This window comes from Fervidibacillus halotolerans (assembly GCF_026547205.1).
Taxonomy (GTDB): Bacteria; Bacillota; Bacilli; order Bacillales; family Caldibacillaceae; genus Fervidibacillus; species Fervidibacillus halotolerans.
The window spans coordinates 346028-403698 of sequence record NZ_CP106877.1; the positions used below are offsets into that span (position 1 = coordinate 346028).

The window sequence follows — 57671 nt, forward strand, 5'->3', positions numbered from 1 at the left end:
TAAAGGGTAGATGAAAGAGTAATATCTTTGAAATTTTCCATTCTTTTCCGTATAATATTTTTTTTAGAAGGTATCTTTTTCATTTAAGCATGGGAGTTATCTCCTTTTCACAACAACAATAACGAAATCAGTTGATGACAAGGAGGATGATTTCTATGAGAAAAAAGATGACAGTTGAACGAAGAAAGGAGTTTACCCGATCTTCATTACGTCGCTTGCGTAAAAATGGTCGGTTGCCAGGAGTTGCCTATGGAAAACAAATTGGTAATATCCCGATCCACGTTCCTTTAAAAGATATCCGGCGCTCAGTAGAATTGGGATATGCAGAGCTCATTGATATGGAAATTGAGGGAGAAGGAACGTATCCAGTTGTTATAAAGGAAGTACAACGGGATTCTTTTACAGGAGAGTGGCTTCATGTCGATCTATTTCAAGTAAATATGGACGAACCTATTACGATGAGGGTACCGCTTGAATTTGAAGGAACGCCACAAGGGTCAAAATCAGGCGGCGTTTTGCAAATTCAGGAGGAGTACTTAGAAGTAGAAGCACTCCCAGATCAGATTCCAGCTGTTATCAAAGTAGATGTGAGTGAATTAAATGTTGGAGATAAACTAACAGTTGCAGATTTGAAACTTCCAGAAGGAGTTAAGGTAATCGCACAACCGAATGAATTGCTTGTGACAGTCGTCCTACCGAGAAGCGTCATCGTGGATATTGGTGTAGAAGAAACGGAGGAAACCGACGAAGAAGCAAGTTAAATTCTTTTTGTATATTCCCCTGCGATGTACTATGCACCGCAGGGTTTTTTGTCATGATGAATGGGTGAATGGGAAAAGATCCTTTATCCTAACGCACTTTTCCCTAGATTGTAAATGGTTTTTTCTCCAATCATTCTCCACTTTGATGCTAAAACATGATGGCTTCAACTCACAATTTCATATGTAGGTAAAATTTTTTTTCCTCATCAACAAATCTACTTTTTCCAATTTGATTCATTTATACAATTTGTTTGTAAAATTTGATTTTAAAAGTCGTTCCCTTCCCAACTTCACTTTCAACTTCGATATCCCCATTTTGATTATCGATAATGCTTCTTGCTAAGGCTAATCCAATGCCGACGCTTTCATCCGATGTGTTTTTCCCTTTATAAAATCGCTTGAAAATATGTGGAAGATCTTCTTTCGGGATTCCGATTCCGTTATCAGCAATTGTAATTTGTGTAAAAAGGGCATTTTCCAAAAAGGAAATGGAGATTTTTCCTCCCTTCGGTGTATGTTCTATACAATTTTTTACAATATTTGTAATGGCCTCGATCGTCCACTTGGAATCCCCATAAAAATAAGCATCTTCCTCACCGTTGATCGACAACGATTGTTCCTTTATTTCCATTTGAATTTCTATCGGTTCAATTGCTTTATTGATAACCGTTTGAACGGGTATTTTTTCTTTTTTAAAGGGGACTGTCCCCGCGTCGATTTTGGCTAATTTTAAAAGGGATGAAACGAGCCATTCGAGCCGATTAATTTGAGTTTGCATTTGGTGTAAAAATTCTTCCTTTTTTTTATCAGGAAGATTTGGTCGCTTCAAAAGGTCAGTCATCATCATCATCGACGTGAGCGGTGTTTTCAATTGATGGGAAATATCCGATATTGCGTCCGTAAGTTTTGTTTTTTCCTGTTGTAAGTCGATGCTTTTTTCGGAAAGCATTTGAGTGACTTTGTAAATCTCATTTTTTAAAATACTTAATTCGCCCTCTTGATTATCGCGAATATCAAAAGTAATATCTCCTGCAGCAATTCTTCGCAAATAATTGGCTAATCGTTCAATTTCTCGGTAACGCCATCTCGTAAACGATAGAAAAAAAAGAATGAGAATGGAAGCGATCAAAAGGACAATGACAGCAAATATAGGGGAAAATAAAGCGACAACGATTGCGGAGATCAGGCTAAATGTTCCGATAATCAGTAAAAATTGTTGTATCTCCTTATTTTTCAGCATCGTTATTCTCCTGCCTTATACCCGAATCCACGGACGGTTTTAATAATTTTCGGATGTTGTGGGTCATCTTCCAATTTTTCCCGTAGTCTTTTAATATACACCGTAAGCGTATTGTCATTGACGTATTCCCCCGCAATATCCCATATTTTTTCCAACAATTGTTGCCTCGTGAGAACTTGCCCGATATGATTTGCAAAGACAAGTAGTAAGCGATATTCCAAAGGGGATAAAAATACTTCTTGTTCGTTTTTATACACTTTCCCTTCCAAAGTATGTATATAAATATTTCCAATTTGCACTCTGCTTTTCGGCTGTGAGGCTTGTTTGTTGTACCTTCGTAAAACGGATCGGATTCGCGATTGGAGTTCCCGAATACGAAATGGTTTCGTGATATAGTCATCTGCCCCCATATCCAATCCCATAACAACATTGATTTCATCATCCATTGCCGTTAAAAAAATGATCGGAATATCCCTTTTTTCTTTAATGATTTTGCATAAATCATAGCCATTTCCATCGGGTAAAGAAAGATCAAGTAAACATAATGAAATTTCATCGATGTGTTCATCGATAATCTTTTTTGCCGATTGAACGTCACGGGCGGTAATTGTTGAAAACCCATCTTGCTCTAGGGAATATTCCAATCCGGTGATGATCGCCTGATCGTCTTCCACGAGTAAAATATTCATCGATCGATTCTCCTCCATTGTTTGAAATGGACTAACTTGATATGAATTTATGAAAAAGGGATTTTACCAATTAAAAGGGTGCGTCCTCCACCTTTTTCAAAACTATTCTATCATACTCAGACGAAAGACAGACATGGAAAACTACAGTTGGAAAGGTAGGCGGGAAAAAAAGAAAAATGTATATCTTCTGTACGTATTCAATGCGTTAAAGAAGGGGATGATATATTTTTTTGAAAAATCATTGCAATCACTCGTTCCTTTGTATATAATAAAGGCAAAGGTATTTTGTTTAACAAGATACCTTGACACTATGTAACTTGTATAACATGGTACTATGAGTATTTTTCTTTTCCGATTCTACCTTGTTTAACAAGTTACCGATTGGAAGGTGGCTCCCATGTCGTTTAGAAGTCAAATATTAAAAGGGATTTTAGATGGGGTTGTACTTGCCGTCATTGAAAAGGAACCGGTCTACGGTTATGAATTATCAAAAAAACTTCAAAAGGCAGGTTTGTCTGATGTGAGTGAAGGAACGATTTATCCGATTTTATTACGACTTCAAAAAAAAGGATTCATTCGTGGAGAAATGCGTCCATCGAAATCGGGACCAAACCGGAAATATTATTTTTTAACTGAAGAGGGGACTGAAGAATTACGTACCATTGTCGAGGAATGGGGAAAAATTGTAGGTCCTGTACAAAAATTGTTTGAACGGAGGGGTAAAATTGATGAATTCAAAACACTTGATTGAACTCAACAATAGAAAAAGGAAATTGTTAACTGAGGAAAATGAACGATATTATTCGGATATGCTCCTTTACATCCGTTTACAATTTCGGCTATCTGAACAAGCTTCGGAAGAGATTTTAATGGAATTATTGGATCATTTGCTAGAAGGACAAAAGGAAGGAAAAACGGCTCGGGACATTTTTGGAGATGATCCGAAGGCGTATGCCGACGAGATTATCCGCCAATTACCGAATGAGAAAATTCGAAGTACCGTTCCTTTTATTACCGGGCTCATATTAAATTTAATCGGCTGGTTTTTCATGATTCGAGGAGCGATTATCGGTATTGCAAAACCGTTTACAGATGTCAATGAAAGCTTTTATATCATTCCGACGACGATCATCGTTTCAGTTATCGCTATTGAAATCGGTTTTATGGTTTGGTATATTTTCCATTTCATAAAAAGCTCCCTGTTTACAGAGAAAGAAGAGAAGAAATGGAAAGATAATTTGAAAGTGGGCGGTATGTCTGTTGTAACGATGGGATTGGTAGTTGTGATCGCTTATTTCTTGCCAAAGTTCGGTCCGATCCTTACGATTACTTGGTATGTATCCTTACTTGCAGGGGGAGCAATTTGGCTGATCGGTCGGTTTGTGGAAAAAAGGGCGTAAACATTCATTTGAAACGTTATTTGATAATGAAAAAATGTAGTCAACCGAGCTTTTTCAACCATTTTCAAAAAGAAAAAGCAGAGTTTACGGATTTGAATGTATAAAAAGTAGTGCAAGATGGAGACCTAAAGAAAGCGAAAAAACAACTTTCTTTAGGTCGATGATTTTAAGTGAGCTTATGATAATTCGTAAAAGGTTTTCGTTTGATAATAGATGGTATCATAGATTGAATCGACCGGTATTCGTTTAATTTCTGCAATTTTTTTCATCGCATGATGAATCATTTTCGGTTCGGTCATTTCCTTTTCAAAGGGACCTTCAAAGGGCCACGGTCCGTCCGTTTCCACCATCATTTGTTCGAGGGGATAAATTTTAACTAATTGCTGAATTTCTTGTTCATACAAAACATCCGGTGTGATGGAAATAAAATATCCATTTTCAATCATCCGTTCAACGGTTTTTTTATCCCCTTTAAACCAATGGAAATGGGCTTTTTGATAGGAATGTTTTTCGAGTAAGGAACAGGTGACTGGTGCATCCTCATATACGGCATGTAAAATGATCGGTTTTTGTAATTTTTTCGCAAAGGTAATAAATTGTTCCAATAGTTCCACGTATCCATCGATTTTCAATGATTGATTTTCTTTTCTTTGATAATAGGGAAGTCCTACTTCTCCGATGGCGATCATTTTTTCTTGATTGTTATCGATAAACTCCCATAGTTGACTTAATTCTTCGTCAGTCGGTAATTTTTGTTCTGGATGATAACCGAATGCCGGAAAAACGTTTGGAAACTTTTGAGCTAATTTAAGGTTTTTCCGTGCAGATTCGAGATGTTCGGAAACCGTAATCAGTCCCTCAATCTGATCTTGTTTCATATGTTGAATAATTTGGATTTGCTCTTGTTCGTTGTACAAATCAAAATGAATATGGGCATCGATTATTTTTCGCATATGAAAAACTCCTTAATGTAATACTTGTCCAATTGAAACTGAAGAACCGATTGAAAAACGACAACATGTTTTCCTTTCTTTTGTTTGTAAAAAATATGAATGTTTATAAAGAAAAATAGTAATCCGTTTATTCATTTACGAGAAGGGAAAAAACCTTTCTTTTCCATTGTAAAAAAGGTTCCGTCAACAGAAGTTCCGTATTTCTCGGTCGGGAAAATGGTAGCGTAAACTCTGCTTTTATGTTAGCTGGTTTTTCGGAAAAGATGATCAATCGGTCAGATAAAAATAACGCTTCTTCGATATTATGGGTGACGAAAAGGATCGATTTTTTATTTTCCGACCAGATGGATAGTAACCACTTATGCATGCTCAATCGGGTAAATTCATCGAGGGCGGAAAAGGGTTCGTCCAACAAAATTAATGATTGGGGATTCATAAAACTACGTATAAAGGAAACCCGTTGTTTCATTCCTCCCGAAAGTTCGTGGGGATAGGCATGTTCATATCCCTTTAAGCCAGCCCGCTCGATTAGTTGGACGGCTCTTTCTTTATCAACTTTTCCAGATAATTCCTGGTCAAGGAGTACATTTTGTAAAACCGTTCGCCATGGAAACAGGGAACTTGACTGGGGGATATAACTGATATGTCCTTTTTTACCGATAATATTTTCCCCGCGTAAAATAATCGATCCGGAAGAAGGCTTTGTAATTCCACCGATCATGCGAAAAAGGGTACTTTTTCCACTTCCTGAAGGCCCGAGGATGGAAACGAATTCCCCGTCTTCAACGTGAAAGGATATATCTTTTAATATTTCTTGATTTCCAAAGGACTTTGAGAGATGATTAACTTCAAGTAATTTCATGGATCGTTCCTTCTTCCTTTCCCTTCCATTTAATGAATTTCTTTTCCAAAAATAAAATAAATAGAAAGAAACAAAGACTTAAAACAATAATGATCATAATCGCTACAAATACTCGATCCGTTCGGAAAGAGGAGGAAGCGAGTGTCATATATACACCGATTCCTTTACTTGCTCCGAGCCATTCGGAAATCACCGCTCCCATTACACTATAGGTGGCGGAAATTTTTAAACCGGAAAAGAGGAAAGGTAAGGCGTAGGGCCATTCCAATTTCCGGAAAATTTGCCCTTTACTTGCCCCAACCATTTGCATGTAAAGGACCAAATCCCGATCCGTTTGCCGAAAACCATCCAGTAAAGAAATGGTAATCGGGAAAAAACAGACGAGGGTAATCACGATGATTTTTGGTAACAGCCCGAAACCGAACCAAATCACGAGTAAAGGTGCAAGGACGATCATCGGGATATTTTGGGAAATAATTAATATTGGATAAAATGCTTGGCGTAACTTTGGATATAAATGTAACAAAATGGCGGCGATGATGCCTGTTCCGCTACCAATGGTCAAACCGATTATGATCAATTGGATCGTTGAAAAAAGATCGTCCCGATAGTTTGACCAGCCGACGACCAACTCACGAAAAATGTCCGATGGGGCGGGCAAAATCCAACCGGGGATTTGGAAAACGAAGGAACTCATTTCCCATAGGATTAGGAAAAGGATGATGACCAAAATTGGTCGCCATCCTTTGTAAAAGACTTCTTTCATCGGTATTTCTCCGTCAATTTATCCATACTTGCCCCATCCGGTTTATAAAAAATTTTCACTTGGGAAAGGACGCTCGGACATCCTCGCTCGATCATTCGATCATTCATTTCTTTTACGATGTTAAGCAATGTGGATAGATCACCTTCCATCGTTGTTTCAAGGGGGTGAACTTCATATTTAACCCCAGAAGCATCGATGACGGAAATCGCTTCATCAATGAATGGAATTGTGTCTTCTCCGTTTTTTGTTTTCGGAATGATTTGTATACTTACAAGGGCATTTGCCATAATTCGTTCCTCCTTTTTATTCAGGTAGAAATTCGTTTGTAAATGCGTTTTCCGCATCGAGCATTTCATCTAACAATCCGTTTTCAAACATCCAAGAGGCATAGTTTTCCCAAACTTCTAATTTTTGTTCTCCCCAACGTGGTGCATCATCTTGATATTTTGACGCAAGCCACTTTTGACTTGCTTTTACTAAATCCGGGTCAAGATCCGGTACTGCCTCAATTAAAATATCCGCCGCTTCGTCTGGTTTTTCGATCGCAAATTCATAGCCTTTCGTAACGGCTTTTAAAAATTTTTTCACCGTTTCTGGATCGTTTTCAATCATTTCTTCATTTGTAGCTAACACTGGGGTGTAATAATCGAGTTTTTCACTATAGTCGGTTAAATATACGATATTGATTTCTTCATTTCGTAATTCAGCTTCCACACCGGTCCATCCGTAATAAATCCAAGCAAAATCAATCCCTTGATGCATGGCAGTGAAAAAATCCGTATCGCCGATATTGACAATTTCCACCTTTTCCACATCCGCATTTTCTTGCTTCATAAGGGAATCAAGTACGGCTTTTTCGAGCGGAGCACCCCATCCGCCATACGTTTTTCCTTCAAAGTCCTTTGGTGAGGTAATGTTTTTTTCTTTTAGTGATGCAAAACCGCTCGTATTATGTTGAATGATGGCGGCGATGGATACGATCGGTACACCTTGAATACGGGCTTCGGTAATCGCTTCTTGATAACTTACGCCAAAATCCGCCTTTCCACTTGCGACTAATTGGTCTGCACCCGCTTCCCCAGGCATGATGATTTCCACATTTAATCCTTCTTCTTCAAAATAACCTTGGTCCTTGGCAACGTATAATCCTGTATGGTTCGTATTCGGGGTCCAATCGAGCACGACCGTGAGATCTTTCAATTCGTTTTCTTGATTCGTACCATTGCCTTTGTCATTTCCGCAACCACCGAGCAACAAAAGAAAAATAATGAGTGAAAACAACCACTTTTTCATTTCAATCCCTCTTTTCAAAAATATTTATAGGGGATTACTATAGGGATACACGTATAAAAACACCCTAGGCATAAAACAGCCTAGGGCACAATACGACTTATGTTTCAAGTGTATGTTCCCTACGCTGGTATTAACCAGATCAGGTTCAAAGAGTCAGTATCTTACGGATACTATCTCAACCAGCAACACTGGTTCCCCTACATGTACATTATTATATCATATTGGAACGATGAATTCATATGTTTACAAATGTGGTTTATTTTTCCGATGCTCATCCAGTTTGGTTTCTTTGTAAATGGTTTCGATTGGATGATTTATTTTTTAAACTTAGACGGAATAAATTACACCGACACTGGTTTTTACGATTTAATTCATTTATAGAGTATTGAGTTGGTGTTATTTATGCGTAGAAAGAATAGATTACATGAAAGGGAGTCAAGATTTTTCAGTCCAGAAATAGAAGTAATTAAGAAATAACTAGGAGGGATTCGAGAAATTGAAAGGAGAATAGAGAATTCCTCTGCCGATTCCTTTGAGGAAGAGATTGCAGGTGATTACGTCGTAGCAATGTGATCAGTCCTTTTAGAAGACGGGAAGCCACCATTTGTTTTCCTAGGCACACGTGTCTTTGACGTACGAAAGCGATTAAAGATTCCATCGAAAAATGTCTGGATAATAAAAAGGGAGGACTCCTCTTCTTGAAAGGTTGTTCAGAATAGTAAAAATGTGGATAACTATCGGACTGATTAAATCCACAGTTTGACCGAAATAAAAACAAGAAAACCCACGATTATACAATCGTGGGTTAAGCTAATTAATCGTTATTTCATCGGTTTAACCATTAATACTTGTTCTGTGAAAGGTTTGAATCCTTCGTTTTCCATTGCTTCGACGACGGCACGATTTTTTTTTGGATAGTTAAAGGTCATTCTCGTCACTTCAAGGGAACTCGGTCCCCAAATTTGATTCAACGCATATTGGGCAATATCAGAGGCATCTTCACGTCCTTCGATAATGACGGTGTGGAAAAGAATAATCGTATTGAGCTTTCCATCAGGTGTGTATACCCGTTTGAATAGGAAATAGGCAATATCATCTCCATTCTCAGTCACGACAAGAAGTTCACCATCTTTTCTAAGGCCTTGCCATTGCGTCTGCCAAGGCACATCTGAAGTACCGATATCAAGATGCTGCACATCTATCGCAATCCCTCTACGAGAACCATAACGTCCGACTTTAAATTGTGAGAATGCCCCATTAGCTAAAGCCCCTTCGTGTTTTAAAAAAGTCAACTCTTCAATTAACTCGTACCCGTATTGTTTGTACAGCCTAATAGCTGGTTCATTCGATTTTGCTGCTTCTAGGATTGCCAAATCAACATTTTGTTCTTTATAAATCTCAATACTTGCCTGAATCATTGCCTTACCGACACCGTGGCGTCTAAACTTGGTATAGACACCGGTGCCCCCATTCCACGCGACTTTTTTTCCGTTAATGGTCCGCAGTCCATTTAAAACCAAACCTGCGGGTTCTCCATCGACCATGGCAACAATTGATAGACTTGGCAGAAGATCTTCATTTCCAAAACGAAAAATGAATTGGTCAAGCCCCATCGTTTGATCATAGACATAACCTTCAAAACTCTTATTCCAGATCTCAAGTGCCTCACCAAACGTAAATGTACTTAAAGGTCTAATCTCAATCATTGGATTTCCTCATTTCTCATTATTTTTTATATGTTATTTTTCTAAGTATTTAAGAATCATTTTACCCGCCGTCTGGTAAAGCCGTTTCATTGGGAATTCGTCTTTTTCAACAAGCATATGGAGGAATAAGCCATCCGTAATCGCCCAAAAGATTTCCGACACATCGGCACTCTTGATATCTTTGGAAAACTCACTCTTTTTTTGGCCCTCTTCAATAATCTCGATTAAGAAATCATGGAAGACCTTCGCATGCGTTTTCATATGGTCAATCAGATTATCGTTGCGAGAAGCAATAATCCAAAATTCAATTTGGACGCGATGATTTTGGATGCTCTTTTTTGTAAAATCAAGGTTACTATATATATCGAACACGTGTTTTAACTTTTCCTTAGCCGTCTCTTTGGATTGAATCGCTTCCCTTAATTTCTGAAAACTCAAATATACCGACTGCTTGAGTAACGTGAGGTAGATTTCTTCTTTGCTACTAAAATAATTGTAGAAGGCTCCTTTACTCATACCTGAGTGTGTCACAATATCATCAATTGTCGCTGTTTGATAACCTTTTTCTGCGAAGCATGCCATAGCGCTTTTTAGTAAATCTTGACGTTTTTTCTCTTTGTACTCCTCAGAGACTTTAGGTGCCAATTAAACTCACCCCTTTCCTTTTAATTTCCGGCCATTTCCAAATTAAATTTCGACATTTAACGATAATTTTAAAATCCAGTGTTACATATTGGTTTATGGTTTGTTCTGAAACCATTGCTTAGTTCAACAAGGGCATCTAAGTTTGACAAGCTGATGCATCCAAATTCATACAGCTTTTCTAATGTTACCGTCCCCATAATCATCGATGAAAAATCTGCCATCGTCATTTTTAATGTGACATCTGCCGTCTGATTTGAATTGACTATTTTGGGTTGACCTTGTTCAAATTGAACAGTAAAACTTGTTTGAGCATTCGCGTCAAAGGTATCTTCAATCTCGAACTTAACCGTTGAGGACAGCTCACCAAAACGAAGGTCGCCAACTTTATTAAATAGAATTTTAGGATTAACCGCTCGATACATTAATCCAACAGCTGAAATACTCGTTTCATGATAAACATGGGGGATCATGTTGTCTGTATCTGAACGTGGATCATTAAACACCTGATAGAATGACTCATCTTGAGTATTAAAAACAATGCGACGAATTTGATCATGTTGCGAATGGAAAAAAGTAAACATCTCATTTAGTGCTTGTGGAGTCCGATAGATGAATTCATCAATGTGAATATCATTCAGGTTCGTGTTGTTCTCATGTGCTTTTTTAAACGTAAAGGTGGCATACCCTTCAAGCTTCCCATCCACTTCAACGCCTATGAGAACGAGATCAGATCGCATAAAATACCTCTTATATTCAAAGGGTGTTTTTTCAATCATACCGTGACGGGTCTTCGTAAATGTTTCATAGCAATCTTTAATGGCTTTACCGTCATCTTTTGTCAAATACCGAACGTGTTTTTTACTTCCGCGATTAGGAAAGGCCTTAGGTGTTAGCTTAAATTGTTCCATTCGAGTCCCAAATCCAAAGCCCATTTGTTTATAGAAATCTGGGCGAAATGGATACAGCAAAGCAAATAACTTTTCTTCGTCACGGCACCACTCTAAGAAGAATTGAATGAGGTTTTTCGCTATTTTTTCCTTTTTGTATAACAAATCAACAGCGACCATCCCAACGCCACCAACTTTTATCTTTTTCCCTCGGAAATTCATGATGAAGTCATACAATCGCATACCACCTTTCAACAAGCCATTTTCATAGGCACCATAAAAGTTGGTATCTTCCCGCTCCAATTGAATTGTTCTGAGTGCTTTTGTAAACTTTTCTACAGCACCGTTTTCTAATAATGGAATGGCTGGATAAGCTCTACTGACAATATGAGCAAAAGCTTCTAAGTCTTCTTCTGGAATTTTTTTAATTTCTAACAAAATAATCTTCCTTTCCCAAAAAAACCGACTGACCAGTTTATTTATTTATATAAATTATTTGATCATTTGTCAACAGACATTTTTTAAGGGAATAAATCGAAAAATGGTTAATACAAGGATGTTCTCTTCTATAGTTGTGAAAATAATCGATCATTGGAATGGTAATAATAAAATTTTTCACTCAGAAGATATAATATAATAAATATTATAAGGTAATATTCGACAGTAGTTGGGACTTATTCAACCAAAGGAGGGTGTCCCAAAGGTAGCTGGGGCACCCATTCGTTGATTGAAAATACAAGGTTTTTCGAAAAGATTGTTATTGTGGTTATACACTTTCGCGAAAGGCGGACGCTTTCCGTGGGTACGCCCCCAGCCTCTTTAATATTATAGAATTATCAGCATTAAAATTTTACAGAGCCAAAAAAAGTATCTTCAATAATGACAGAAACGAGAAACGAAAATAGTGACGCAAACGGTGTTGGTATGAAAAGAATTTCTTTTTCCGAGCATCATTCTAGACTTCTTAAATTTTGCTACGACAATAGGAGAGTTTAATTTTTCGGTTAGTAATAATAAAAGATAAAAAATAACCAGTCAGTACAAGCACTTAATCTTGTATGCGACTGGTTTTTTTCCGCCTCGCTTGAAGCTGTATATTTAAGTTCTTCTTCAATTCCTAAGTGAACGCTTCTTTAGGCTGCCTGTCTATTATTCGATTTAGAAGAACGATTTGCGAAATAATTTTTTACCATCGGAATAAGGAATCGGTCGCCTCCCCAATAATAACTGGCAGAACCGACAAAGAGCAAGATAATCGCTACCGTATACAAAATCGGATTCGTACTCACGGTGCCAGCCAACAAGAAATTCAAGTTCATGAAAGCTCCAGCAATCAATGCAGGGATTGTTGCAATTCCTACGATTAAACCGATTCCGACTAAAACTTCACCCCAAGGAATTAAGAAATTAAAAAGGTCCACATTTGGCAGAGCAAAGTTTTCTAAAAATGCCGCATACCAACCTTGAACGGCTGGATGCTCTCCGCCGGCTTTCGCAATGGCACCAGTTAAAAAACCACTTGCATCAAATCCATCTGTAATTTTATGAAATCCTGCAGTAAGCCATTGATAACCGAGCCAAATTCTAACTACCGCCCATATTGCGCTAACGATTGGAGTTTTCCACCATTTTGTATTCATTTGAATTCCTCCTAAATATTATTTTGTGATTCTCCTCACATATATTAAGGAAAGTGATGATTTCAAATTCAAAAGGACAATTTATAATGTGAAGAACTTCACTAACTTTTATACTGTTACTATAGTTGAAAAAGGGTTTTTCATCAATCCCTTTTTTATTTTTGAGTGTTTTGCAAAATTTGATTTTCTACAAAAAAAGCGTTTAAAAAATGCTGATTATAATCAGATGTTTTATTACAATAATTTTGATAAAGTTTAGAAAGGGATCAATCCACAAATTTGAGCATACTTACAGAATTTATGAATTTTTATTATTTTTAAATAGCAATTTGCTTTCTACTTTGCTTGTTCATTGCTAGTGCTGAAGCTATTAACACAATTGCATTTAAATAGATATGGGTTTTTACTTTTTCAATTCCTCTTATGTGTAAAGAATTTGCGGTTAAATAACTTTTCATTCTTGAATTACAGCGTTCTACACTCGTTCGTTCATTATATAGTTCTTTCCAACGCTTTGTATCACGATGAGGAATCGAATATCTTCGTAAATCTTTAAGAGTGTTTACTTTTACAACCATCCCATAGTTGGAAGAAGAACATGCAGTCATGCCCAAAGGGCAATCAACTTTTCCAGTAGCATGGGGACACCTAAACTTAAGTTGATTCTTTTCGGATCCCCAATAAGTCATATGATATCCCATAGAACAACGTGGGGTTCCATTTGAAGCGATTCCTGCTGGAGGTTCTTTTTCATTACGCAAATTCAATGGGATAATTGCTTGTGCCCCAATGTTCTTGGCGGATTCGTAATTTTTCAGTTGGTCATAGCCTGCATCCATAATCAAATATTCGATTTTCGTTTTTACACATTGGTTGACTTGCTCAATTAATTGTGGGGCAACATCTCCGTCATTCATATGAGCGGGGGTTACTTCAATTGCCATCGGCAATTCGCTTTTGGTATCAACTGAAAGGTGCATCTTATAACCAAACCAAGTAATTTTATTGCCAAATGAATCAAACTTAGCACCCCAATTTGCATTGCCTGTATGCTCACATCTTTTCTTAGGTCGTTTCTTTTCATAAGCATCGATGGCAGCACTATCAATGGCTTGATGGCTTCCATCGATTATTCCTTCATCTTGAGCAATTGAGACGAGATCATGAAAAATCTGTTTTGCCAGACCTTTTCGAGTTAGATCTGAAAACACCCGACTTAGCGTAGAAATAGACGGTGCAGGACGACTAATATCTAATCCACATTGGTATCGAAAGCGCACATCATTTTTTAAACGATTGTGAAGTTCAGTGAAGGTATCAATTTTTTCTAATGGGGCGGCGATAAGAGCCCTTAATATCCCCTCTCTACAATAGCCTTCAGCCCCTTGGGGTGAAGAACTTTTCAATTGTTTAGCATAAGGACGCAAATCTAGAGCACTAAAAAAGATCGGTAATTTCTCTTTTGACTCTAAAATTTGCAATTCTTCAAAGGAAAATAGACTTTCTTGTAGAATATACAAAGTGACTTCCTCCTTATGAATTTTGTTTTTGGGTCACTTCAAAATTCTATAAATAAGGGGTGAAGTCCTTTTTTATTTCGTTAAAAACCTTGTAACTCTTGGGTTAAAAAATCTGCAAAATGCTCAATCCAAATAGCTAAAAAATCCTTAAATATGGAAAGGGGGCTGTTAAAAAGTACAGCCCCTTTCATAAAATGCGGTTGATTTCATTTCAGTGACGGCACTTCCGTGGGCACGGCCAAGCCTTTTCGACTCGCATCGTTCGAGGGTTCTTCTGCTCGTCCTGTTCCCGTTGGAGTCGCCGTCATCTTCCCTTTCATCAACTTTGGAATTGATCGGACAGTCCCGTAAATTTTATTATTCGTTTGTGATGCCTGTTCCCGCCTTTCCTTTTAACACCACCAGTCCTTGTTCTAATGAGGTCATCATCCCTTTTCTTCCTTTTTTTCGATTGGACAAGAAAATGGCTGCTTGTACTTTCGGTAATATGCATCCCTGTGCAAACTGTCCTTCTTCCATATATTTTTTGCTTCTTCCACAGTTATATTTTTTAAAACCTGTTTATTCCATTGGTTAACATGAACAAACACAATTTCCACTTCTGTTAAAATTTGACGAGTTCAGCTAATTTTTGGGAAGCAAAGTCTTTATTCATGACTTCTTCTACGCCGATCATTTCTCCATCTTTAAAATAGACAGGTATCCCCTCTCCGCCGGCAGCGATAACGATTTATCCAACTTCAACAAGGGTATTGATGATTTTGTATTCTAAAATACTGACCGATTTTGGAGAGGGAACGACCTTTCGCCAACCCCTTTCTGCATCTTCCCGGAATATAGCCTCTGTTTTAAGTATGGCGGCGTTGCTTTAAACCTCCTGGATAACTCCATGATTTTTTTGACATCATAAATTGAGGATTGTCGGAATAAGATTCAATTTTTGAAGGAAGGAGAAACATGATTTTAATACATTGGATTAATAAATTTAAAAAATATATTGAATTTGATTAAAAAAATAAAAAAATATATAAAAAATATTAACTTTTACATTGACGTAATTAATTTCCTGTTGTAAGATTATAAAAAAAGAGAAGGAGATGACTATTTTGGCCTTCGAAACAATCACATTATGCCCGGTTTGTAACGAAACATTGAGGATCAAAAAGCTTCAATGCCCCCGATGCCATACGGTCATCGAAAATGATTTCGTATTTTCCAAACTGGCTGTATTATCCAGTGAACAACTAAAATTTGTGGAAGTGTTTTTAGCATGTAGAGGCAATATTAAAGAAGTGGAAAAGGAACTGAACATTTCCTATCCTACCGTCCGTGGGAAATTGAACGAAATCGTGCAAAAATTAGGTTATGAACCGAAGAAGAAAAATGAAACGGATGCTAAAAGCGTTGTCGCTATGTTAGACAGTGGAGAAATTTCGGCAGATGATGCAATTAAATTGCTAAAAGATAATTAGGAGGGAAATCTGATGAAAAATGAAATTGAAAAAATTTTAACCATGGTGCAAGAAGGGAAAATTGATGCAGAAAAGGGGTCCGAATTGATTGAAGTATTAAAAGAAAAAGAAGAGGAAGAAACCACTTTCCGGATGGATGAAACATCAACTAAAGGGAAACTATTGAAAATTCGAGTTCATTCGGAAGATGGAGATCAAGTGAGTATCAATTTACCTATTAAAATTATCAAGTTGTTAACAAAAATGGGGGCAAATATCCCAGAATCGGAAAAATATTTGAAAAATGTTGACGTCAATATACTCTTAGAAGCAATCGATAACGATATAGTTGGAGATATTATTGATGTTAAATCTGATGATGGAGATATCGTTAAGATTTCAATTGAATAAGGGGCGATGTCACCGTGCTAAAAATTAAAGTGAAAACAGCGAAACAAAAAATTTTCATTCCAATCCCCTATGGGTTATTAAAAATCGCAATCATCTTCCTATCTTCTGAGCATATTAGGAAACGACTGGCCAATCTCCAAAGGGAAGAAGAAAAAGAAACAATGGAAGGGAATCGAATCGAAACGGATGGAGAACATGAAAACAATAAAAAAGTTGATAAAAAGGAACGTCCAAGTAGTGAAGTCTGTTTTGCTCCCGAAATGAAAAAAATATTAAAGCTTCTGTTGAAGGAATTAAGACGATATCGGGGATTGGAATTAATTTCAGTTCAATCAAAGGATACATTTGTTTCAATTAAGTTGTAATGGATGTTGTCAACTGTTTAGGGCGTAATTTGTCGTTAACGATCAATATTTTCCAGTTCTTACTAAAAATAGATGAAATACCAGTTTTCTATTTAATTTCTTCGAGTTCACGATAGAAATCTTTGGCAATGAATTCGAATATCTTTATAAATGATAGCCTAAGAATGTACATAAATGATTGTTTAAGGATGTACAAAATGGATGATTAATTCCATAATATTCCTGAGGTGAATATTATGTACATCCAGATAGATATGAATTTTGATATAGAAATTAAAGACCTTACTGACTTACCAAAATTAAAACTATTATCGGAGAGTTCGAAAATGAAGATTAATAAGAGTCAATTAGCGAGAGAGATGGGAGTGGATCGCAGGACAATTGATAGGTATCTAAATGGGCATATACCTAAGAAAACAAGGAATCGAAAGTCAAAAATGGATGATTATTATGATGTCATAAAATCACTTTTGTCCGAGGAATCCTCGCAAATATTTTACTACAAAAGAGTTCTCTGGCAGTATCTAAAAGATAATCATGGTCTTGATTGTTCGCAATCAGCCTTTAGAGCATATATTTCAAAAAAACCGGAGTTCCAAAGCTATTTTGATTCAAATAGAAAGAGGAGAAATAGAAATGAAGTGATTCGATATGAAACGCCGCCAGGCGAACAAGCCCAGTTAGATTGGAAAGAAAATATTCGATATCTCACAAAAGACGGGGAATATATTTATATAAACATTTTCACGTTATTACTTTCTAGCTCAAGAGCACGAATTTATCACTTGTCTTTATCCAAATCACAGAGTATTTTATTATCCCTCCTTACGGAGAGTTTTGAGGCTTTTGGGGGTGTTCCTAAGACCATATTAACCGATAACATGAAAACCATAATGGACGTACCAAGAACAGAAACTCAACCTGGAAAAGTGAATGAACGTTTTTACCAGTTTTCCAAAGATATGGGATTTGAAGTCAAACCTTGTATCGCAGGAAGACCGCAAACGAAAGCCAAGGTAGAGGCACCTATGAAGTTGTTAGACGAAATTCACGCTTATCAGGGGCAATTTACATACGAAGAGCTCCATGAATTTGTAAAGAGACTTAACGAGCGAATTAATCATTCCGTTCATCAAGGAACAGGAATCATCCCTGCTTTAGCATTCCAAAAAGAAAAAGATCTCTTATCCCCACTACCAAGTAAAAGAATAAGAGACCAATATAAAGTGAAAAATAACCATGTAAAGGTTAATTCTGCAAATATGGTTACCTATAAATCCAACCAGTATTCGGTTCCCGCAGGTTATATAGGTAAAACTGTTAACTTACAAGTATATGATAACCATATTTTCATTTATTATAACACGGAATTACTCGCTCATCATCCCGTTAGTCCGATTAAAATTAACTACAAGGAAGAACATTATCGAGATACTTTAGCGAGACACTTGCCTTTCAAATCGGAAATCGATATTGATGAATTGGCAAGGAAAAATTTAGAAGCCATATACGAGGTATATAAAAATGAATAATAGCTATACAAGATTAATCAACAATTTGGAGTATTTAAAGTTAAAACAAATGATTCTACACCTAGACGAAACGATTGATTTTATGAATAAAAATAACTTATCTTTTACGGAAGCTTTACTAAAGCTGACTGATTATGAAATTGAAATGAAAGAAATTAATATGATCAATTACATGGTTAAGGTAGGGGCATTCCCTCATCTGAAAGAGCTTAAAGACTTTGATTTTGATTTCCAACCATCAATCAATAAACAACAGATCCTTGATTTTGCGACACTTCGTTTCATCGAACGAAATGAAAATATAGTTTTCTTAGGCCCAAGTGGTGTGGGAAAAACTCATTTAGCCACTTCCATTGGGATAGCGGCAGCTAAGAAAAGGATAAGTACCTATTTTATCAAATGTAATAACTTGATTATGAATTTGAAGAAGGCGAAACTAGAAAATCGTCTGGAAGCAAGACTGAAGCATTATGCGAAATACCGGTTATTGATTATTGACGAAATCGGTTACTTACCTATCGACGCAGATGATGCCAAATTATTTTTCCAATTAATTGATATGAGGTATGAGAAAAAAAGCACGATATTCACAACAAATGTCAATTTTAAAGATTGGGGTGAAATATTCCAGGATCTTAAATTAGCCAATGCCGTTTTAGATCGTATTCTCCATCACGCAACGGTTGTGAATATCACAGGTGATTCGTATCGCTTAAAGGATCATTTTAACAAAAAAGAGAATCAGCCACTTGCCGATAATGTCTAAAAGGTAATCAGATCAAATTATAAACATACTTTCATGATTTAGTTATGGTACTATGAACCATTTTGATTCCCTATCAAACAAATGACAGGGAGTCAAAATGGCAAAAGCTAAAATTGTACATTCTTAAACAGTCAAAATTGTACATTCTTATATTGACATTTATATATCTTCATCCAATAATCATTTCTCGTATGTCTGTATACTTCTCCTTTGACTGAAAATCGAATGATTCCAGTTGGGAGAAGTATTATTATATATTTTACAACATAATCATTCTAAAATCTTTTATTAGAATGACAGTACTTGCCGTTCTGTTCGTAAAGGAACCTTGATTTTTTGACCTTTCAAAAGCCCCTCAACCCAACACTAGCTTTTCCTCATATCTATATGATTTTCCTATTTTGTCATTGATGGGAACATTTAGTTTGATTCATGGAACGATACAGTGGGAATAAAATGAATTTTTGTGAAGTTGTATTGAAAAAATATAAACAATATATTATTATGTTTACATATAATAAAACAAATTGAAAAGGTGTTTGTTATGAATGAAAAAGATTGGTTTCTTGAAGCCTCTCCTGAGGATTTGTCCAATGGTTTTGTCTATCAAAAGGAAAAAGAAACATACGTTTGTTTGATTTGTCATGAAACCTTTCAAGATGGTGTCATTTATCCTGTTGGAGATGTGCTTTTGGAAGCGAAACGAGCGATTCGAAAACATATCGATGATGTCCATGAATCCGTATTCGACTATCTCATTAAGTTAGATAAAAGGAACTCTGGTCTTTCAGAACTCCAAAAGGAATTGTTGACCTATTTTTACGAGGGGCTTTCCGATCAAGAAATTGCGAAAAAAATGAATGCGAAAAGTACATCAACGATTCGCAATCATCGTTTTAAATTACGGGAAAAGGAAAGACAGGCGAAGGTGTTATTGGCAATTATGACATTACTTAAGAAAAGAAAGAAAAATAATCCAGAAGACTTCGTTGTTTTCCATAAGGGGGCAAAAATGGTGGATGAACGTTACGCAACAACAAATCAAGAAAGGGAAAAAATTTTATCGACTTATTTCAAAGATGGATTAGATGGTAGACTTTTTACATTTCCATCGAAAGAAAAGAGGAAACTCATCGTACTCCAACATATGATTAAACGATTCGACTCCAATAAAATGTATTCGGAGCGGGAAGTCAATGAAAAAATTAAAGAAATGTACGATGATTTCGCAACGATTCGAAGATATTTTATCGAATATGGGTTTATGGAGCGAAGTAAAGATGGCTCACAATATTGGGTGAAAAAATAAAATAGGGCTAGAATAATATATGATTTTTTAATTTTTAAAGCTAGCATTTGTTAGAAAGAAAAAATCGTTCTTCTTTTTCGGTTTATACGATGAATCAATGTCGTCTATGTAACGTTTATGATTCGTTTTTTTTACACCGGATTTATACCGGTGTATTTTTTTCTAAAAATATTTTATAAACTAGATTACTTACTGTTTCCATTTATGTATAAAATTGGAACTCAAAAGATGATTCTATTCATGCCGCTGAAATTTTCACTCAAATCAAAAGAAAAGTTAACTTATAGTTAACTAATTTAACCAAAGTATACTAGGTTTCCATTGTTTTACAAATGGGCGGGAAATACAATGGTAATAAGGTTATGGAACGTATAAATTCTGACATGATCTTTTCGTCTGTTTAAACCGGAGAATTGGGGGAACAACGATGAAAGTTCGGATTCAAATTCATCACGTTTTAGTTGCAAAAAGAAAGGAATTGGGCATTACACAAGAACAGTTTGCCAACTATTTAGGTGTATCAAAACCTGCCGTATCCAAATGGGAATCGGGAAAAAGTTATCCTGATATCACCTTGCTACCGGTAATCGCTTCCTATTTCAACATGTCGATCGATGATTTACTTGGCTATGAATCCGAAATGACAAAGGAGGAAATCAACGAATTATATAAAAGATTAGCAAAGTCCTTTGCTACAGAATCCTTTGACCAAGTTTATGAACAATGCCATGTTTATTTAAAAAAATATGCATCCTGTTGGCGACTTCTTTTTTCAATCGGTACGTTACTTGTCAATCATGCTCATCTTTCAGGAACAAGGGAAAAAACGGATTCGATTTTTCGAGAAGCGATACGGATTTTTGATCGAATCATTAATTTTGGAGATGATCCTGTCTTATCGAAGCAGGCACTCCATTTGAAAGCTATCTGCCATCTTTCCCTCGGTCAACCGAATATGGCCATTGAAATTTTGGAAGACGTGAAGGAATTGCCGATGAATGAAGATGTGCTTTTGGCGAAAGCTTATCAAATGAAAGGGGATTACGAAAAGGCAAAGGGACTTTTGCAAGCGCAAATTTTTAAAAATTTAATAGGGATCTTTCAAGCATATCCGGATTTAATCTCTCTTTATAGTGATGAATTGGAGAAAATGGAAGATTTTTTCCAACAGGCGATAGAATTGGGGAAAGTATTTCGAATCGAACAATTTCGACCCACTGACCTTTTATTCATTTTATATCTGGGAGCAGAAATTTATTTACGACATAACGAAAAGCAAAGGGCGTTGGAATTGCTGGAAAAATATGTGGATACACTGTTAAAACCAGGCATATTACCGTTTCAACTGAAAGGGAATTCACTTTTTGATCAATTGGAGGACTTTTTTGATGAATTGGATTTGGGGAAAGACGCACCGCGGAACTCGGAAGTCATTTTACAAGATTTGAAAAAATCTGTTATCGATCATCCCACTTTTGCTCCGTTACACGGGGAGGAAAGATATCAACGAATCGTGCAAAAATTAAAGCAACTGTAAGGAGGATTAAAGTATGGAAGAGTTGATAGAATATTTGCCACTGATTATTCCAATATTAATGATTGAATTAATCTTAGCAGCTGTTGCACTTATTCACTTAGTTAGGCATGACCAATATCGATTTGGAAATCGACTGATGTGGATTTTGATTATTTTATTAGTTCAAATAATCGGTCCTATTTTATATTTTTCCATTGGAAAGGGCGATGATTGATGGAAGTGTTAAAGGTAGACAATGTTTCCATGAAGTTTGAAGAATTAACTGTTTTAAATCATGTCAGTTTTTCAGTACCGAAACATTCCGCCTTCGGATTAATTGGAAAAAATGGTGCCGGAAAAACGACGACAATGAAACTGATTGTCGGATTATTAAAACCGACCGGTGGAAAAATGACTGTTTGTGGCGAACAAGTTATTTATGGTAACACGAAGACTAACCGATTGATTGGTTATTTACCGGATGTTCCGGAGTTTTACGGGTACTTAACTCCAAAAGAATACTTGAAATTATGCGGTGAAATAACGGGACTTCCATCTAGTCAAATTAAGAAAAAAACAGAGGAATTATTGAATCTTGTCGGATTGGAAGGGGTAAATCGAAAAATAGGTAGTTTTTCTAGAGGAATGAAACAAAGACTTGGCATCGCTCAAGCATTGATTAATGAACCAAAACTCCTAATTTGTGATGAACCGACCTCTGCATTGGATCCGATGGGAAGGAAGGAAATATTAGATATTTTACGGGACGTTACAAAAAAAACGACCGTTATTTTTTCTAGCCATATTTTATCCGATGTGGAAAAGGTGTGCGACACAATTGGAATTTTGAATCAAGGGCAATTGCTATTGCAAGGAAATTTGTCGGAAATGAAGGAAAATTACAGTAAAATGGGGGTTCGTATGGATTTTTTCAACGCTAAAGATGCCGAGGAGGCAGAAAAGGTATTGGTTGATTTGCCCTTTGTTTTTAAATTGGAACGATTGGAAATGACCCTTTCTGTCCAATTGACGAGCCATCCTTCTAACACAAATGAATTGCTGAAGATTGTTTCAATGAAAGGATGGAATTTAAAAAAATATGAGTTAATTGAACCGTCATTAGAAGATGTATTTTTGGAGGTGGTGAAAGGATGAGAGGATTTAAAGCATTTGTTAAAAAAGAACTTATTGAATTTACACGAAATTATAAATGGATTATTTTATTGTCCACTTTCCTTTTTATCGGTATGTCCAGTCCCCTTTTGGCGAAGCTTCTGCCGAATATTTTTTCCATTCTCGAGATGGGCGGATTGACCATAACTTTACCTGAACCGACTGGAATGGATGCGTACAGTCAATTTTTTAAAAACATGAGCCAAATGGGGATTATCGTCCTCCTCCTCGTATATAGTGGTATTTTATCTAACGAATTGACAAAAGGAACGTTAACGATTCTTTTGTCAAAGGGATTATCTCGGAATGCGGTTATTTTGGCGAAATACACGGTGGCCCTTTTTCATTGGAGCCTTTTCTTTCTCATCGGAACTATAATAAATCATGTATATACGATCTATTTATTTGAAAAAACATCTTTTGATCATTTGTTCTTTTCTTTATTTTCCCTATGGCTTTTTGGTGCCTTTGTCCTAGCCCTCATCCTTTTTTCCGGGACAGTGACGACAGGGAACTACGGTGGACTTCTTTTAACGGTCGTTTTATTGGTAATAGGTCTTATTGCGAACAGTTTTTCAGCATTACAAAAATACAATCCCGTATCCCTCGCTACCGATAATCTTGAAATACTAACTGGAGAAGTGTTAGTCAGTGAACGGATTGGTACAGTTGGTTTAACCGTCTTGCTAACTACAACCATACTCGTTTTCGCTTTATATTTTTTTAAGGAAAAGAAAGTGTAAATACCCTTTTAAACCAATATAAAATTGTGTGAAAATTTCACATTGATTACGATTGAAATGAATATCAAAATCAAAAAAAGATCAATATGTTTCATCCCCATATTGGATTTGAGTCAATGTTGAAAAAGGTGAAACTAGCGTTTATGAAATGTGTTCAGGAACCTTTTTTTTCGGTTTCTCCCAAAAGATGGTTAAAAAGATTCCAAAGGCGATAATTACCGTTGCAAAATAAAAGGGATAGTTTAAATCGATGTCGAAGAGTATGCCACCAACGATCGGACCGAATACATTCCCGAGACTGGTAAACATCGAATTCATACCACCGACAAATCCTTGTTCATCTCCTGCAATATTTGATAAATAATTCGTAATAGCTGGACGCAACAGATCGAAACCGATAAAAACAGTAAATGTAACAATCATAATGGTCAAATACATGTCTACCACCGTCATAAAAAAGACTAAGGTGGCGGAGACAAGAAGGCTGTAACGAATTAAACGAATTTCACCCCAATGAATGGTCATTCGATCGAATAGAAAAATTTGAGCAACTGCACCAATAATTGCACCTCCTGTAATCATAATTGCAATATCCCTCGGTGTAAAACCGAATTTATGATCAACGAATAAGGAAAACAATGATTCGAAGGATGCAAGACCAAAGGATGTGATAAAAATAATTACAAACGGAATCAAAAACAACGGTGTAAACACTTTTTTCATTGTGTCTCGTTGAATGGTTCCGGTTTTATTTTCGGGATTCCTTTCCGGTTCCCGTAAAGAAATGAATGAAAGGCATGAAGCAAATCCGCCTAATCCAGCTGCTGTGAAAAAGGGAATCCGGTGTCCGAAATCTGCTAAAAAACCTCCGATGGCCGGACCGATAATAAATCCGGTACTAATCGCAGCAGACATATACCCGAGTGCTTTCGGTCGTGTTTTTAATGATGTTATATCAGCAATATACGCTGTTACTGCAGGCATGACGAAGGAAGCACTCGTTCCTCCAAGGATACGTGAAACAAAAAGGATTTCGACAGTATTTCCAATTCCAAATAATACTTCCGATATGGCAAAAAGAAAAAGACCGATGACGATCATCGGTTTCCTTCCAATTTGATCGGCCATTCGACCGGCTATGGGAGAAAAAATCAGTTGTGTGAAGGCAAAAGCAGCAACTAAATATCCAACGACCGTTCCGGAAATATGCAACTCGTTCATGATCGTCGGCATCACTGGAATTACGAGACTAATTCCTAAAAAGGCGATACATATATTCATTAGTAACAAACTTAACGTATATGTTTGTGATGGTCTTTTTTCCATAGGAATCAGAATCTCCTTTTGCTAGTCATATGTTTGAAAAAAGATAAACATAATCGACAACAGGCCATCTGCGCCCTTTTAGAATATCGATTATTTGCAATAATAACGATGATGATATCACAAATTTATCCTTTTTGGAATGGGAAAATTTTATCTTATAATATTTTGACCCGAAATTTTTTTAGTATCAGGAAAATCATTTTGTTTCCTCCCATTTTAACTTGTCCACAACGAATTTTTTCAATCATTCTCCTTTCTTTATTAATCATTGAATACCCACTTTTTCTCCGACTTCCTTTACAATCCACCTGTTTCCAAACGGTAAAAATCGTAAATAGACAACCGCTTAAAAGGGTGCCCATTTTTTTCTTTTTCTGTAGAGTTTTTAAAAAAATTGTCGTCTATATTAGTAAACATTGACTTTAGATCAAATTATAATGGACATACGTATCGTGACCTTTTGAGGGAAAAGGAGGGGAGAGCCATTCAACCAGAGGTTCTAGTGGAAAAGGCAAGGGCCGGCAATCACCACGCCTTTCGGATGCTCGTGGAAATGTATCGGGACGACGTTTACCGAATCGTCTACGGAATCTTACGGAATCAAAAAGATGCAGAAGATGCGGCCCAAGAAGTATTTATTAAAATATATAAATCTCTCCCCAATTACAAAAATCAAGGGTTTAAAACATGGATTTCAAGAATTGCTGTTAATCATTGTATCGATATGAAAAGGAAGGCATATCGAAAACGGGAAGAAATTACCGATGCAATTCCTGAAAAAATGAGTAATCAAAATCCCACTGAACGAAGAGTCATCGAAAGGGAATTGAGGGAACAAATTTACGAAAAAATTAACAAACTCCCGGGAAATTATCGAGATGTAGTGTATGGCTATTATATTCAAGGAAAAACCTTTGAACAATTGGCTGAGGAACAGAACGTAAAGAAAAAAACGATTGAAGTACGGCTGTACCGTGCCCGAGTATGGATGAAAAAACATTGGAAGGAGGAAGAATTTCAATGAATACACCCCACTATTCGATGAAGGAATGGGTGGCTTTTGCAAAAGGCGAGTTACGGGAAGATGTTTACTTAGAGATGGAGCATCATCTTTATCATTGTGACCAATGCTTGGCTATTTTTTCGAAAATCATGATTGAAGATGAAACCGTGCCGCCGATGACAAACGGTACGGCCTTTACCGATCAAGTGATGGAAAAAGTTTCACAAATAGACAGAGAAATAACATTTGACACTGGAAGGAAGAAACAGAAAAAAGCGTATGTAAAACAAACGATGATTCACTATACCATCGCTGCAAGTTTAACCATTTTACTTATGTTTTCAGGAACGTTTGAAAAATTATCTGAAAGTATTGGAAATGTTCATAAAACGGGATTCGAACAGAATGAATCTGTGACAGAAAATGTGTTAAATAAAACGTTATCCCTTTTAGATTCGATTAAAGAGCATGCGGAGGAGGCGAAAACAGAATGAAAAATCCCATCATCGCTTTTCTTTTATCCTTTTTTCCAGGTGGCGGGTTACTTTATTTAGGGAAATTGCGGGGAATATTTTATTTAATCGGTATTTTCTTCATTCCCGTTTTCTTTTACATTTTTGGTTACTATGGGGAACTGTTTGTTTTAGGTTTAATCTTAGCATTTCTACTGTATTTCATCAGTTTTGTTGATACGATTGCTTCATCATCGAATCTATTGAAAAGTCAAGGAAACACAAGTGGAGAAACATCGAGATCATTTGAATCGGAAAGGTTTTACACAATTATCCTTTCATTCATCCCAGGATTAGGTCACTTCCAATTAGGACTTATGAACAGAGGAATTACCTTTCTTCTCGCCTTTTTTGGAACGGGGATCATGGTTTTTTTCGTTACCTTGCTATTAAGAATGGAAGAGTTTCTCGTTTTCGGATTGATTCTCCCTGTTATTTGGTTTTACTCTTTCTTCGATGTGATGAATCAATTAACGAAAAAACAAAAAGGGGAGGAGCTAATCGATCGAAGCATTTTGGAGGATTTTGAAGAAAGTAGGGAAAATGGAAGGAAAAGTAAAACAGTGGCAAAAGTATTGTCGATGATTCCTGGCGTTGGTCATTTGTATTTAGGTTATCAAAAACGGGGATTTCAGTTGTTGGCCATCTTTTTCCTTGCCATCTATTTGCTTGATTTTTTAAGATTGGGTCTCTTTCTCTTCGTCATTCCGATTCTTTGGTTTTACAGTTTCTTCGATGGGCTACAAAAAGCATCCACATATGAAGATGGAAAGATCGATGATGAACCGGTTTTTAATTATTTTGTCAATCATCAAAAATGGATCGGTGTGGCCTTTCTATTTATCGGTCTATATTACTTGGCAAAAAATACACTATTTCCGATTTTAGATCCGATCATTCGGGACCTTTATAAAATTTCGATCGATTATTGGTTCGATCAATATTTCCAAACGGCCATTGTTTCCCTTTTGTTCATCATTGGTGGGATTAAATTGTTGTTAGGAAGTAAAAAGCATACACCTGGCTCGGAAGAAAACAACCGAATGGAATAAAGATGTGGAGGATGAAGGATGAGGACTTGGCGAGTAGGTACATTTTCCATGGGAATTGCGTTGTTAGGTTTAGGGATTTGTTTACTTTTATCTCGTATAGTAAAAATTGATTTGGTCACTGTGATGAAAGGATGGTGGCCGGTCATTTTTATCATTCTCGGAATCGAAATTTTGGTGTACGTCGTTTTAAATCGGAAATTCGATTCCCCGATTAAATATGATGTATTTAGTATAATGATCGTTGGAACCATCGGGTTTGTCGGAGTAGCGATCCTTTCATTACATTCCGTAGGGCTTTTGGGAAAAATCGAGCAAGTCATATCGTCAGAAGTTCAGACGGTAGATCTACCCACATTTACCGAATCGGTAAAAGATGTGGAGCGAATCGTTCTTGATACAAGACAACCGATTAAAATAGAAACGACGAAAGGAACGAATTTGGTTGCTTTTGGAACAATTCGAACAGAGATAAAAAAAGATTCGAATTTATTTCAAAGGATGGAAAACTTTATTCAATCGGTGAAAGTTGATGATACATTGTATATAACCGTAAAGGAACCACCGTCAACACGTTATCAATCGGTACATCAAATGGATGTGACAGTAATCGTGCCGTACGATCTACCGCTGGAGGTGAACGGAAATTATCAAGAAATTACCCTTCGAACGAGGAAGATGATGGGCGATTGGTATATCAATCAAACATCAGAATTAAATGTTGTTCTATCTCAGGATAATAATGTCACGGTAATTGCGGAAAAAGTAAATCGGGTAAATTCTGAAAGTATTTCCTGGGAAATTGAACCATATGATAAAGATACTCCTACCGGTTATAATCGTTCAATTAAAAGTGCTTCTTATAAAATGGGGGACGGAACATATCATTTATTTGTGAATGGAGCGGAACATGTACAAGTAGTGGAAGAAAAATGAATGGTTTTACATGTTTCCAATAGAAGTGACTAATCTGATGGATACAAGGGAAGGCACTCGGTGGAAATAAAGGTTGAATGTTAACCACATTTCAGAAGAGGCCTTCTCGGATCTTTAAAAATATAGATGGGATCAACTTGAAAATGTACAGTGATTCGCCTAATGTGTCCGTTACACGATCAAAAATCATTTCCTCTTATTATATTGAATACCTTTTTGGCTAGATGAACCTCTTCCTCCTTTATCATAATAAAGTGACTCAAACTATACTTTCATCCAGCATGTCATCAATGATAACAAATCAATATTCGATCAATCCCGATGTAAAAAGGAATTAATGATAATAGACTTTTCTAAATTTTTTGCAATCTCATTGCAGAAGCATACGTAATATACTATAATTAGCTTAACAATTTTATGTATATTTTTTCGTGGAGGAGAGTTTGTTGAAAAATAAACGAGCGTTCATCACCTTTTTTACGGTATGTTTCCTTGTGATCTTTCTTCTTATTTCTTCTCTTTTAATACCAAAAATTTTTACCTCTGAGGCAAGCGAATTAGAAAAGTTTACCCCCAGCGATCAGAAATTATTAAAATCTTTAGCCCGTTCCAATAACGAAATCCACCTAAATTATAAAAATACCCAGTTATCCAATGAAAAAGGAGATTTTGAAGAATCAACTTCAAAGTTGCAAGATGAAAACAATAAAAAAATCAAAGCGAGCGAATTAAAGGCTTTATTAGAGAAGGATCCGAGTCTAATCCAAATCCAAATTTTTGATCTCGCTACGAATAAGCAAATCATGTTTAAAACAGTTAAATCGTTGCGCGAATTAGAAGGACTGACGTTTGAGACTCCAAAACATATATTGGAGGCAAATAAAGATTATCCCGTTTTCCAAGCAGATTATATGGTCATCATTTCAACGAAAGATTATGTTGGCTTTTATGATTTTACTCGCTTCTATATTAATGATTTATCGAAAGCAAACGCGAATTTATTAAATGGTGTTTTAGCGTATATGAAAAGTACCGATCTGAAAAACGGATTAAATATCGAGTTTATTAAAAGAGGAGATACCATCAATGAGTTGGATGTTGTCTCGTCAAAGCAATCCATCGATTGTATAGCCTGTGTCGGTCCAATCTATAAAGTTGGGTCGAAGGAAACTTTTAATAAGTGGGTGAATATTGCCCAAGTCCATGCGATCAAAGGTGTGGATACAACCTTTTCCCTTAGTACTTCCCAAAGCTCGACAGTTTCCATTCAATCGAAGACGGTAACAAAAGCTGGTACGGTGACGAGTAGTGGAGCGATTTCCAACATACTTCGTTCAACGACCATTTTCCCAAAACGAACGGCCTCCTCTTTAACTGCAAAAGGCGTGCACGCACAACAAGAAGTTCAAATGGCGAAAGTTGAATATATTAACGTAAAAAATAATGCCGATCGATATACGCAAGTGAGAAGGGAAAAATATATTGGTGGGGCGAATTTTGGGAATTCAGTTGGAGGAAATGGGAAAAATTACGATTCTGTCAACGGAATTCAATATCTACCTGGGTCAAAGCACACAGTTGAACAGGAAAGTTCCCAATCTTTCAGTAATCAAGCATCCACATCGGTTTATGGAATTACAGTTGGTGTAACAGTCACTTTAAATCATTCGAGCCAAAATACATGGACGTTCGATTTTAAAACCGGTCATGGGTTTTCCTGGTATAAAGTGTATGGAAAATATAAAAATTTAACAGCTAAGTAAATTCCCATTGTAACGAAAGATGCCTTTTGAATTATTTACAATAAAGGAAGTGGAGAAAACGCGAATGGTTTGCCTCACTTCCTTTTATTTTTTAATCAGGTTAGAGACTATCCTAGTACAACAAACGATGGATTGGAGTCTATAAGATTGGACAAGTTTCGAAAACCCAGTCCCTTTTTCCCGTACTTGTTCAAATCGGATCCTCCTTGTTGAAAAGGAATCAAAAATGATTTATAGAAGAAACATGGTAACAGGAGTAGGTAAAAATAAAATAAAGCGATATTTCCATGATGAGAAGGATAAGCAAAACTCAGGATGAAAAGGGGAACTATTTTCTATCTTATGAAAGTATGATAAGCTAAATACGGCTCTGTCCCTGAAGGATTTATATATATAAAAACTTGGTGATTTCAATGATTAAATTTTTCATAAAAAAATTTATCAAAGATTACGAACATGTTCAAAATCCGAGAGTACGGACATCGTATGGAATTTTATCAGGTGTTCTCGGCATTATATGTAACATATTTTTATTTATCATTAAACTCATCACCGGTGTTTTGATTAACAGTATAGCCGTTATTTCAGATGCCTTTAACAATTTAACCGATTCTGGATCATCACTGATTACGATTATAGGAGCTAATTTTAGTAGGAAGCCACCGGATGTAGAACATCCGTATGGACATGGTCGATCCGAATACATTGCTAGTCTGATTGTAGCCTTTTTAATTTTCGCTGTAGGTCTTGAGCTTATGATCAGTTCTGTAAAAAAAATCTTTGAACCAGAACCAGTCATCGTCAATGGATGGTCAATAGCAATCCTTTTTCTAGCCGTTTTCATTAAATTATGGATGTATTCCTATAATAAGTTTATTGGAAAAACGATCCAATCGACGATGAATATGGCGACGGCAAAAGATAGTTTAAATGATGCAATTGCAACACTAGGGGTCATTTTCGGTACCTTTATAGGTATGTTTGTCGACTTTCCAATAGATGGATTCATTGGATTAATCATTTCGTTTTTTATTATATTTACTGGATTTTCAACGGCGAAAGATTCCGTTCATTTCCTTCTAGGTTCTTCTCCTGATCCGGAGATTATCGAAAGAATACATACCATTATTTCTGATAGTGAAAAAATCCGAGCTGCCCATGATTTACATGTGCATGATTATGGACCTGGAAGAAAATATGCATCGATGCATGTTGTCGTTCCACCGGATTTAAATGTCGAAGCTGCCCATTTTCTCATCCATGAATTAGAACAGCGAATCAAAAAGGAATTGGGAATTGATATCGTCATCCATATCGATCCGATGGAGGGAATTGACGAATGGTTGGCTGAAAAAGAACATGAAACGAATTCATCGAATCGGATTGAATGAAGTCAATGATATTTCGGTTATCATGCCCGTGAATGATCCTATTTATATCATAAGTGAATGTCCTTTCTATTGCAGGAAAATGAATGTGTTACGATATCAATTCCGGAAGTCACACAATTCAAAAGATCGGTGTTTTCTTTTTCATCTTTTACTTCCCAATATACGCAAACCGTCTCCCTTTCACCCGTAGAATTAGGTTTTTATATATCAATATCCCTTTTTTCTTAACAGGGCCATTCCACCCTTTTATAAAGACAAGCAAACGAGGTTGTTCTACTTATCTCTTCCATTTTTCGAAAAACTTTGTTCATCTATAGATTGGATTTGGATAATCGATTTTTGAATGAATCTTTCCAATGATCTCCTAAAACGCTTTTTCGATAAAGATGTGTGTCAATTTGGCGGGGCTACATCGATCGGTGAATGCCCTTTCTTAGTATCTGGTACGAAAATTAGAAGAATCAATCCAATGATAAATAAAATAACAAGGCTAAATACACCATAGGAGGAATTTCCGGTCAATTGGGTTGTGATTCCAACGAGGAAGGGACCTGAAACTGCTGCAAAACGGCCGAAAACATTATAAAAGCCGAAAAATTCATTTGATTTTTCTTTCGGTACCATTTGGGCAAAATAGGATCGACTAAGGGCCTGTATTCCTCCTTGGGATGTGGCGACCAACATCGCAAGAATCCAAAACTCAAGGACTGTGTCAAGGAATACGGCATAAATGGTAATAAACGTGTACACACCGATTCCTGTATAAAGCATCACTTTCGCTCCAAAAATATTCGCAAGTTTCCCGAATAAAAGGGCAAAGGGGGCTGCGACGATTTGTACAGCTAGTAAGGCGAGGATTAAATCCGTTTGACCGAGCCCAACATCTGTTCCGTAAACGGTAGCCATCGAAATAATTGTTGTGACCCCGTCGATATAAAAGAAATAAGCAAGTAAAAATAAAAAGATATTTCGATATTTTCGAATGTCATGGAAAGTTTGCCCAAGGCGTTTAAAACTATTTACAATGATTTTCGGTTCCCGCTCGACGTAATAGATTTGTGTTACATTTTTCAGCATCGGAATAGTAAAAGAAATCCACCATACCGCTGTAATGAAGAAGGCAATTTTACTAGCAACTGATGCGGAGAAGGGAAGTATGCCATTTTGCGATAAAATAATAATTGCAATACTAATGACGAAGGGGATCACGCTTCCAATATAACCTAAGGCGAAACCTCTTGCAGAAATTTCATCCATCCGTTCCTTTTTTGTCACATCGACGATAAACGCATTATAAAATAAATTGGCACCGCTTGCTCCGACGGATGTAAGTACATAAATTATGAGCAACAGGAGCCATTGATCGCTCGGTACGAACAAAAGGGAAAGGGTTGAGATTGAACCTAAAAGAAAGAAAAAGATGAAAAATTTTTTCTTCATTCCCTTGTAATCAGCAATTGCCCCAAGAATTGGTCCGAGCATAGCTAAAATAAATGTGGCAATGGATACGGAATAGGAATAAAAAGCAGTTGAATTTGCAGCTGAAACTCCGGCTTGTTGGGCAACGCTCTTATAATAAATCGGAAAAATGGCGGTTGTTATGACAATGGAATAGGCAGATGTCGCCCAATCGTACATCATCCAACTTTTTTCTTTTTTCGTATATCCTGCCAAAAAAAATCCCTCCTTATGATCTATATACAAATAGTATAAATGAGTTTGTATGTTAAAAGAATAAGTATTTTGTAAATTTTATATATATTTTTGACATTTTCTTATCTAACGGAACATCCCGTTGTAATTGAAAAGGAACGAGTATTAAAAATGTACAGAAAATATTCATCCTTTTTCACAAAAATATGTCGTTTTTCTCCGAGAATGAAATGAATAGAAACGGTTCATTGTTCCTCATTTTTACGAACATTGATTTTGTCAACACATTTTCTCTCAGATAAAGGCTGGTATGAAATTTGTTTTTGTTTCAAGGATTTGAAAATCAATTTCCATCGGCTATAATAAATAAGCATGTATTAGAATGGGATAAACGGAGAAATCCCCGTTTTTCATTTATATAAAGAAGGATTCCACGAAAACGGAAGGGAGGACGAATATTTGGCTAATTTCGTCGTACAGATAGAAAAACTAGATGGAAAAGGAAACGGACAAGCTGTTTATTGGAGAGAATTGGAAGAGGGAAGAAGAAAAAAGCTGCGATTAACCGTTCCACAAACGTTACCGGGTGAGCAGGTAAAAGTAAAGATAGCGAATCTAGAACGAAAAAGACAGAAAGCGGACGTCGAAGAAATATTGAGCGTCCATCCAGAACGGGTAACTCCGGCATGCCCTCATTTCGAAAAATGCGGTGGTTGTGTATGGCAACACTGGGATTATACCGGTCAATTAAAGGAAAAAACGAAACATGTTAAAAACGTCTTTGAAGAGCAAGGCTTTGATCCAAACCTCGTTCGAGATACGATTGGAATGGATCATCCTTGGAATTATAGAAATAAAATGGAATTTACATTCGCACCAGATGGTTCCCTCGGATTACACGAACAAGGCAATTTTCGAAACATCATCCCCCTTGAGACGTGTTTGATTGCTGGAAAACGGATGGCGGATGCAGCAATGGAAGTCGGTCGTTGGTCAAAGGAACACCAATTAACAGGCTATCATAAAGATACGCACGAAGGCTTACTTAGGCATTTGATGGTACGCAAGTCTTTTACGACAGGGGAAATGATGCTCGCATTGTTCGCAACGGAACCGCCGTCGGATCGATTGGAAAAAAAAGCTGAAGATTTAGTGGAACGCATTGAACGGAAATTTCCAGAAGTAAAAAGTTTCCTTTGGTTAGAAAATCGAGAGTGGGCAGATCGGGTCCAATCTTCAAAAACCCATGTCCTTTCAGGTCGCGATTATATTTATGACGAGATGCTCGGATTCCGCTATCGCCTCTGGTTCGACACCTTTTTCCAGACGAACCCGACGCAGGCGGAAAAACTAGTAGAATTGGCGTTGGAGATGGCCCAACCACAAAAGACGGAAAAAATGATCGACCTGTTTTGCGGTGTCGGAACCTTTTCCCTTCCTTTTGCAAAACAAGTAGGGGAGCTTGCGGGAATCGAAATCGTAGAGACATCGATCGAATCGGCAAAGCGGAATGCCTTGGATAACGGAATTGAAAATACCCATTTTCTTGCAAAGGATGCAAGGCGGGGAATCGATGAAATTGCCGAGAAATTTGGGAAGCCGGATCTCCTTTTATTGGATCCACCCCGTTCAGGTGCTGGAGGAAAGGTGATGAGAAAAATCGGTCGGCTACAGCCGGAGCGGATTGTGTACGTATCGTGTAATCCGGATACGTTAGCCCCCGATCTAAAAGAACTCGTCCCGTTCGGCTATGAAATAAAGGAAGTTCAACCGGTCGATTTATTTCCCCACACGGTGCATGTGGAGACGGTGGTGTTAATATATAGGAAGGATAAATAATACAATGAATACCCAACCAATTAACTTAAAATGGATGAAGATTTCCAAGGATATTAGAGAAAGACTACTTAATAATGTATGGTGCTCAAATTGCAGAGGTGCAGTTAGAGTAGTTGAATATTCTATAGAAGATGATAAATTAGGTTTAATTATTAAAGGTAAATGTGAAACTTGTGGTGGTGAAGTAGTAAGGGTTGTTGAAAATCAATAATATTTGGGGAATATAAAAGGCATCTAACTGAGAGGTTAGGTGTTTTTTATAATGGTCTAAAATCGAATTTTGTGTATATCTAATGTTCTCTATTCCTTACCTTAATGGTTTTTCCTAGACCAACATGATGAATTGTAGATTCATAAGTTGCAGAAAACACCTTACTTGCTGCTGTTGAAAATGATATTGTGATCGGCTGGGGAGGAATACTTCCAGTGTATAATGGAAATGTATTCGAATTGCATCCATTAGCTGTTCGAAGCGATAAGCGAAATCAAGGCATTGGTAGAACAATCGTAACTGCTCTTGAGGATGAAGCAAGAAAGCAAGGTGGCTTGACAATATATTTAGGTGCTGATGATGAAATAGGTGACGGAGAATGTTCTTTAGCAAATGTTGATTTGTTTGATGATTTCCAGGGAAAATAGACAATTTCACTGCAGGAACTCATCAATCTCGTTTTTACTTAAAGATCGGATACAAGATTATAGTGGTTATGCCTAATGCTAATGGAATAGGAAAACCAGATATTTATTTCGGCAAAAAACTATGATTATTGAAGTGAGCGGAATTTGCCTCTCCATTTCTTATCTTATAATAAGCTATTATACGAGAATATTATTAGAAATATCATCCGCCAAAGAATCGCTAAGTCCTCACAACATCTTTATCATCATCTCGAGCCATGGGGAGTGCGTGGTGTTGATGTCAATGGTGGAAATAAATAACTTAAAAGTATAGAAAACAATGGGTTTTGCGTGTTTTGCTGATTTTCAGAATGGCAGACCCCCTTGCGAATTAGGACTATTCCCTTAAAACGACTAATTCGAAGCAAAATTAAGAAAAGAAACCGCTTTCACTTTTGCGAAACAAGGAGCAAAGGTCGTATGTGCCGATATTAAAGGTGCGGAAGACACTGCGGAAGAAATTAAACAAACTGGTGGTCAAGCGATCGCTTGCCTATTAGATGTTAGCAAATGGGATCAATGGACATTGATGGAAAAAACAGAAGCCGAATTCGGTAAAGTGGATATCCTTTGTAGTGTAGCAGGAATTTCGGAAGCGACAAATATTGTTGGTCTCACGGAAGAGCAATTCGATTTAATGATGGATGTTAACGTTAAGGGCGTTTACTTTGGGATGAAAGCTGTATTACCAGGTATGTTAGAAAAAGGTGCAGGAAAAATTGTAAACGTCGCATCCCTAGCAGCCCATGTTGGTTTAGAAGGGCTTCCAAGCTATTCTGCCTCGAAAGGTGCCGTCGTATCGATGAGTAGACAAGTTGCCATTGTTTATGCCAAACATAATATTCAAGTGAATGTTGTTTCTCCAGGTATTATTGCTACTCCAATTCTTGAAAATAACACACCTGAGATGACGAAAGCCTTCACCGATGCGACACCAGCAGGTAGACTTGGAAAGCCTGTTGAAATCGCTAATATGCTTGCATTCCTTTGTTCTGAAGCAAGCAATTTCACAACTGGTCAAGCAATTTTGGTTGATGGTGGATGGAGCCAACAGTAATTAAATAATCGGAATATAGCCTTACATTTGAAAGTAATAGCATCTCCAATTCCCAAAATTATGATAGAAGGAGATGCTTTTTATTTACGTGAAAAAACTGACTGAGATAGGGTACTATGTGAAAATTCTTACAAAAAATCAACTTCTTAAACAAGAAAAAACTGATAAAATAGTGATTTTTTTGTTCTTCATATCCATCACGATGAAAGTGATTGGTTTGTTAAGTAGGAAAGAATTATTTTTTTTATTCATCAGTTCAATTTATTCGAAACTAAAATCCCGCCACAACTTGTAGGATGTCATATAACTTCATCATTTAGAGATATAGTTCACCCCGTTCCATCCATTAAAATGAAAAAATTTTTACCGCATACACTTCCAACTCAAAAAAATACATTTTTACGTAAGTCTTTGAAACCGTTCTTTTCTTTTTTCCGTAATCAGTTACATAAGTGAAAGAATTTTGAAACGAATTCCATACATCCCTTTTCTTTATTATTCCAAATGGCGAAAAATCCGAAAAAAGCTGTAATGAATGCTCCCTGACTTGTTGGCTATGTGAAAAATGTATTTTATAATAGAAAAATATAAATGCGTAATTTTCAGATAGTTATAGTAGAGTAATCTAGACGGTTTGCTCTGGAAATTGAATGTTTTTAATGAATCGAAAAGCATTTCTTTTTAAAAGAAAAGAGATAGTAATGAATGATTGGTCTCGGGACACCTATTTGAAAACAGATCACTTTTTGAATGATGGGATGATGTTGCATAAACGAATGTATTCGTAATTGCAGAAGGAGAGTAAATAAGGGAAGGCCATAATATCATTGGGAAATAACGGCTCGAAAGGAGGAAAAGTGTATGCTTTGTCAATTATGTGGTAATCATCCAGCTTCAGCATCTTTTATAAAAATTGTAAATGGAGAACTGAAGGAGTTTCATATTTGTGAACAGTGTGCAAAAAAACAAGAAGAGAATATAAAAGGGATATCCAATAAAGTTTTGAATGAACAACTATTGTCAAATGTACTTGAGGGTGAACCGAGCGATTCTCCCATCATGGAAAAGGAACTGGTAAGGGATACCCGATGTCCAAAATGCGGTTTAACTTATTCCCAATTCGCTAAAACCGGACGAGCGGGTTGTGTGGAATGTTATATCCAGTTTGCGGACAGTTTACCAACGTTACTTTTACGGAATCATGGTACGGCAACCCATCACGGAAAAGTACCGAAACGAAAGAAGACTTTAATCCGTGACAAACAGCAGCTTGAGAGGTTGAAAAAGGAACTACAGTCCCTTATTGAAGAGGAGAAATATGAACAGGCAGCGATCATTCGCGATCAAATCCAAGAACTCGAGAAAAGGGTAGCTGGACAATAAATTTTTCAGAGAAGGGAAGTGAATGACCATGTCCTTTTATCGATTTATTGAACAGGCGGCAAGCGGATGGATGAAAGGGGAAGGTCCCGACTCAGACGTTGTCATTAGTAGTCGAATTCGCGTGGCACGGAATTTACACGAATACGTTTTTCCAATACAAGCAAATCACGAACAATCAAATATGGCGCTACGTGAAATATTACAAGCCTCAAGACAATTAGATTTTCATAACTTCGGAGAATTCGAATGGTTTACTTTGCGCGAGTTAAATGATCTAGAAAAGCATTTACTTGTAGAGAAACATTTAATCAGTCCTCAGTTAGCGAATAGTTCTAGAAACGGTGCTGTGATTTTAAGTGATGATGAATCGATCAGTATAATGGTCAATGAGGAAGATCACTTGCGGATTCAATGCATGCTCCCTGGATTACAGCTTCAAAAGGCATGGGATTTGGCAGGGCAAATTGATGACGTATTTGAGTCCCAACTCGATTATGCTTACGATGAAAAGATTGGATATTTGACGAGCTGTTCAACGAATGTCGGAACGGGACTCAGGGCTTCAGTAATGGTTCATTTGCCTGCCCTCGTCATAACAGAACAAATTAATTCTATTTTTTTTGCAATGAATCAAATTGGTTTGGTCGTTCGGGGAATGTACGGTGAAGGAAGTGATGCATACGGAAATATTTTTCAAATATCGAATCAAATTACGCTAGGGAAATCGGAAGAAGAGATGATCCATACATTGTATGGAGTGGTTAACCAAATCATTGAACATGAACGAACGGCGAGGAGACGGCTGTTGACTGAGTCCGGTCGAAGCCTGACCAATCTGATAAGTAGATCCTTTGGCATTTTATCTTTTGCAACGATGATTGACTCAAAAGAAGCGGCCCAGCGGCTGTCGGATGTGAGACTCGGTATCGATCTAGATATTATTCGCGGAGTGAGTATAGATACGATGAACGAACTGATGGTTCGAACACAACCGGCCTTTATACAACAATTTGCAGGGCAAGATTTGAATGCCGAAGATCGAGACGTATATAGAGCCAAAATTATCCGGGAAAGTTTGGCACCGAGAGACTTTTAGAAATTTAAGTTTTATAGATTACCTTACAATTGTAGTATACAGAGTAACCAGGTAGAAACGTATTTCATTAATTTTGTTCCAATTGGGAGCGGATTTCCATATGTTTTTCTTTTGTAAACGGGTAGAGGAATGTAGCGATGATCGCTACAATAATAAACATACCCGGGGCGATTGCCATCGTCCATTTAATGGTGCGTAATGTCGTTTCTGATTGGGTTGTATTGGCAATGTATCCAGACAATTCCAATATGATCCCGATGAAAAAGATGGCAATGGAGTTAGCCATTTTCATAAAAAAGGTCATGATCCCAGCATAAATTCCTTCCCTCTTTTCTCCCGTTTCCCATTCGTCCACATCGACCACATCAGGTAGCATTGCCCATGGAAGAACGTGGGCAACCCCGTACCCTGCACCTACGATGACCCCGATTACATAGACGACAAATGGAGCGGAAGAGGGAGAGATGACGAGCCAACCGACCTGCCCGAAAATCCAAAGAAATAAACCGATCAATAACGTATGCCTTTTTCCGATTTGTTTCGAGATCACCGCCCAAAGGGGAAGGGTCAAAATTCCTGTTCCAATGACAACGACAAACAGAATTGGCATGTCGATTTCTCGATTTAAGTAATACTTCATATAGTAAATAACGAAAGATTCGATAATGTTTGCCGCTGCATAACTTCCAACATAAATCCATAACAAATATCTCATCGGTCGATTTTGAAAGACACTTTTTAATTCTTTAAAAATCGTTTTTTGACGTTTCTTTTGAATGATCCGATTTTCACGGGTAAAAGTAAAAATGAAGATAGCAACGATCGCTATAAAAAATCCGACATATAATCCCATTTGTTGATAACCGTACTGGTCGGCAATGAGCTTAGGGATCGTTGCTGCCATTAAACCGACAAATAATTGAAAGAAAATCCGATAATTATTAATGCTCGTCCGCTCATCATAATCCGTACTGTATTCTGTAATAAGGGAAATGTATGGGACGTGGAATAATGTTAAAGAGGTCATAAATAGAACGTAAATGAGTGAATAATATAGAAACAATGACCACTGGGTAGTAAATCCAACCGGATACCACAAAAACAGAAATAATACTAGTAACGGAAAGGATGCAGCCATAAAATACGGTCTCCTCCTACCCCATTTCGTTTTCGTTTGATCACTAACATAACCTACGATCGGATCGGAAATCGCATCCCATGCCCTCCCAATCATAAATATCGATCCTGCTAAAGCTGGTGTAAGACCGACGACATCGGTAAGAAAGTATAAAAAGTAAAGACCGATAACGGTTATCCCTGTTACGGAAACGCTTTCTCCTGCACCGTAAATAGTTTTATGAAGGAATGTTTTTTTCATTTTGTCTACCCCTTCGTATAAATATAAAATTTCACGTTCGTTTCTGAATCACGACGGCATTGCCCGTTTAAAAGGTCGGCTAATCCGTCGTTTTCTCTTTAACAACATACCACTTATAACTTTTAGAAACGATCACATAGTCTAAATAGCCCCTTGTTCGTTAAGATAAAGAAATAAAAATCCCATCAATTCTCCAGTCGCATCAGTTGATCTAATGTTTGAACTAAATAGTCGTTCACTTCAGAACGGTCAGGAATCGTCCCTGCCATTCCATACATCGCTGCACTTCCTTCAGTGAATTTCTCCGGATTTTCCTTGACATCTTTCACAGCCCGTTTCAAATCGGAAAGGAAGGTTTCGACAATTTGTTCATGGGCAGGAGTAACCATAAAGTGAAGACAGGCTGGAAATTGTTGCCGATCTATATGCCATCCGAGTTGTTCCATTCGATCGGCTAATGCATACACATTTACTTCCTCTGAGGCAATTGTAAATACCGAGGCATCGGGATTCCCTAAAATTTTCAGTTCATCGATTGTACGAATCCCATTCAATAGCTGTTTAGTTATTTCCATCGTTTTTTTTGCTAAATTTATGTACCCATCCATTCCAATATAATTCATCACTGCCCAAGCTGAAGCGATGGCACCCCCAGGTCGTGTTCCGGTGGCTGTCGGAGAAACAAATAATCCACCTGGCCAGTCGGAATAGGCAAAATATTGATGTTTTCGATAGGAATCATTTTTATACAGTATGGTCGAAACCCCTTTTGCCGCATATCCGTATTTATGAATATCTGCTGAAATGGAAGTAACACCCGGAACTCGAAAATCAAAGGGCGGTATTTCATAATCAAGTTTTTGTAAAAAAGGTAGTAGAAATCCTCCAAGACAAGCATCGACATGAAAAGGAATGTTATGCATACTTGCGATATCGGCCATTTTTTCAATTGGGTCAATGACACCGTGGGGATATGAAGGAGCAGAACCAACGATTAAAATGGTGTTTTTAGTTATGGCGTTTTCCAGTTGTTTTACATCTGCACGAAAGTCATCAGTTAAGGGGATGTGAATCGGTTTTACGTTAAAATAATGGGCAGCCTTTTCAAATGCAGCATGAACAGAGATCGGCAAGATCATTTCCGGTTCAAGAATTTCTGGCTTCATCTTTCTCGCATAATCCCGATAGGTTTTAACAGCCATCAAAATGCTTTCAGTTCCACCAGAAGTTAAACTTCCGACCGTTTGATCATCTCCGTTGAATAAGCTTGCGGTCATCGAAAGAACTTCCGTTTCAAAACGCCGTAAGCTTGGAAAGGCCATCGGGTTTAACCCATTTTCATGGAAATACTTCATATATGCTTCCTTTGATATTTCGGTAATTTCTTCCCCCGCATAATAAACGAGACTCCACGTTCTTCCGTTCTTCCAATTCGCATCATGTTTTTTTGCTTCATCTAGTTGTTTAAGAAGGTCATCTTTTTTTCGTCCGAATTCGGGAAGTTGTTTCATAGTAAAACCTCTTTTCATAAAATTTATGATTTTCATAAAAATAATATAATTATATAATATTGTCAAGTGAAAGCGTTTTACATGTAAGTGAATCTATTTGGCGAAGCAATATGTTGAAAGGAAAAATTTTGTATAATTGAATTCAATTTTAAAAATTAGATAGAATGGGGTGTGGAACAATGAATATTGAAGAGGGAATGAAATTTTCATGGAGTCGAACATTTACAAAAGAGGATGTTCTCCAATTTGGCGAATTGACCGGTGATCAAGGCGACCATCATATTCATCCAGATGAAAAAGGCCGATTAATGGTTCAAGGGTTATTAACAGCAAGTATCGATTCGCCAGTTTGTAAAGGAAAAATTAGAACTGATCTTGCGAGAAGAAATGAAAAGTTTCCTCGAAATGGAATAGGCTGGAACGTCGAATATGAGAAACGGTTACTATCAACGAAATCTAGATACGCAATATGGCCGGATTGAAGGTCTTTTGGTCCCAAGAGACCGAAATGGGAATTTCAAACGCAGTTGTTTGCCCCTTACCAACGCGTCTTCTGGCTGGCTCGAGGAAGCCGTCATCAAGATGTATCAAAGTGGCATGAGTACACGTGAGATTGGTAAGTTTATTGAACGAATTTTAGAAAATGCCTACTCACCAACAACAATTCGCCATATTGCCGATGTCGTCAAGGAAGATATCGAGAAATGGCACACTCGTCCTCTACATAAGCGCTATTCCGTCTTATATTTGGATGGTTTATACGTAAAACTTCGTCGTGAAACCGTTGAGAAAGAAGTCATTTATGTGGTGTTAGGTGTGAATGAAGAAGGATATCGTGAAATTCTTGATTTCTTTGTGGGAGGACAAGAAAGTGCCTATGGCTGGCAGGAAATTCTTCAAAATCTCTACCAAAGAGGCATCAAGGAAGTGCTTCTGGGCGTATTCGATGGACTACCGGGTTTTGAGGAAGCCTTTAAGGCTGTTTATCCGAAAGCCGATGTACAGCGTTGTGTCGTTCATAAAGTACGTAATACCTTACATCGTGTTCGGAAAAAAGAGCAATTTGAAGTGGCAGAGGATCTCAAACTGATTTATCGCGCACCGAATAAGGAGATAGCGTTACAGATGTTTCAACAGTTTGAGTCGAAATGGTCCAGCAAGTATCCAAGAGAAGTCCAATCGTGGGCCAATGAATGGGATATCCTCCTTACATTTATGGATGATCCAAGCAGTATTCTAAGTGTGATTTACACGACCAATGCCATCGAACGAAGGATCAAGGAGATTCGGAAACGCATAAATCCGATGAACAGTTTGAACAGTTTAGAAGCCACGGAAAAAGTCGTGTATTTGGCGATATAAGACTTTAAATAGAAGTGGGCCGACCGGAAACTTCGAGGATTTGCCGAAACGCAGGAAGCCCTCGAGCGAATGTTTGGAGAACGTTACAATTAACCAAATAATGTAAATCAATGAGATAAGAGGGATTCTCCTTTTCCACACAGGAAACTGAATATTCAGTCTCCTGTGTGGAGGAAATATCCCTCTCTATTCTAAATCCATTTCAGAAATACCCTATCTATCTTACATTACACAAAATTCTTGACAGTACCATAATCCTTTATCAATTTGGTATTTGAGAGATTTTAAAAAATGCGAGTGGCAAGGAGTAAATTTCCTCCATAACCGCTCGCATTTTTTATTAATGCCCAAGAAATAGGATCACTTTCATATTCTATTAGATTACGAATTAGTTCCATCATCTTAAACTTTCTGCGGACTTTTGCTCAAATGTAAAGATTCATTTACAGCAAAATTCGTCTACAGCAGCTAAGTGTTTGTAAAAATAACAAACTTTTTTCTTGAAATTATGACCGGGAAATCGACTGTAAAAAAATTTTAGATTACCAGGCTCTGTAAAAAAAGTTACATTCTTTTATCATTCCATTCATTTCTTTAAAAGTTTTTTTATAAAACATGGGATGTTGGGGACTATCGGCCTATTTAACCAATTATTTAGATTGTTTATACTAGTCTTAAAAAAACACGGAGAATGGTATCTTTTGAAATAGAAAGGAAAAGCGACATCTTTAAATCAGGAACTTGCTAATGCTTGATCGAATGATAGGGAGGCTTATTCATATGATACGGCGAGAATTGACGGTCGAAGAGTGTGGAGCGATCATATTTGAACATCTCCTTCGCTTTCGGAAAGAAATCGATAATCCACTAGTAATAAAGAAAGAAATGGATCTATTAATCAAACGTTTAAAAAAGAAAGGGTATTATCATACAAATCGGGTGATCACAAGAGTGCTTGAAAAGAATTCCCAAAAAAAGACCATCAAGCTGGAAATTATCGTTCCCGTTGTACAGGATAAGGATCTTATGGATTTTATCACGGAGTATCCCCAATACGAATATGTAGAAAAATATATAATGCCCGAGAGTATAAAAATTTCTATTGCTAATGATCCAGAGCAATTTCAACAGGCGGTACAAAAATTTACCGAATACGCGAAATTAAATGATCAAGAGAAATTAGATTTACAAAAAAATCACATTATAGAAATCGCAAAAATCGATTTAAAGGGAAACGTCGTGGCTTTCGACCTACACATGGAAAAAATAGGCAAGGAGGAAGCAAGCCATGCTTCAGTTGAATAAAACATTACAATATATCCGTAACTCACGTTATGAATATCTTGTAAAAAGAGGAAGCATCTCAAACTATTCTTTTCATATTAAAGATGATGATAAAACGGGAATTCTTGAGGTGCTTTTTGAAGAGGTCGACTATCCGATTGGTGAAGAACAATTAAAAGAGCTGCTTCTTTCAAAAGGGAACCAGATAGAATTAGAGAAAATCGAGGAAGTTTTAAACCAGTTAAAAGATGTAGAAATATTATATGAGTTAGGCTACGCTGGCGTGGAAAAGCTACACCTGTGTGTCATCAGTGGAGCAGAGCAGATCAATATTATCAAAGAAGTTTTGGATAATGAAAATTATGCGGTTGATTACTATAGCTTGGAAAATTTCCCGGATTTAGAAACCGTTTATTTAGATCTTTATGATGAGGAGCATGCAGGGGAAATTTTTGCTAAATATGATTTTGTTTTGTATTTTAGTCACTGCTTTTCGCCAGGCACCCATTATCAATTAAATAAAATCTCTTTAGAACAGAATACGAAATTAATAATCGCGTATTTAGATGGTTATGAAGGCATTATTATTCCATTGCTTAATTTTGAACAGGTCGGTTGCTATAACGATTTTGAAATATTAAGAGAATCATCTTTTTACAATTTATTAGACTATCAAGTGATGAAGGAGCATTTAAGCGAAAAAGGCGTAACCGATCAGCAAATGAACCGGCTTCATTTTAATTTACTAGTGAATCAAACGATTTTGTTGTTGGAACGGTATTCCCGTTATACATCGATTAATTACTATGCGTACTCTCTCGATTTTGAACGAATGGTTTATACAAAAACACGTTTATTAAAGTTCCCGAAATGTCCAAGCTGCCAGGGGGATAAAAATCTCGTACATCCATTTTTATAAGCGAGGAGAAGGAAAATGGATAAGTCGATCGTTGCCATGTTTTTTGCAGAACAAGAAAGAAGTTTTAGTAACGAAGAAATCGCGCTTTTCAAACGTTATATTGAAGAAAATGTTGTTCATACGGATAATACTTTTGAGTTTTTCGAGGAAAATTTGTCCTATTATGCCTTTCGCTATACAAGTGAGTATTATTTTTCACCGGCTGAATATTTCCACGTAAACGCGGACCTTATAAAAACCAATGAATTGATGAAAAATATGATGCTTTATGAACGGGCCATTGAATGGCACAACCAGACCGTTCATCCACAAAACTCGGAATATGTACTGAAAAAAGAAAAATATATTGATATTGTAGATGCTCCTGAACGGGTCCGGTTGATTAGCGAGTTCCTCAATCGATTTGATCAAAGAGATTATTTTATAACGGATTTACTAATTTATATAGAGGGAGAAATATACAAATATTTGCCGAAAAAAGAATTTCTTTTTAAATGGAAAAACCAGGATGCTACCATGATGGAAAAATTGATGGAACAAAATTATTTTAGCATCGAAACATTAGAACCGACCCTTTTGCAAGAGAAAAATCCCATTCTCATATTTCCCATCTTTATTCCGATCAGGAAAATGCTGTTTTTCGGCGAATTCGGTTATAAAAGTAGTCTCATTGAATATGGGAAATTGTTGCAAAGAATTAGGGGGTTTTTTGATGAACAAAACACTGCATATGCCATGATTGAACTCTTTGAAAATCATAAACTGAACGTTCTACTTGGTCTCGATGGTGTCGAACGAAGCATTCAGGCATTTTTTGTCGCAAAATAACTAGTATTTAAAGGAGCGAAAATCATGCAGGATGTGAAAATGGAAGGGACCCGGATCAATGAAGTCCGTGATCAGATTCAAGCCGTACGTGAAGTTCTCCTGAATAGTACGGATTTCGATCATCTAAAAGTAATCCATGAAATTATCGATGATACTCCTTATAAAACGAGAAATTTCATGAAATATATGCATGATGAATATTACATCGAACATCAAAGAAAAGACATTATCGAAAAAAGTCTACGCAAGTATCCTTTAAAGGTGAATCATAGCAAAATCCAAAACAAAGATATTTTTACAATAATCGCCAATCGGCATTCTCTCAGAGATTATGCCAATAATGAAGTTGATTTTGAAGTGTTCAGCAACATCATTCACTACAGTTTCGGGGTGAAATATTGGGGAATGGGGGCTTACAATCAGAAGCGATTTCCCTTTAAATATACCAATAGCCAGGGAGGCCTGAACTATCTAGATTTATATATCATCGTTAACAAAGTCGAGAAACTGGAAAAAGGATTATACTACTACGATTTTATTCGTGATGAACTTTGTCTCATCGATCAGGGGAATATGCGACCATTAATTAACGAAATCAATTATCAAAACGAGTTCACTGTTTATAGCAATTTTGTCTGCTTGATTGTTGCCGATATGGAAAGGGTAGTACCGAAATATTATAAGCGTGCCTATCGTTTTGCTCATATTGACACGGGAATTTTGGCCGCCTATTTGCAATTATTGGCTGAATACCACGGACTTGGTTCTTGTTGTTTGGCTGGATATCTGGAGCATAAAATCGAGGATTTATTAGGATTAAATAGTAATCAATATCCGATTTTGTGCATGAGCTTTGGTTATCCACCAGAGGAGATTTAAATGGTAATTTTCATTGAAATCCTGGTTCTTCTTGTGACCATTTTATGGTTGAAGTGGCGAAAAGTTCAATATCCGTTTCTTTATGTCGGTTTATTAATCTTATCATGCCTGGTTAATCGATTTTATTTCGGTTCCTTTCTCCCAGATTTTACCTGGTTCCTTTGGGATTTTGTTACCCTTTTTATCGTAGTCATTCTTGGAATGGTGTTTTTTGTAGTTGATTTTATCGTACTGAATATGATCAAGGGAAAGGTCTTGATCCTCGATTTTCTCTACATTATATTAAAAGGGAAATTACAGTGGCGAGTATTTCTCCTTTCATCTTTTATATCCGTCTTTGAAGAGTTATTGTTTCGTTATTATATGCTAACGAGCGAAGCGATGCCTTTTATCCTTCTTTTAATTATAAGCAGTCTCTGTTTCGGCCTCGTACATATTTTCTTCTCAACTTATGATATATTTTCCAAAACCGTATTAGGTTTTGTCTGCGGGATTTTGTTTCTATTGACTGATCACATTCTCTTCCCGATTGTTTTTCACGTTACTTATAACTTATTCGCTTCTAAAGAAAAATCTTATTCAATGGAGGTTGGCAATCTTGGCGATTGAAATTCGCAATTTGCGGAAAACATACGGGGACAAGAAAGTTTTAGACGATATTAATATCGTGATCGATCAACAAGGTGTTTATTTAATTGCCGGTCCGAATGGGAGTGGAAAGACGACCCTGTTAGAAATACTGGTAGGACTTAGGAAAATGGATCACGGTCAAGTACGAATTCATCAAGTATCATCTGATGATGTGAAAATAAAAAAAATGGTAGGCTTTTTAACCCAGCAAAACACGTTACGCCGAAATGTCACGGTAAGGGAAGAATTAAATCACGTCAAAGAACTGTTTGGATTGAAAATCGATACATACCAGTATCTGGAAAAATTCAAATTACAGGAATACTATGATCAAAAAACTAAAAATTTATCTGGTGGAACGAAAAGAAGATTATTAATTGCCATGTTGTTTATGCCCGGGTATGAAATTATCGTTCTCGATGAACCGGTTTCCGGGCTCGATACGTACAGTCGCGATGAAATCTGGAACTTGATCCGGGAATATGCCGAAAATCATATCGTCATCGTGTCCGACCATTATTTGAATCAAGCCGCTCAATATAGTGATTATATCTTCCTTATTAATAAAGGAAAAATTGTTTTAGAAGGGAAAACAGAGCAGATCTTAAAAGAATTCCAACATGATTATGTCATAAAAACGAGAAGAAAAAATCACGAAGAGTTGCTGAAAATGATAAAAAGGAAAGAAATTTTACGCAACTTAAAGGTCTCGGGTTCCGTTTACAACTATTTTATCAATCGTGAAGACTATGACGACGTAAAATGCTTGCTTTCCCATCAAAAATTTCGCTTACATCCTGTGAATTTGGAAGATATATATTTTTACCATACCGGAGAACTGTTAAAAGAAGTGGAGGAAGTTTGAGTGGAAAAAGCACTTGCTTTCATCAAAATTGAATTAAAAGCATTACTCAGGGAACCTGTCTCGATCTTCTTCATGGTGATTCTTCCCATAATCTTAACCGTCGTATTTGGCGGAACCTTCGGTGATGAAATGACCCCATACGGTGAAAATGTGAAAGGAATTGATATGGTTGTTCCTGTCAATATCGTATTCCTATTAGCGAATGCGGGATTGATGGGAATTCCGATTACCATTTTGGAGTTAAAGGAGCAGGGAGTATTAAAACGCTACAGTACGTATCCGATCAACCTTCGTTTCTATTTTCTATCCCTGGCCTTTACTTTTGCACTAGTCAGTCTACTATCAACCTTTTTGTTCGGTGCTTTGGCGTTTATCCGTTACAATGCATCATTCTACATGAACTTTTGGGAATGTATCCTTTTCATTTTCGCATACTCCTGGATCATTTTGATCTTTTATTCGATCGGTTTCTTATTTGCCTTGTTTATTAAATCTGCGCGTACAGCCAGTATCGTAACATCGGGTTTTTTCCTGGCGATGATTTTCACATCCGGCGTTGCGCTGCCTTTAGATTCATTACCTGAATACGTGCAGTTTGTTGCTAAAATATTTCCGATGTCCCACAGCATTGAATTTGTGCAATACTTATGGATTAGTGAATTGTCCTTTAACGAGCATTTTGCTCATATTATTTACCTCTTAGTCGCTGGAATAGTCATGTTAATTGTATTGAGGAGTGTAAAAATACGATGGGATTAGAAAAACGTCGTGCCCCGGTCACCATAACCATATTGAATAAAAGAAAAATTTCCGAGCCCCAGCAATTTCAATACGAAGATTATGTCAATTATAAGGAGATGATGAGCTATCTAGGTTATTTTAACTTAATAAAAAAATTGGATCTTGTTTTCGCTCCTTCAACAGAACTTCCTCTTTTTATCGGAAACTGCGAGTTTATGAATATTAATTACTTTTTCAATTACTTACAGCGTCAAACGAGCATGTCCGTAAAATTAAATGAATCGATTTTTGCCGGCGGTAAAGGATTCACCATGTATAAGGCGATTTGCTCGTCACTAGGTGAGGCTTTTGAACGGTTAATTGCCTGCCTTGAATATTTTCTACAAAAAGATCACCTCGTAAAAGGAAGTTACAATGAATTACTTGAACTGGGGTTGAATGCGGTTCACCCATCCAATCTGAAATTTTTTGCGGATGAACATTTGCTACAAGAAGATTTTCCATTTGATGATTTTGACGAAGAAACTCCCCTAACCTGGATCAAAATGGAAGAGTTAGTTAGCGGGAAAGAAGTTTACGTCCCGGCAAGCATTATATTGATGTATTACCAGCCGGAGATGAGAGGAGAGCAAAGAGTTGGCTATGCTACATCGGGAGGCTTAACATCCCATTATTTAGAGGAGAAAGGAATTGAGCATGGATTAACGGAAATTATTGAAAGAAGCGAGATCAATTTATCCTGGTACTGCCATATCAAGCCGGAAGAAATCATTATCGATGATATAAAAGATAAAAGACTGCAAAAATATGAATCTTATATTAAGGAGAAAAAGATTCGTTTCTTTAGACACAATGTCGATCAGCAAAATTTCCACGTTGTAACGGCGATGTCATTCGATAAAGACTTGACCAAGTATTCTTTTAATACAGGTGGGGGCATCTCTTATGATATCGAAAAGGCAATATTAGCCGCATTGGAAGAGTATGCGCAATCGGTAAATAATACAAGGAAAATTGTGTAGCGCCAGATTGGTTAACGTCGGTTTACTCTAACGGTTTTCTCGATGTGGAAGAAGATGATGATCCACGGAATTTCAAAACTTTCTATCAGGCGGTTTCTTACTACGGTCTGGAAAGGAATCGACATAAACTGGATTGGTATGTAGAAGGAAACGCGCGCCGTACTTTATCGGAGATCAGGGATGAACAAACGAAATACGATATTTGGCAATTTATGCAGTTATATAATATAAACCCGCTTATTTCACGTCTGGAAATGGCAAGACAATTCAAGCACATTTATATCTCAAAGGTATATATGTTAGAGTTTGCGCCGGCTTTTATCGCTGGTTTCCCGGCATTAGGTCACCCGAAATATAAAAAATATCTGCCTGAAGAGGCAGAGCTCAATAAAGAAATATTACCTTATCCGTAATTGCTTTCCTTAATAATCCGTTATGCCTCGTTTCAACCATATTTGAAAGGAGGTGATTCGGATGCGGATTATCAGGAAAGTCGAGGACCAAAAAGACTTCCATGCAAGCGCCATTTCTCCGGGTGGCTGGTGCTGCTCTTGTTGTTGCTGGTGCTGGGCAACCATCAAATTAGCATGATTCAGAGGAAGGGGGTACATTACTGTACCCTCTTACTTCTATATTATATGCTTTTTTTAGCGAAATTAACCTTTTTATTGTTCATGCAAAATTGCATTTCTAATGGTGATCGTTAATTGTCAATTGGATTACATATCCCCGCTAACTTTGACAACAATTTTTGCTTGCTTTGGATCGTTGGCAAGCGACTGGAATCCTTCTTCAACGAGATCATCCAGTTCAATTTTCTTAGTCATAATCGGTTCGAAATTGAATTCTTCATTTCTTAAAATTTCTAGAGATTCTTTTATGGTCTGTGGTGTATAACCCATGGAGGAGGACAATTTGACCCCACTTGTCATTAATGCTAACGGGTTAAATTCGAAGTTTCTTGTGTGCACAGCGATGATGCACACATTTCCTAACGGTCGGGTTACCGCGATCGCCTGATCGAAGGTCGGTTTGACACCGGCGGCTTCTAAGCTGACATCGACCCCTTGCGGATATTTTTCCCGTAAGTATTCGACAGGATTTACTTTTCCGGAGTTCAGCGCTTCGGTTGCACCGACTTCTTTAGCCTTTTCGAGTCGTTCCTCTACGAGATCAAATGCATAAATTTCCTTTGCTCCGGCTGCTTTTGCGGCAATGATGGCCAAAAGCTCAATCGGACCGCAACTAAAGATGGCGACGACATTCCCTTCTTTTACTCCGGCATGTTTTACAGCTTGATAGGAAACGGATAACGGTTCGGCTAATGCAGCTTTATCGAACGGTAGATCTTCCGGAACCGGAATGATGTTTTTTTCATCAATAACTACATATTCAGTGAAAGAACCATCGGTATGGAGTCCGATTGAATAAAAACCGTAGTAACGGTCGACCGACTCATCGTATTTTCCAGGTAAGACTACCGGATTGATGACAACGCGATCTCCCGGTTTTATACCTGTAACATTTTTTCCAACTTCTTCGACAACCCCCGATACTTCGTGTCCGAGTACGAGCGGTGTGGTTTCTCCTTTGACTTTGTGCGGTTGATCAACTGGTAACAAAATCGGACCAATTTGCCATTCGTGTAGGTCTGTTCCACAAATTCCCGTCCAGGCAACTCTTACCTTTACATCGTTATCGTCAACAGGTTTGACATCTCTATCTTCAATACGTACATCTTGTTTCCCATACCATACGGCAGCTTTCATTTTTGCCATAGAATACCTCCTCTAATTCTTTAAAATTATAATTATATTACAATAAATATATTAATATGATGATGTATAAAAGTTTGTGTAAAGCATTTTGCTAGACCAAAAGAAAAAAGGTAGGGTATTCTCTGATTTGGATAAAAACACATTCCAGAGAAAGGAGAACCCTACCTATGTCTAAAAGTATATCGAATGTAGACTGGGCAAATCAACTGGAAAGTGCGATTCGCCAGTTTGTAAAGGAAAAATTAGAACTGATCATGCAAGAAGAAATGAAAAGTTTCCTTGAAATGGAACAGGCTGGAAGGTCGAATATGAGAAACGGTTACTATCAACGAAATCTAGATAAGCAATATGGCCGGATTGAAGGTCTTTTGGTCCCAAGAGACCGAAATGGGAATTTCAAACGCAGCTGTTTGCCCCTTACCAACGTCATACTGGCTGGCTTGAGGAAGCCGTCATCAAGATGTATCAAAGTGGCATGCGTACGCGGGAAATAAGCTAAAGAGGATAAAATTGGTACTCAAAGGATATTCGGTTCTACGGAGGGAAAAACTGGCGATTATCCTTTTATAATTGCAAGTCATAGGGTGCGATTCGTCCATCCGGTAAAAGTTATTGATGCGGACCGAAGGAGATGTGAAGGGTGTATACGTATATAAGAAACTTGCTTTACGTGTACTGTTTGAATCGGGAAATCCCCCTTGCATAAACGTTTACGCAAGGGGGACCCGTGTTAAAAAAGCGAATTATTTTGGTACATATTTAAAGATTTCTTCGCTTTCAAAAAAGTCCATTAGACGATCGAGCCAGTCATAATAGGCTAACCATCGTTCTGTTTCCTTTAGTAAAGCAACAATTTTTTCTTCTGTTACCGAATCTAAGTTTTCATTCTTTTGGATCTCCGTTAATTCTTCATATATCTTTTTCCCCATTTTTTTGTTTTTCTTTATGACTTTTTGCCAACTAGAGGAAAAAAGTGAAATAAATCGTTGGTAATAGTCTTGTTCTACGTTATAAAGATCTTTCCGAACGCCCTTTTCAAACACTTTGTAGGCGATATTATAATCCACCATTTCACGAACGACTTGACTCATCCGTGTTTTACTCATTCCTGTTGCTTCTGATAAATCATTTAGCGTCATCGGTTTTCGGTTCATATACATAATTCCGAGTACACGTCCGACTGTTGGGGGAATTCCATAGGTACGCATGTTTTCAGCAAACGTGTCGATGATGCGTTCTTCTATATCGGTCAGTTTTTCGTTAATCTCCTTATTCAAATTCTTCACCTTCCAACAGTGACTATTCCTTTACAACGGGAAATTTCTATTAGTTAATGTACCACATATTTTATAAAAACTAAATGTCCGGAAACAGGAGCATAAAAGCGTATTTAAGGGAAATGTTACGATTTTTTATTATGAAACGATGTAAACAATATTTTATGAATGTATTTTATATAATATGTACAATATGTAAACTTTATATTTTATATAATGAAAGTTTAAAATAAAGTAAGATGGATAATTGTATAAAAATTTGGAGGTGTTTTGATATTGTTAAAATTTGACCACGTCTCGAAAATTTACAAAAAAGGAAAGCGGGCAGTGGATGATTTGACCTTTGAAATTGAACAAGGGGAATTCATCGTATTAATTGGACCGAGTGGTTGTGGAAAAACGACGACGATGAAAATGATTAATCGACTGATTGAGCCGACGGAAGGGAATATTTATTTGAACGGCGAGAACATATTAGATATCGACCCGGTGAAATTAAGAAGAAAAATTGGATACGTTATCCAACAAATCGGATTATTCCCCCATATGACCATCGAACAAAACATATCCCTCGTTCCAAGACTATTGAAATGGCCAGAAGAAAAAAGACGAGAACGAGCGAAAAGTTTATTAACCCTCGTCGATATGACCCCTGATTTTCTCGATCGCTTCCCCTTTGAATTAAGTGGCGGGCAACAACAACGTATCGGAGTTTTACGTGCTTTAGCTGCGGATCAACCGTTAATTTTAATGGACGAGCCTTTCGGAGCTTTAGACCCGATTACACGGGATTCATTACAAAGTGAATTTAAAAAACTGCAACAAAAACTCGGGAAAACGATCGTTTTCGTTACCCATGATATGGATGAAGCTTTAAAACTAGCAGATCGGATCGCCATTATGAAAGAAGGTAGACTCATTCAATTTGATACACCGGATGAAATTTTACGAAATCCGGCAAATACTTTTGTAGAAGAATTTATCGGAAAAGAAAGACTGGCACAAGCAAGACCACATATCCAAACGGTCGACCAAATTATGAACCAAGCTCCGGTTGCAGTAAATGGAGATGTCTCGTTAACAGATGCAATTAAAATTATGAAAAACCGTAGAGTCGATACATTGTTAGTTATTGATGAAGAAAGAAAATTGGAAGGCTATATCGACGTTGAAAACATCGATATAAATCGAAAAAAAGCAAAAGTCGTCTCTGAAATTGTTCAACGGGATATATATGCTGTAAAAACAGGAACCTTGGTAAGAGACACGATCCGAAAATTTTTGAATAAAGGGATAAAATATGTTCCAGTCGTCGATGACGAACATCATCTCGTAGGCATTGTAACGAGGGCGAACCTAGTCGATGTTGTATACGATTCCATTTGGGGAGAAGGAAACGGAGTGGAAAATGGCGTCCATTCATAAAAAGATCCCCGTTTATTTATCGTTTGTTGAAAGGGAGGGATATTGATATGGAAAAGATGTTTTCATTTTTAAAAGAATACGGATTTGAAATGTTGGTTAAAATCGGTGAACATTTATATATTTCTTTAATTGCAGTTGGGCTTGGGATAATCGTCGCAGTACCTTTAGGTATTTTATTAACGAGAAATCGAAAGGTTGCTGGATTTATTATGGGGATTTTTGGGATTATTCAAACGATCCCAAGCTTTGCCATTTTAGCGATTTTTATTCCGCTTTTAGGTGTTGGTAAAGTACCTGCGATTATCGCTTTATTTTTATATTCCCTATTACCGATTTTGCGAAATACGTATGCAGGGATTACTGGTGTGAAACAAGATTTACTTGAGGCAGGTCTCGGAATGGGGATGACGGAATGGGAAAAAATTCGACTTGTCGAATTGCCTTTAGCGATGCCGGTCATTATGGCAGGAATCCGTTTGTCGACCGTCTTTTTAATCGGATGGGCGACGTTAGCATCTTACATCGGTGCGGGAGGTCTTGGCGATTATATATTTAGTGGATTGAATTTATACAAGCCGGAATTTATTTTGGCCGGTGCCATTCCCGTAACAATTTTAGCTTTAATTACGGATCTTTTCTTAAATAAGGTGGAACAATGGGTGACACCGAAAGGCATTCGGAGGATGAAAGCTAGGGGGATGGAACGATGAAGAGATTGACGAAAATTCGCTTTGTCCTAGTATTCATTTCTCTCTTATTCATCAGCGGATGCTCTTTGCCCGGTTTAGGGGGATCAGGGAAAGAGTCGATTAAAATTGGAACGCTCACTACCTCGGAGTCACAAATTATGGGTCAAATGATAAAACAGCTCATTGAATATTATACGGATTTGGATGTGGTGATGGTCAATAATTTAGGATCATCCATCGTGCAACATCAGGCGATGCTCGAGGAGGATGTGGATATTACTGCAACCCGATATACGGGAACAGACTTAGCCGGTGCATTGGGGATGAGTGCGGTAAAAGACCCGGAGGAAGCTTTAGCCATTGTGCAACGGGAATTTGAAAAACGATGGGATCAAACATGGTTTGATTCGTACGGTTTTGAAAATTCATACGGATTTACGGTGACGAAACAGTTGGCGGAAAAATACGGTCTCGAAAAGGTGTCCGATTTAGAACCGTATGCAAATGACCTTCGTTTCGGTGTTGATAATTCTTGGATTCATCGGGAAGGAGATGGATATGAAGGATTTATTGAAGCATACGGGTTTGAGTTTCCGAAAATTTATCCGATGCAAATCGGTCTTGTCTATCAAGCGTTGAAAAATAATGAAATGGACGTCGTTTTAGCCTATACGAGTGACGGACGTATTGCCGCCTACGATTTACAATTGTTGGAAGATGATCGCCAATTTTTCCCTCCGTATGATACGTCGATGGTCGTACGTAATGAGATTTTAAGAAAATATCCACAATTGGAAGGCGTGCTTTCCAAGTTAGTAGGAAAAATAAGTACGGAAAAAATGCAACAACTAAACTATGAAGCAGATGGGAAAATGCGGGAACCGGCTGTCATTGCCCGAGAATTTTTGGAACAAAACGATTATTTTAAGGGGGCGGAATAAGTGGAAACATTAAGAGAGGTACTTTATTACTATTCCGAAAATGGATGGTACGTTTGGGACCAATTTTTCCGTCAATTTTTAATGTCCGCTTACGGCGTATTATTTGCTGCCATCGTTGGTATTCCAATCGGTATTTTCATCGCTCACCATAATCGGCTAAGTCCTTGGGTGCTCTCATTAGCCAATATTATTCAAACGATTCCATCCCTTGCCATGTTAGCGGTCCTTATGCTCGTCATGGGACTCGGTCCGAATACGGTAGTGTTCTCGTTATTTTTGTATTCCTTACTTCCGATCATAAAAAACACATACACAGGTATTCGAAATGTCGATCATGCCCTTTTAGAGTCTGGAAAGGGAATGGGTATGACGAAATTTCAAGTGCTTCGAATGGTGGAATTGCCCCTTTCCTTATCGGTGATTATGGCAGGTTTACGTACCGCACTGATAATTACAATCGGTGTTGCCACAATCGGTACGTTTATTGGAGCTGGTGGATTAGGAGACATTATTTTGCGGGGAACGAATGCTTCCAATGGAACGGCGATTATTTTAGCCGGTGCGATTCCTACCGCTCTTATGGCCATTATCGCTGATTTTCTCATGGGGTGGCTGGAGAAGAAACTCGTTCCAGGAAGAAAAAAGAAAAAAGCATGGGGAACGTCGGCGGAAAAAATTGTTTAGAATTGTCCCGGTTAGACCGGGATTTTTTTATTTCTGTAATTTGCATATTTTCCCCCTTGCAATAAAAGTGTACGGTGGTTTTCGGCTGATTATACTCGATAAAGAAGAATTAAGGAATCAACAATAAGAAATTTTTATCGCATT

Annotated in this window: 59 protein-coding genes, 1 pseudogene and 1 riboswitch; of the genes and pseudogenes, 41 read left to right on the forward strand and 19 right to left on the reverse strand. The window is 37.2% G+C overall.

The features are described 5' to 3' along the window. Nucleotides 1-155: 155 nt before the first annotated feature. Nucleotides 156-761, forward strand: a complete 606-nt coding sequence (locus OE105_RS01540) for a 50S ribosomal protein L25 (RefSeq protein WP_275420988.1) — start codon at nt 156-158, stop codon at nt 759-761. 238 nt (nt 762-999) lie between these two features. On the opposite strand, the gene OE105_RS01545 is transcribed toward OE105_RS01540, so the two are convergent. Together OE105_RS01545 and OE105_RS01550 are read right to left on the reverse strand one after the other, a co-directional pair. Then, complete coding sequence (locus OE105_RS01545) at nt 1000-2001, reverse strand: HAMP domain-containing sensor histidine kinase (RefSeq protein ID WP_275420989.1); 1002 nt, start codon at nt 1999-2001, stop codon at nt 1000-1002. 2 nt (nt 2002-2003) lie between these two features. Next, nucleotides 2004-2690: a response regulator transcription factor gene (locus tag OE105_RS01550; RefSeq protein WP_275420990.1), complete on the reverse strand. Its 687-nt coding sequence runs from the start codon at nt 2688-2690 to the stop codon at nt 2004-2006. A 397-nt stretch (nt 2691-3087) separates the two neighbouring features. Between OE105_RS01550 and OE105_RS01555 the strand changes: the two genes are divergently transcribed. Beyond that, complete coding sequence (locus OE105_RS01555) at nt 3088-3441, forward strand: PadR family transcriptional regulator (protein ID WP_275420991.1); 354 nt, start codon at nt 3088-3090, stop codon at nt 3439-3441. Beyond that, complete coding sequence (locus OE105_RS01560; protein WP_275420992.1) at nt 3419-4090, forward strand: DUF1129 family protein; 672 nt, start codon at nt 3419-3421, stop codon at nt 4088-4090. The genes OE105_RS01555 and OE105_RS01560 overlap by 23 nt, the downstream gene beginning before the upstream one ends. Nucleotides 4091-4266: 176 nt before the next feature. Here the strand turns inward: OE105_RS01560 and OE105_RS01565 are convergent, their stop codons facing one another. The 11 genes from OE105_RS01565 to OE105_RS01615 all read right to left on the reverse strand — a co-directional run bounded on the left by OE105_RS01565 (nt 4267) and on the right by OE105_RS01615 (nt 14881). Next, nucleotides 4267-5043, reverse strand: coding sequence for a TatD family hydrolase (locus tag OE105_RS01565; protein ID WP_275420993.1), 777 nt, complete (start codon nt 5041-5043; stop codon nt 4267-4269). 127 nt (nt 5044-5170) lie between these two features. Beyond that, a complete protein-coding gene (locus OE105_RS01570) occupies nt 5171-5905 on the reverse strand; it encodes an ABC transporter ATP-binding protein (RefSeq protein ID WP_275420994.1) in 735 nt (244 codons plus the stop codon). After that, complete coding sequence (locus tag OE105_RS01575; RefSeq protein WP_275420995.1) at nt 5892-6671, reverse strand: ABC transporter permease; 780 nt, start codon at nt 6669-6671, stop codon at nt 5892-5894. The genes OE105_RS01570 and OE105_RS01575 overlap by 14 nt, the downstream gene beginning before the upstream one ends. Further along, on the reverse strand, nt 6668-6958 hold the full coding sequence (locus OE105_RS01580; RefSeq protein ID WP_275420996.1) for a thiamine-binding protein: 291 nt from the start codon (nt 6956-6958) through the stop codon (nt 6668-6670). The genes OE105_RS01575 and OE105_RS01580 overlap by 4 nt, the downstream gene beginning before the upstream one ends. 16 nt (nt 6959-6974) lie before the next feature. Further along, nucleotides 6975-7964: an ABC transporter substrate-binding protein gene (locus tag OE105_RS01585; RefSeq protein WP_275420997.1), complete on the reverse strand. Its 990-nt coding sequence runs from the start codon at nt 7962-7964 to the stop codon at nt 6975-6977. 99 nt (nt 7965-8063) lie between these two features. Further along, a riboswitch (TPP riboswitch) is annotated at nt 8064-8173 on the reverse strand. A 612-nt stretch (nt 8174-8785) separates the two neighbouring features. Further along, nucleotides 8786-9670 carry a GNAT family N-acetyltransferase gene (locus tag OE105_RS01590; protein ID WP_275420998.1) on the reverse strand — a complete coding sequence of 295 codons (885 nt, stop codon included), beginning with the start codon at nt 9668-9670 and terminating at the stop codon, nt 8786-8788. Between the two features lie 33 nt (nt 9671-9703). After that, nucleotides 9704-10315 (reverse strand): TetR/AcrR family transcriptional regulator, encoded by a 612-nt coding sequence (locus OE105_RS01595; RefSeq protein WP_275420999.1) that lies wholly within the window; start codon nt 10313-10315, stop codon nt 9704-9706. Nucleotides 10316-10383: 68 nt separating this feature from the next. Next, a complete protein-coding gene (locus OE105_RS01600) occupies nt 10384-11640 on the reverse strand; it encodes a GNAT family N-acetyltransferase (RefSeq protein WP_275421000.1) in 1257 nt (418 codons plus the stop codon). 695 nt (nt 11641-12335) lie between these two features. Next, nucleotides 12336-12842, reverse strand: coding sequence for a DoxX family protein (locus tag OE105_RS01605; RefSeq protein ID WP_275421001.1), 507 nt, complete (start codon nt 12840-12842; stop codon nt 12336-12338). Between the two features lie 317 nt (nt 12843-13159). After that, nucleotides 13160-14362: a transposase gene (locus OE105_RS01610; RefSeq protein WP_275419523.1), complete on the reverse strand. Its 1203-nt coding sequence runs from the start codon at nt 14360-14362 to the stop codon at nt 13160-13162. Between the two features lie 357 nt (nt 14363-14719). Beyond that, entirely contained in the window at nt 14720-14881 is a 162-nt protein-coding gene (locus OE105_RS01615) for a hypothetical protein (RefSeq protein ID WP_275421002.1), read from the reverse strand. Between the two features lie 587 nt (nt 14882-15468). On the opposite strand from OE105_RS01615, the gene OE105_RS01620 reads away from it, so the two are divergent. The 10 genes from OE105_RS01620 to OE105_RS01665 all read left to right on the forward strand — a co-directional run bounded on the left by OE105_RS01620 (nt 15469) and on the right by OE105_RS01665 (nt 23628). Then, nucleotides 15469-15834 carry a DUF2089 domain-containing protein gene (locus tag OE105_RS01620; protein ID WP_275421003.1) on the forward strand — a complete coding sequence of 122 codons (366 nt, stop codon included), beginning with the start codon at nt 15469-15471 and terminating at the stop codon, nt 15832-15834. Between the two features lie 12 nt (nt 15835-15846). Then, complete coding sequence (locus tag OE105_RS01625; protein ID WP_275421004.1) at nt 15847-16224, forward strand: SHOCT-like domain-containing protein; 378 nt, start codon at nt 15847-15849, stop codon at nt 16222-16224. Between the two features lie 14 nt (nt 16225-16238). Further along, nucleotides 16239-16589: a hypothetical protein gene (locus OE105_RS01630; RefSeq protein ID WP_275421005.1), complete on the forward strand. Its 351-nt coding sequence runs from the start codon at nt 16239-16241 to the stop codon at nt 16587-16589. Nucleotides 16590-16825: 236 nt separating this feature from the next. After that, a complete protein-coding gene (gene istA, locus OE105_RS01635) occupies nt 16826-18121 on the forward strand; it encodes an IS21 family transposase (protein WP_338030919.1) in 1296 nt (431 codons plus the stop codon). Further along, on the forward strand, nt 18114-18887 hold the full coding sequence (gene istB, locus OE105_RS01640; protein WP_275421006.1) for an IS21-like element helper ATPase IstB: 774 nt from the start codon (nt 18114-18116) through the stop codon (nt 18885-18887). The genes istA and istB overlap by 8 nt, the downstream gene beginning before the upstream one ends. Nucleotides 18888-19431: 544 nt before the next feature. Next, nucleotides 19432-20196 (forward strand): DUF2087 domain-containing protein, encoded by a 765-nt coding sequence (locus OE105_RS01645; RefSeq protein WP_420842558.1) that lies wholly within the window; start codon nt 19432-19434, stop codon nt 20194-20196. 427 nt (nt 20197-20623) lie between these two features. Further along, nucleotides 20624-21733 carry a helix-turn-helix domain-containing protein gene (locus OE105_RS01650; RefSeq protein WP_275421008.1) on the forward strand — a complete coding sequence of 370 codons (1110 nt, stop codon included), beginning with the start codon at nt 20624-20626 and terminating at the stop codon, nt 21731-21733. Between the two features lie 13 nt (nt 21734-21746). After that, complete coding sequence (locus OE105_RS01655) at nt 21747-21947, forward strand: PLDc N-terminal domain-containing protein (RefSeq protein ID WP_275421010.1); 201 nt, start codon at nt 21747-21749, stop codon at nt 21945-21947. Further along, nucleotides 21947-22867 (forward strand): ABC transporter ATP-binding protein, encoded by a 921-nt coding sequence (locus tag OE105_RS01660; RefSeq protein ID WP_275421011.1) that lies wholly within the window; start codon nt 21947-21949, stop codon nt 22865-22867. The genes OE105_RS01655 and OE105_RS01660 overlap by 1 nt, the downstream gene beginning before the upstream one ends. Continuing rightward, nucleotides 22864-23628 (forward strand): ABC transporter permease, encoded by a 765-nt coding sequence (locus OE105_RS01665; protein WP_275421012.1) that lies wholly within the window; start codon nt 22864-22866, stop codon nt 23626-23628. The genes OE105_RS01660 and OE105_RS01665 overlap by 4 nt, the downstream gene beginning before the upstream one ends. A gap of 141 nt (nt 23629-23769) precedes the next feature. Here OE105_RS01665 and OE105_RS01670 read toward each other — a convergent pair whose 3' ends face one another. Continuing rightward, nucleotides 23770-24954 carry an MFS transporter gene (locus OE105_RS01670; protein WP_275421013.1) on the reverse strand — a complete coding sequence of 395 codons (1185 nt, stop codon included), beginning with the start codon at nt 24952-24954 and terminating at the stop codon, nt 23770-23772. A 502-nt stretch (nt 24955-25456) separates the two neighbouring features. Here OE105_RS01670 and OE105_RS01675 point away from each other — a divergent pair. The 6 genes from OE105_RS01675 to OE105_RS01700 all read left to right on the forward strand — a co-directional run bounded on the left by OE105_RS01675 (nt 25457) and on the right by OE105_RS01700 (nt 31608). Further along, a complete protein-coding gene (locus OE105_RS01675; protein WP_275421014.1) occupies nt 25457-25978 on the forward strand; it encodes an RNA polymerase sigma factor in 522 nt (173 codons plus the stop codon). Beyond that, complete coding sequence (locus OE105_RS01680; protein ID WP_275421015.1) at nt 25975-26451, forward strand: hypothetical protein; 477 nt, start codon at nt 25975-25977, stop codon at nt 26449-26451. The genes OE105_RS01675 and OE105_RS01680 overlap by 4 nt, the downstream gene beginning before the upstream one ends. Next, on the forward strand, nt 26448-27521 hold the full coding sequence (locus OE105_RS01685) for a hypothetical protein (protein ID WP_275421016.1): 1074 nt from the start codon (nt 26448-26450) through the stop codon (nt 27519-27521). Before OE105_RS01680 ends, OE105_RS01685 begins: the two co-directional genes overlap by 4 nt. A gap of 18 nt (nt 27522-27539) precedes the next feature. Beyond that, nucleotides 27540-28454 carry a hypothetical protein gene (locus OE105_RS01690; RefSeq protein WP_275421017.1) on the forward strand — a complete coding sequence of 305 codons (915 nt, stop codon included), beginning with the start codon at nt 27540-27542 and terminating at the stop codon, nt 28452-28454. 446 nt (nt 28455-28900) lie between these two features. Then, on the forward strand, nt 28901-30217 hold the full coding sequence (locus tag OE105_RS01695; RefSeq protein ID WP_275421018.1) for a hypothetical protein: 1317 nt from the start codon (nt 28901-28903) through the stop codon (nt 30215-30217). Nucleotides 30218-30630: 413 nt separating this feature from the next. Further along, nucleotides 30631-31608: a cation diffusion facilitator family transporter gene (locus tag OE105_RS01700; protein ID WP_275421019.1), complete on the forward strand. Its 978-nt coding sequence runs from the start codon at nt 30631-30633 to the stop codon at nt 31606-31608. Between the two features lie 393 nt (nt 31609-32001). Here the strand turns inward: OE105_RS01700 and OE105_RS01705 are convergent, their stop codons facing one another. Beyond that, nucleotides 32002-33282: an MFS transporter gene (locus OE105_RS01705; protein WP_275421020.1), complete on the reverse strand. Its 1281-nt coding sequence runs from the start codon at nt 33280-33282 to the stop codon at nt 32002-32004. Between the two features lie 438 nt (nt 33283-33720). Here OE105_RS01705 and rlmD point away from each other — a divergent pair, with 438 nt between their 5' ends. From rlmD to OE105_RS01735, 6 genes are all read left to right on the forward strand, one after another. Continuing rightward, nucleotides 33721-35100: a 23S rRNA (uracil(1939)-C(5))-methyltransferase RlmD gene (gene rlmD, locus OE105_RS01710; protein ID WP_275421021.1), complete on the forward strand. Its 1380-nt coding sequence runs from the start codon at nt 33721-33723 to the stop codon at nt 35098-35100. A gap of 4 nt (nt 35101-35104) precedes the next feature. After that, nucleotides 35105-35311: a hypothetical protein gene (locus OE105_RS01715; RefSeq protein WP_275421022.1), complete on the forward strand. Its 207-nt coding sequence runs from the start codon at nt 35105-35107 to the stop codon at nt 35309-35311. Between the two features lie 188 nt (nt 35312-35499). After that, a complete protein-coding gene (locus OE105_RS01720) occupies nt 35500-35739 on the forward strand; it encodes a GNAT family N-acetyltransferase (protein ID WP_338030920.1) in 240 nt (79 codons plus the stop codon). 469 nt (nt 35740-36208) lie between these two features. Beyond that, nucleotides 36209-36835, forward strand: a complete 627-nt coding sequence (locus tag OE105_RS01725; RefSeq protein ID WP_275422064.1) for an SDR family NAD(P)-dependent oxidoreductase — start codon at nt 36209-36211, stop codon at nt 36833-36835. 861 nt (nt 36836-37696) lie between these two features. Beyond that, nucleotides 37697-38218, forward strand: coding sequence for a UvrB/UvrC motif-containing protein (locus OE105_RS01730; RefSeq protein ID WP_275421024.1), 522 nt, complete (start codon nt 37697-37699; stop codon nt 38216-38218). Nucleotides 38219-38246: 28 nt separating this feature from the next. Then, a complete protein-coding gene (locus OE105_RS01735; protein ID WP_275422065.1) occupies nt 38247-39314 on the forward strand; it encodes a protein arginine kinase in 1068 nt (355 codons plus the stop codon). A gap of 67 nt (nt 39315-39381) precedes the next feature. Here OE105_RS01735 and OE105_RS01740 read toward each other — a convergent pair whose 3' ends face one another. Together OE105_RS01740 and OE105_RS01745 are read right to left on the reverse strand one after the other, a co-directional pair. Continuing rightward, nucleotides 39382-40692 carry an MFS transporter gene (locus tag OE105_RS01740; RefSeq protein ID WP_275421025.1) on the reverse strand — a complete coding sequence of 437 codons (1311 nt, stop codon included), beginning with the start codon at nt 40690-40692 and terminating at the stop codon, nt 39382-39384. A gap of 185 nt (nt 40693-40877) precedes the next feature. Then, nucleotides 40878-42203 carry a pyridoxal phosphate-dependent decarboxylase family protein gene (locus OE105_RS01745; RefSeq protein ID WP_275421026.1) on the reverse strand — a complete coding sequence of 442 codons (1326 nt, stop codon included), beginning with the start codon at nt 42201-42203 and terminating at the stop codon, nt 40878-40880. A 179-nt stretch (nt 42204-42382) separates the two neighbouring features. Here OE105_RS01745 and OE105_RS01750 point away from each other — a divergent pair, with 179 nt between their 5' ends. From OE105_RS01750 to OE105_RS01800, 11 genes are all read left to right on the forward strand, one after another. Beyond that, nucleotides 42383-42685 (forward strand): hotdog family protein, encoded by a 303-nt coding sequence (locus OE105_RS01750; RefSeq protein WP_275421027.1) that lies wholly within the window; start codon nt 42383-42385, stop codon nt 42683-42685. Then, nucleotides 42633-43565 carry an IS256 family transposase gene (locus tag OE105_RS01755; RefSeq protein ID WP_275421028.1) on the forward strand — a complete coding sequence of 311 codons (933 nt, stop codon included), beginning with the start codon at nt 42633-42635 and terminating at the stop codon, nt 43563-43565. Before OE105_RS01750 ends, OE105_RS01755 begins: the two co-directional genes overlap by 53 nt. A gap of 780 nt (nt 43566-44345) precedes the next feature. Beyond that, nucleotides 44346-44870 (forward strand): hypothetical protein, encoded by a 525-nt coding sequence (locus OE105_RS01760; RefSeq protein ID WP_275421029.1) that lies wholly within the window; start codon nt 44346-44348, stop codon nt 44868-44870. Then, nucleotides 44854-45768 carry a hypothetical protein gene (locus tag OE105_RS01765; RefSeq protein WP_275421030.1) on the forward strand — a complete coding sequence of 305 codons (915 nt, stop codon included), beginning with the start codon at nt 44854-44856 and terminating at the stop codon, nt 45766-45768. Before OE105_RS01760 ends, OE105_RS01765 begins: the two co-directional genes overlap by 17 nt. A gap of 15 nt (nt 45769-45783) precedes the next feature. Further along, complete coding sequence (locus OE105_RS01770) at nt 45784-46596, forward strand: hypothetical protein (RefSeq protein WP_275421031.1); 813 nt, start codon at nt 45784-45786, stop codon at nt 46594-46596. Between the two features lie 24 nt (nt 46597-46620). Next, complete coding sequence (locus OE105_RS01775; protein ID WP_275421032.1) at nt 46621-47475, forward strand: SagB/ThcOx family dehydrogenase; 855 nt, start codon at nt 46621-46623, stop codon at nt 47473-47475. Next, nucleotides 47476-48084, forward strand: a complete 609-nt coding sequence (locus tag OE105_RS01780) for a CPBP family intramembrane glutamic endopeptidase (RefSeq protein WP_275421033.1) — start codon at nt 47476-47478, stop codon at nt 48082-48084. After that, entirely contained in the window at nt 48074-48970 is an 897-nt protein-coding gene (locus OE105_RS01785) for an ABC transporter ATP-binding protein (protein WP_275421034.1), read from the forward strand. The genes OE105_RS01780 and OE105_RS01785 overlap by 11 nt, the downstream gene beginning before the upstream one ends. Next, entirely contained in the window at nt 48971-49729 is a 759-nt protein-coding gene (locus tag OE105_RS01790; protein WP_275421035.1) for an ABC transporter permease, read from the forward strand. Further along, nucleotides 49720-50733, forward strand: coding sequence for a YcaO-like family protein (locus OE105_RS01795; protein ID WP_275421036.1), 1014 nt, complete (start codon nt 49720-49722; stop codon nt 50731-50733). Before OE105_RS01790 ends, OE105_RS01795 begins: the two co-directional genes overlap by 10 nt. A 44-nt stretch (nt 50734-50777) precedes the next feature. Continuing rightward, nucleotides 50778-51146 carry a hypothetical protein gene (locus OE105_RS01800; RefSeq protein WP_275421037.1) on the forward strand — a complete coding sequence of 123 codons (369 nt, stop codon included), beginning with the start codon at nt 50778-50780 and terminating at the stop codon, nt 51144-51146. A gap of 306 nt (nt 51147-51452) precedes the next feature. Here the strand turns inward: OE105_RS01800 and OE105_RS01805 are convergent, their stop codons facing one another. Then, on the reverse strand, nt 51453-52511 hold the full coding sequence (locus tag OE105_RS01805; protein ID WP_338030921.1) for a zinc-binding dehydrogenase: 1059 nt from the start codon (nt 52509-52511) through the stop codon (nt 51453-51455). Nucleotides 52512-52678: 167 nt separating this feature from the next. On the opposite strand from OE105_RS01805, the pseudogene OE105_RS01810 reads away from it, so the two are divergent. Continuing rightward, nucleotides 52679-53004, forward strand: a pseudogene (locus OE105_RS01810) (transposase); the annotation flags it as partial. Nucleotides 53005-53254: 250 nt separating this feature from the next. Here the strand turns inward: OE105_RS01810 and OE105_RS01815 are convergent. Then, nucleotides 53255-53788, reverse strand: a complete 534-nt coding sequence (locus OE105_RS01815; RefSeq protein ID WP_275421038.1) for a GbsR/MarR family transcriptional regulator — start codon at nt 53786-53788, stop codon at nt 53255-53257. Nucleotides 53789-54064: 276 nt separating this feature from the next. Here OE105_RS01815 and OE105_RS01820 point away from each other — a divergent pair, with 276 nt between their 5' ends. Genes OE105_RS01820 through OE105_RS01835 form a run of 4 tightly spaced genes read left to right on the forward strand, consistent with a single transcriptional unit; the run spans nt 54065 to nt 57527 of the window. Then, the gene (locus OE105_RS01820; protein ID WP_275421039.1) at nt 54065-55213 is read left to right on the forward strand and encodes a betaine/proline/choline family ABC transporter ATP-binding protein; all 1149 of its coding nucleotides are present in this window, start codon (nt 54065-54067) and stop codon (nt 55211-55213) included. Nucleotides 55214-55260: 47 nt separating this feature from the next. Beyond that, a complete protein-coding gene (locus tag OE105_RS01825; RefSeq protein WP_275421040.1) occupies nt 55261-55923 on the forward strand; it encodes an ABC transporter permease in 663 nt (220 codons plus the stop codon). Beyond that, nucleotides 55920-56843 (forward strand): osmoprotectant ABC transporter substrate-binding protein, encoded by a 924-nt coding sequence (locus OE105_RS01830; RefSeq protein WP_275421041.1) that lies wholly within the window; start codon nt 55920-55922, stop codon nt 56841-56843. The genes OE105_RS01825 and OE105_RS01830 overlap by 4 nt, the downstream gene beginning before the upstream one ends. After that, nucleotides 56844-57527 carry an ABC transporter permease gene (locus OE105_RS01835; RefSeq protein ID WP_275421042.1) on the forward strand — a complete coding sequence of 228 codons (684 nt, stop codon included), beginning with the start codon at nt 56844-56846 and terminating at the stop codon, nt 57525-57527. Nucleotides 57528-57671: the final 144 nt, after the last annotated feature.

Coding starts and splice junctions, on each gene's coding strand:
- OE105_RS01540 (WP_275420988.1), top strand. CDS start 156: ATGAGAAAAAAGATGACAGTTGAACGAAGAAAGGAGTTTACCCGATCT.
- OE105_RS01545 (WP_275420989.1), bottom strand. CDS start 2,001: ATGCTGAAAAATAAGGAGATACAACAATTTTTACTGATTATCGGAACA.
- OE105_RS01550 (WP_275420990.1), bottom strand. CDS start 2,690: ATGAATATTTTACTCGTGGAAGACGATCAGGCGATCATCACCGGATTG.
- OE105_RS01555 (WP_275420991.1), top strand. CDS start 3,088: ATGTCGTTTAGAAGTCAAATATTAAAAGGGATTTTAGATGGGGTTGTA.
- OE105_RS01560 (WP_275420992.1), top strand. CDS start 3,419: ATGAATTCAAAACACTTGATTGAACTCAACAATAGAAAAAGGAAATTG.
- OE105_RS01565 (WP_275420993.1), bottom strand. CDS start 5,043: ATGCGAAAAATAATCGATGCCCATATTCATTTTGATTTGTACAACGAA.
- OE105_RS01570 (WP_275420994.1), bottom strand. CDS start 5,905: ATGAAATTACTTGAAGTTAATCATCTCTCAAAGTCCTTTGGAAATCAA.
- OE105_RS01575 (WP_275420995.1), bottom strand. CDS start 6,671: ATGAAAGAAGTCTTTTACAAAGGATGGCGACCAATTTTGGTCATCATC.
- OE105_RS01580 (WP_275420996.1), bottom strand. CDS start 6,958: ATGGCAAATGCCCTTGTAAGTATACAAATCATTCCGAAAACAAAAAAC.
- OE105_RS01585 (WP_275420997.1), bottom strand. CDS start 7,964: ATGAAAAAGTGGTTGTTTTCACTCATTATTTTTCTTTTGTTGCTCGGT.
- OE105_RS01590 (WP_275420998.1), bottom strand. CDS start 9,670: ATGATTGAGATTAGACCTTTAAGTACATTTACGTTTGGTGAGGCACTT.
- OE105_RS01605 (WP_275421001.1), bottom strand. CDS start 12,842: ATGAATACAAAATGGTGGAAAACTCCAATCGTTAGCGCAATATGGGCG.
- OE105_RS01615 (WP_275421002.1), bottom strand. CDS start 14,881: ATGGAAGAAGGACAGTTTGCACAGGGATGCATATTACCGAAAGTACAA.
- OE105_RS01625 (WP_275421004.1), top strand. CDS start 15,847: ATGAAAAATGAAATTGAAAAAATTTTAACCATGGTGCAAGAAGGGAAA.
- istA (WP_338030919.1), top strand. CDS start 16,826: ATGTACATCCAGATAGATATGAATTTTGATATAGAAATTAAAGACCTT.
- istB (WP_275421006.1), top strand. CDS start 18,114: ATGAATAATAGCTATACAAGATTAATCAACAATTTGGAGTATTTAAAG.
- OE105_RS01645 (WP_420842558.1), top strand. CDS start 19,432: ATGAATGAAAAAGATTGGTTTCTTGAAGCCTCTCCTGAGGATTTGTCC.
- OE105_RS01650 (WP_275421008.1), top strand. CDS start 20,624: ATGAAAGTTCGGATTCAAATTCATCACGTTTTAGTTGCAAAAAGAAAG.
- OE105_RS01655 (WP_275421010.1), top strand. CDS start 21,747: ATGGAAGAGTTGATAGAATATTTGCCACTGATTATTCCAATATTAATG.
- OE105_RS01660 (WP_275421011.1), top strand. CDS start 21,947: ATGGAAGTGTTAAAGGTAGACAATGTTTCCATGAAGTTTGAAGAATTA.
- OE105_RS01665 (WP_275421012.1), top strand. CDS start 22,864: ATGAGAGGATTTAAAGCATTTGTTAAAAAAGAACTTATTGAATTTACA.
- OE105_RS01670 (WP_275421013.1), bottom strand. CDS start 24,954: ATGGAAAAAAGACCATCACAAACATATACGTTAAGTTTGTTACTAATG.
- OE105_RS01680 (WP_275421015.1), top strand. CDS start 25,975: ATGAATACACCCCACTATTCGATGAAGGAATGGGTGGCTTTTGCAAAA.
- OE105_RS01685 (WP_275421016.1), top strand. CDS start 26,448: ATGAAAAATCCCATCATCGCTTTTCTTTTATCCTTTTTTCCAGGTGGC.
- OE105_RS01690 (WP_275421017.1), top strand. CDS start 27,540: ATGAGGACTTGGCGAGTAGGTACATTTTCCATGGGAATTGCGTTGTTA.
- OE105_RS01700 (WP_275421019.1), top strand. CDS start 30,631: ATGATTAAATTTTTCATAAAAAAATTTATCAAAGATTACGAACATGTT.
- OE105_RS01715 (WP_275421022.1), top strand. CDS start 35,105: ATGAATACCCAACCAATTAACTTAAAATGGATGAAGATTTCCAAGGAT.
- OE105_RS01730 (WP_275421024.1), top strand. CDS start 37,697: ATGCTTTGTCAATTATGTGGTAATCATCCAGCTTCAGCATCTTTTATA.
- OE105_RS01735 (WP_275422065.1), top strand. CDS start 38,247: ATGTCCTTTTATCGATTTATTGAACAGGCGGCAAGCGGATGGATGAAA.
- OE105_RS01740 (WP_275421025.1), bottom strand. CDS start 40,692: ATGAAAAAAACATTCCTTCATAAAACTATTTACGGTGCAGGAGAAAGC.
- OE105_RS01745 (WP_275421026.1), bottom strand. CDS start 42,203: ATGAAACAACTTCCCGAATTCGGACGAAAAAAAGATGACCTTCTTAAA.
- OE105_RS01750 (WP_275421027.1), top strand. CDS start 42,383: ATGAATATTGAAGAGGGAATGAAATTTTCATGGAGTCGAACATTTACA.
- OE105_RS01755 (WP_275421028.1), top strand. CDS start 42,633: ATGAGAAACGGTTACTATCAACGAAATCTAGATACGCAATATGGCCGG.
- OE105_RS01760 (WP_275421029.1), top strand. CDS start 44,346: ATGATACGGCGAGAATTGACGGTCGAAGAGTGTGGAGCGATCATATTT.
- OE105_RS01765 (WP_275421030.1), top strand. CDS start 44,854: ATGCTTCAGTTGAATAAAACATTACAATATATCCGTAACTCACGTTAT.
- OE105_RS01770 (WP_275421031.1), top strand. CDS start 45,784: ATGGATAAGTCGATCGTTGCCATGTTTTTTGCAGAACAAGAAAGAAGT.
- OE105_RS01775 (WP_275421032.1), top strand. CDS start 46,621: ATGCAGGATGTGAAAATGGAAGGGACCCGGATCAATGAAGTCCGTGAT.
- OE105_RS01780 (WP_275421033.1), top strand. CDS start 47,476: ATGGTAATTTTCATTGAAATCCTGGTTCTTCTTGTGACCATTTTATGG.
- OE105_RS01795 (WP_275421036.1), top strand. CDS start 49,720: ATGGGATTAGAAAAACGTCGTGCCCCGGTCACCATAACCATATTGAAT.
- OE105_RS01805 (WP_338030921.1), bottom strand. CDS start 52,511: ATGGCAAAAATGAAAGCTGCCGTATGGTATGGGAAACAAGATGTACGT.
- OE105_RS01825 (WP_275421040.1), top strand. CDS start 55,261: ATGGAAAAGATGTTTTCATTTTTAAAAGAATACGGATTTGAAATGTTG.
- OE105_RS01830 (WP_275421041.1), top strand. CDS start 55,920: ATGAAGAGATTGACGAAAATTCGCTTTGTCCTAGTATTCATTTCTCTC.